The sequence below is a fragment of the Nonomuraea sp. NPDC050383 genome (assembly GCF_044459125.1).
In the GTDB taxonomy this organism is placed as follows: domain Bacteria; phylum Actinomycetota; class Actinomycetes; order Streptosporangiales; family Streptosporangiaceae; genus Nonomuraea.
On sequence record NZ_JBITIP010000022.1, the window covers coordinates 54,972 to 110,206 of the forward strand.

Here is a 55,235-nt window from a genome sequence, read left to right on the forward strand (position 1 = left end):
GGCGTGAGGCTGCGCCGGATGACCGAGGACGACCTGCCCGCCGTCATGGCGATCGAGCGCGCCACGTTCCCGCTCGACGCGTGGAGCGAGGGCATGATGCGCGGCGAGCTGGCCGACCAGCCCCGCACCCGCCACTACGTGGTGGCGCTGGTCGACGACGTCATCATCGGCTACGCGGGCATGGCCGCCGCGGCCGACCAGGCCGACGTGCAGACCATCGCGGTGCTCCAGGCCCACCAGGGCACCGGCGTCGGCGGCGCGATGCTGGCCGAGCTGCTGCGTGAGGCGCGCGGGCGCGGCGCCCGCGAGATGTTCCTGGAGGTGCGCGACGACAACCCGCGCGCCCGCGGCGTGTACGAGCACTTCGGGTTCGAGGAGATCGGCATCCGCCGCCGCTACTACGACGACGGCACCGACGCGATCATGATGAGGAAGAAGCTGGATGGCTGACGCACCACTGGTCCTCGGCATCGAGACCTCCTGCGACGAGACCGGCATCGGCATCGTCAGAGGCCACACGCTGCTGGCCAACACCATCGCGTCCAGCATGGAGGAGCACGCCCGCTTCGGCGGCGTGGTGCCCGAGGTGGCCTCCCGGGCCCACCTGGAGGCGATGACGCCGACCGTGGAGGCCGCGCTGGCGCAGGCCGGCCTGAGGTTCTCCGACATCGACGCGATCGCGGTGACCGCCGGGCCGGGCCTGGCCGGGGCGCTGCTGGTGGGCGTCGCCGCGGCCAAGGCCTACGCGCTCGGCCTCGGCGTCCCGCTCTACGGCGTCAACCACCTGGCCGCCCACGTCGCCGTGGACCAGCTCGAACACGGCCCGCTCCCCAAGCCGTGCATCGCCATGCTCGTCTCGGGCGGACACTCGTCGCTGCTGCTGGTGCCCGACGTGGCCCAGGACGTCATCTCGCTCGGCTCGACGGTGGACGACGCGGCGGGGGAGGCGTTCGACAAGGTGGCGCGGGTGCTGGGGCTGCCGTTCCCCGGCGGCCCGCACATCGACCGGGCGGCCACCTCGGGCTCCGGCGCGGCCATCACGTTCCCGCGCGGCAAGATCGACGACGGCACGCTCGACTTCTCCTTCTCCGGGCTCAAGACCGCCGTGGCCCGCTGGGTCGAGGCGCGCGAGGCGGCCGGCGAGTCCATCCACGTGCCGGACGTGGCGGCGTCGTTCCAGGAGGCCGTGGTCGACGTGCTGACGCGCAAGGCGCTCCAGGCGTGCCGCAAGTACGACGTGCACGACCTGCTCATCGGCGGTGGCGTGGCGGCCAACTCGCGGCTGCGCGCCCTGGCCCAGGAGCGGTGCGACGCGGCGGGCGTGCGGCTGCGCGTGCCCCGGCCGGGCCTGTGCACCGACAACGGCGCCATGGTGGCCGCCCTGGGCTCCGACCTGGTGGCCGCCGGGATCACCCCGTCCGCCCTGGAGATCCCGGCCGACTCGTCGATGCCGATCACGACGGTTCATGTGTGACGTGTGCGGCGTCGGTCACGGTGGTCCACGTCCCGCCGGGGTGGCCGGGACCGTCAGTCGCGCCGCTGAGCCGCCGAGCCGCAGAACACCTTGACGGCGATGCCCATGACCTCCTCGGTGGACGGGTTGCGGGTCGAGGGGTTGATCGACAGGGTCATCGACTTGCCGGAGTCCGAGCGGAACGCGAACGTGAGGTATCCGATCAGCTCGCCGCTGTGTCCCCACACCGTGCCGCACGGCAGCCGGTAGGCCTGCAGCCCGAGCCCGTAGCCGAACCCGGCTCCGGTCTCGACCGTCGTGCGCATCGCCTGCAATGACGTCTTGCTGATCAGCTTGCCGTCGAGCAGCGCCGACATGAACCGCTCCAGGTCGGCCGCGGTCGAGATCATCTCTCCTGCGGCCCAGTCCAGCGAGGGGTTCATCCGCGTGGCGTCCACCAGGCCGGGCAGCGGCTCGTAGCCCTTGGCGTGCGGCGCCGGCAGCCCCGCCCGGTCGCCCGGCACCACGGTGTGGCGCAGCCCCAGCGGCCGCAGGATGCGGCGCGTGACCTCCTTGCCGTACGGGTGGCCGGTCAGCTTCTCCACCAGCAGCCCGAGCACCACGTAGTTGGTGTTGGAGTAGTGCCACTTCCCGTCGTCGGGGAGCTTCTTGGCGAAGGCCACTTCGAGCAGCTCGCGCGGCTGGTAGGAGCGGAACCGGGCGTCGCCGCGCCAGCGGTTGGTCGAGTATCCGGGCTCGCTCATGTAGTCGTACAGGTGGCTGGTGTGGTTGAGGAGCCGGCGGACGGTGATCTGCGCGCCGCCCGGCACCAGGCCCGGCAGGTACCGGTCGACGGGGTCGTCGAGCTGGATCCTGCCCTCGTCCACGAGCTGGAGCACAACGGTCGCGACGAAGGTCTTGGTGACGCTGCCGATCCGGAAGTACCCGTTGGGCGACGGCCGTCCCTCGCGCTCGATGTCGCGCACGCCCACGGCGCCCGACCAGGTGTGTCCGCCGTCGGAGACCCGCGCCAGGGCGGCCGTGGCCCCGCCGCCGGCCACGATCTTGTCCAGGTCGGAGCGTACGTCCACACCGTGGCCACCCGCGGTTACGGCCGTCGCGACCAGCACGTTCATCATCAGCTGCATCATGTGCGCAACGCTAGGGAGATCGGCTGTGCGGCGGAATGCGGTGCTCCGCCGACTTCACCTGTGGAAAACCGCAGCAGCTCAGGAGCCGGCATCCGATCCGAACGGCGGGTCAGTCCTTCGGCCGGGTGGGGCGGAGGAGTGCCTCGGCGAGGGCCAGCATGGTCTCCTCCAGCGAGCCCAGGCGCTTGGTGAGGTCCGCCGTGGCCGGCGTGACGATGCCCGTCACCGTGCGCGTCAGCTCCTCGCGGTCGGGCCGCGCCTGGAGCAGCTCCGTCAGCGCGCCCGCCGCCGCCGTGAGACGGTCGGCCTCGTCGGCGGCTCGGGCGGCGATCGCCTCCTCGATCCGCTCGCCGATGCCCAGCGTGACCGGGAGCTGGCTCACCCGCTGGTTGACCGCCTCCAGGTGGTCGTCCACCGTCTCCAACTGCTCGCCCGCCTGCTCGGCGCGGGTGGCGAGGTCCGTCAGATGCCGGTCCACGCCGTCGAAGCGGGTCTGCATGCTCGTCTGGATGGCCGTCTGGATGGCATTTCCCACCTGGTCGAACCGCGTCGCCATGTCCGTGTCCACCGTGTCGAGGCGGGTGGCGAGCCCGTCCACCGTGTCGAAGCGGGCGGTCAGGTTGGCGTCGGCCGTGGCGAAATGGGCGGCCATGGCGCTGTCGCTGCGGTCGAGGCGGCTCGTGACCCCGTCGAACCCGGCCGCCAGCTTCGTGTCGACGGTCGTGAAACGGCCCGTCACCGTGCTGTCGACGGCGTCGAACCGGGTCGTCAGATGCTCCTCGACCTCGCTCAGCCGCTCGTCCAGCGACTCCAGGTCGTTGTCCAGGTGGTTGAAGCGGGCCTCGTTGCGGGTCGCGTTCTCGCCGAGGTGCTGGTCGACGCCGGCCACCCGCTGGTCCACCGTCGCCATCCGCTGGTCCACGGCCGCCATCCGCTGCTCGACCCCGCCCACGCGCTCGTCCACGGCGCCCAGCCGCTCGCCGGCGGCGACCGCGCGCTCGTCCAGCGTGGTCAGCCGGCCGTCGAGGGCGGTGAAGCGGCCGTCCATCCGGCCGTCCAGGGCGCCGAGCTGCCCGTCGAGCGAGACGATCCGCTTGTCGACGGACCCCAGCCGGGAGTCCATCCCGGCCAGGCGGCCGTCCACGCCCTCCATGCGCGAGTCGAGCTCGTCGAGCCGCACCGCGACCTGCTGCTGCGTCTCCTCCAGGCAGGTGGCCAGCTCCTGCCGCGACTCCTCCACCCGCGCCGCGAGCCGCTGCTCGGCGGTCGTCAGCCGGTCGGTCACGGCGCTCACCTGGCCCGCGAGCACGTCCACGTGCGCGGTCAGCCTCTCGGCCACGGCGTCCACGTGCGCGTTGACCTGCTCGCCGACGGCGGCGGCCCGGGTCCCGGCCTGCTCGGCCGCGGCGGCCAGCCGGCCGTCCAGCCCGCTGGACAACCCCGCGGCGATCCCGCTGGACAGCTCGGCCACCACGTTCTCGACCCGGTCGGTGCGCGCCGTCAGCTCGGCGAGCGATCTGTCGAGCCGGGTGAAGCGGCTGGCGGCGGCCTCCATGCTGGAGCCGAGCTGGGCCATGACGGCCGCGAACTCGCCCATCCGCTTGGCGATGCCCTCGCCGCCGTCCAGCACCGACTGCAGCCGCTTCAACGTCTCCTCGACGCCGCCGCCGATGGTCGTCAGATCGTCCCAGATGTTCGGGAGCTCCACCACGGGGGCGACGCGCTGGTGGACCGACTCCACCCGGGCGTCCACGGAGCCCACCTGCGAGCCGACGGCGTCCACGTGGTCGCGGACCGCCTCGACGTGCTGGGCGAGGCCCTCGGCCCACATGGGCGGCTTGGCGGCCATGTCGTCAAGGCGCCCGCTCACCGTCTCCAGCGTGCCGCTCAATCCACCGAGCTCCCGCTCGCGCACCTCGCGCAGCAGCCACTCCATGCCTTCGAGCCGCTGGCGGATCTCGTCGAGGACGGCCCCCTGCGTGCGCTGCTCGTACACATGATCCTGCGCGGCGCGGGCCAGCAGCTCCCGCATTCTCTCCGGGACCTTGCTGTGCCCCCCTGTCTGCAGGAGGGTGGTGTGGTTGGAATGATCCACCGAAAGCTCCTTCACTCGCCGACGGTTCATCGCGCAGCGGTGGGATAGGTCCGGTTTGCAGATGGAAGAAGGAGAACGCGGTAAACCGCTACAGGGGGGAGAACTCCCGCCCGCCCACCTTAGCCTCTCGATCAAGCCACGTCAGTGGTGCGGGAAAATATCGTGGTTGCCGCACAAGCGCCCTGTTTTGCTATTTACGCAGGTGGGCATGGGCGGCAGATCAAGGCGGACGGCTTATCCATGATCCGGGTCAGAATGACCACGGCGGATTCACTGCCCGAAAGTCGCAGATCTCCGCGAAGGCGTTCGATGTCCACGGCGGAGGCGCGCTTTTTAATAGTGATATTTCCTATTTTCCGGTCGCGGAGAGCGGCGCGCAGGCGCTTCAGCGAGAACGGCAGCGCCTCCTCCACCTCGTACCGGGACGCCCAGGGAGTGTCGACCGGGTCGTCCCCGGTGATGTAGGCGATCATCGGGTCGGGCAGGCGGCCGTCCACCAGCTCGGCGACCTCGGCCACGAGGTGCGCGCGGATCGCCGCGCCGTCGGGCTCGTACACGTAGCGGCCCAGCGGGCCGACGGGGGCGACGGCGCCGGTGTCACGCAGGACGTGGCCGCCGGGCAGCAACGTGGCCAGCCGGACCGCCCCGCCGCCCGCCGTCGTGTCCGGCCGGTCGGTCGTGCGGGCGCCGGGGTGCGTCCACAGGGAGGCCTCCTTCACCTCGCCCTTGTACGAGACCCACTCGGCCTCGGCCGTCTCCGGGATGAACTCGTACGGGATGCCCGGGGCGACCTTGAGACAGGCCCACCGGGCCCGGGCGACCAGGTCGAGCACGACGGGCCACGGCGGGGAGTAGGCCAAGGGGTCGAACGTGCGGCCCCTGGAGGTGCGCCGGGCCGGGTCGGCGAACAGCACGTCGTAGTCCTCGGGCGACACGGACGCGGCGTCGGCCACCCGGACCGTGACCCGTCCGGCCGGTCCGAGCGCCTCGACGTTGGCCCTGGCCACGGCCACGGTCAGCGGGTCGGTGTCGACGGCGTCCACGACACAGCCCGCCCGGGCCAGCGCCAGGAGATCCCCGCCGATGCCGCAGCACGCGTCCACGACCCTCGGCCCCGCCCCCTGCGTGCCCGCCCCCTGCGTGCCCGCCCCCTGCGTGCCCGAGCCGGGCGGACCGAAGCCCTGCGGGCCGGAGCCGTACAGGCTGGAGCCGTGCGGGCCGGAGTCATGAGGACCCGAGTCATGAGGGCCCGAATCCTGAGGACGGGAGTCGTGCGGGCCCGGCGGGCGTGTCCCCGAGGCGGTGCCCTCCTCCCGAGCCGCCGCTCCCTGGCGCGTTCGCGAGCCCTGTGAACGGTGTGAGTCGTGCCACAGCGCGGTGAGCCGGGCGGCGCGGTGGGCGGCGACCTCGGCACGGGTGGCCTGCTCCAGGCCGTGCGGCGTGAAGTACATCAGCTCGGCGTCCGCGCCGAACTTGGCGCGCGCCCGGTCCCGGAGCCGCGCCTGGGTGAGCGCCGCCGAGGCGAGCGCGGCGTCGTAGGTCCGGCGCAGGCTCGTCGCGGCCGCCACGGGGTCGCCCCCTTGGAGCTCGCCCGCCTCCGCGAGCGCGCGCTGTCCGCGCGGAGTGAGCAGCTCGGTGAAGGCGTCCAGGTCCACGCCGTACGACGTTAGCGCCTCCCGTGCGGCCCCCGATCCGGGACCCCGTCACGACCTGCGAGGATGGGTTATCGCTCTCAGCAGACGTGTTCGTGTTGACTGTCAAGCCCCTCTTGCATATGTTTCCTGTTGGCACTCTCCCCTTGAGAGTGCCAACGTGCGACGAGGCAGGTCTGGCACCCGCGACGGCAGGCCCCGCTGGTCGCCTCTTCTAGATCATTCAAATCTGAAGGGGAGGTCCGATCGTGACGACCGCCACCAAGGTTCCCGTTAAGCCGCTCGGCGACCGCATTGTGGTGCAGCCGCTTGAGGCTGAGCAGACCACCGCTTCCGGCCTGGTCATCCCGGATACCGCCAAGGAGAAGCCGCAGGAGGGCAAGGTCCTCGCGGTGGGCCCGGGCAACTGGGATGAGGACGGCGAGAAGCGGATCCCGCTCGACGTCAGTGAGGGCGACGTCGTCCTCTACAGCAAGTACGGCGGCACCGAGGTCAAGTACGGCGGCGAGGAGTACCTCGTGCTCTCCGCCCGCGACGTTCTCGCGATCATCGAGAAGTAAGCCGGTGGTGTCGGGCCCCGGGCGCGTGAGCGGCCGGGGCCTTCGACACTAGGAGAGGACTTTCAGCAAAATGGCGAAGATCCTGGAGTTCGACGAGGACGCCCGTCGCGCTCTTGAGCGTGGCGTCAACGCCCTCGCGGATGCCGTGAAGGTTACCCTCGGCCCCCGTGGCCGCAACGTCGTCATCGACAAGAAGTTCGGTGCTCCGACCATCACGAACGACGGTGTGACCATCGCTCGTGAGATCGAGCTGGAGGAGCGCTACGAGAACCTCGGCGCCCAGCTCGCCAAGGAAGTGGCCACCAAGACCAACGACATCGCGGGTGACGGCACCACCACCGCGACGGTCCTGGCCCAGGCCATGGTCCGCGAAGGCCTGCGCAACGTGGCGGCCGGCGCCTCGCCGCTGTCGCTCAAGCGCGGCATCGACAAGGCGGCCAAGGAGATCAGCGACAAGCTGCTCGCCAGCGCCCGCCCGGTCGAGGACAAGAAGGAGATCGCCAACGTCGCGACGATCTCCGCCCAGGACGCCAAGATCGGCGAGCTGATCGCCGAGGCGTTCGACAAGGTCGGCAAGGACGGCGTCCTCACGGTCGAAGAGTCCAATGCCATGGGCATGGAGCTCGAGTTCACCGAGGGCCTCCAGTTCGACAAGGGCTACCTGTCGGCCTACATGGTCACCGACCCCGAGCGCATGGAGTCCGTCCTCGAGGACGCCTACATCCTGCTGACGCAGGGCAAGATCGCCTCGATCGCCGACTTCCTGCCGATGCTGGAGAAGGTCGCGCAGACCAAGAAGCCGCTGCTCGTGGTCGCCGAGGACGTCGAGGGCGAGGCCCTGGCCGTCCTGGTCACCAACAAGATCCGTGGCACGTTCACCTCCGTCGCCGTCAAGGCGCCGGGCTTCGGCGACCGCCGCAAGGCGATGCTGCAGGACATGGCCATCCTCACCGGCGGCCAGGTCGTCAGCGAAGAGGTCGGCCTCAAGCTGGAGAACGTCGGCCTTGAGGTGCTCGGCCAGGCGCGTCGCATCGTCGTCACCAAGGACGCCACGACCGTCGTCGACGGCGCCGGTGACCAGCAGGCGATCGAGGACCGCGTCAAGGAGATCAAGCTCGCCATCGAGCAGTCCGACTCCGACTGGGACCGCGAGAAGCTGCAGGAGCGGCTGGCCAAGCTGGCCGGCGGCGTCTGCGTGCTGCGCGTCGGCGCGGCCACCGAGGTCGAGCTCAAGGAGAAGAAGCACCGTCTCGAGGACGCCATCTCCGCGACGCGCGCCGCGATCGAGGAGGGCATCGTCTCCGGCGGTGGCTCGGCCCTGATCCACGTCTCCAAGGACCTGGACGACCTCGGCCTGACGGGCGACGAGGCCACCGGTGTCGGCGTCGTGCGCCGCGCGCTGGTCGAGCCGGCTCGCTGGATCGCCGAGAACGCCGGTCTCGAGGGCTACGTGGTCACCCACAAGGTCGCCGAGCTGGAGGCCGGCCACGGCCTCAACGCCGCGACCGGCGAGTACGGCGACCTGATCGCGCAGGGTGTCATCGACCCGGTCAAGGTCACCCGCTCGGCCGTCCAGAACGCCGCTTCGATCGCGGGCATGCTGCTCACGACCGAGGTGCTCGTCGTGGACAAGCCCGAGGAGGAGGCCCCGGCCGCCGGCCAGGGCCACGGCCACGGTCACGGCCACTGACGACCTGAGGATCACCGGCTGACGGGCTTCGGCCCGCGCGGCCGGTGACACCACGGCTCACGAACGGCCCGCCCCCACTCCCGGAGGCGGGCCGTTCGCGTGCCCGGCCCGTGATGGGGGAGCTGTGAAGGCGTAGGAGGCGGAGGTGCGCAGGGGAGGCGTCCGGCGTGGATGGTCGCCGGACGGGTGGGTGAGCGCCTAAGTGCAGATCTTCCGCTCAACGTCACACCGTTTGACCTCGGGGTAGCGCGGTGACGGCTTGCTCAGCAGGGGCTGGGGCCTGTGGCGCAGGTGCAGGTCGAAGAAGGCTCGGACGTGACTGCGGGTGATCTCGACGGCGCGGTCGCCGGACAGGCCGGGATTGCGGTGGACACCGAGCTGTTCCACCAGCAGCGCGGTGTCGGTGAAGGAGGCGTGCTCTGCCCCTGTCACCACAAGCCAGCGCTTCCATTCCCTCAGCTGCGCCCAGTCACGTTCCCACGTGGTGTCCTTGCCTCCCGGGCTGTGCATGGCCTGCGTGCCCAGGAAGAGGAACGGCCGCGACAGTCCGCCGTCGGGGATCGGGGCGAAGGCGGTGCCGTCCATGTCGATCCCGGCACGTACGCGGGTGTCCTTCAGCATGGCGGCGATGGTGCTCGCGCCTCCTGCCGAGTGCCCGGCCATCGCGATCCGAGACGGTGCGATCAGCGGAGCGCCCTTCCACGCGGGGTGGGCGCCGGTCAGTTCGTCGAGCACGAAGGAGACGTCGGCCGCCCGGCTCTGGCCCACCTTGTTCCAGAACTCCTGGCCCTTGCTCCCCTCACATGCGAGACACGTGGTGATCCGGCCGTCGGGGAAGGCCGTGGCCAGGCTCTCGTAGGTGTGCTCGATGCCGGCCACCACATAGCCCCTGCTCGCCAGCTCCTCGGCCAGGGCGGTGAGCGAGCTGCGGGGCTCGGTGAAGCCCGGGGAGAGCACGACCAGGGGCAGGCTGTGCTTGCGTCCGGCCGGTTCGGCGTCGCTGAAGGCGTTGGTCCGCGTTCTGCTCAACGCGTCGTACGGCACGCCGGTGACCTCCCCGCCTTTCAGGATGAGCTCCGACTCCTTCGCCGTCATGTACGGGGCCCGTTTCCCGCTGCGGGATCTCGTCGGGTACCACAGGGAGACCATGAGTTCTCTCGCCTTCGCGGCGGGGACCCAGGGATCGGCGCGGGAGGTGTCCTTGAGGTACAGGGACGTGGTGCCGACCGGCTGGGATCCGGTCGGCTCGGGGAGGTGGGGCGTGCCGAGCCGGGTGGACGACAGGTCGGCGGCGACAGCTGCGGTGAAGCCGGGCGACAGTTCACGCGAGGGGGCGTCGGACACGATCGAAGCGAACGCGGCGGAGCAGGGGGTGGCGGCTACGAAGGCGAGCAGGGCCGCGACGGCGGTGACGTCTCGGCGAATCCGGCGGGGCGGCGCTGGTTCGTCGCCCCCGAAGCCTGCGCCGTGCCCTGAGGCGGCGCCGGGCGTGCTCTCCCTCTCCCTCATATGACCCATGAAATGTCCTTCCTGATGAGGCCGCCTCGACGGGGCCTCCGCGGGCGGCCGGTGGCGGGAATGACGTTAGAGGCCGGAGAGATCCGTCCGCGTCGGCTGTCATGCCGATATCGGCCCTGCCTCGAGGAGGAGACCTCACCGGGTCATCCTCGCGATGTACTCCTGGCGGATGCCGGGTCCGGTCACCGAGGCCGACGCGGGACGTGCCGTGCGGTCGGGACAATGCATGAGTGAAAGCGAGCGAACGACGTGTCTGGTGGCAGTCCGGTCTTGATGTGCTGCGCCCCGTGCGGAGGCCCGCCCGGCCCTCACGCCGGTCAGTCCTCGCCGACCTGCTGCTCGCGATCGTCCTGACCGTTGTCGCAGTGGCCGCGACGGCGGGCGCCACAGACGGCGCCCATCGCGTCGCCGGGGAGCGGCCCTCCCTGCTGGAGCCCTTGCAACTGCGGCCCTCTCCACCGCCACGAAGCAGCGACGCCCCGCCTGACCGCCCGGAGCGGCCCGTCGTCCCCGCAGACGACCAAGAGGATCCGGGGCTGCTTCCGCTCCTGGTGGTCCTGACGGCTCTGCCGCTGGCGGTGCGACGTCTGTACCCACTGATGACCTTCTGGGTGGTGCTGGCCGCGGCGTTGGCCACCCGCGACGACGCGACGTGGATCACCGTGCTGGCGTTCGCCATCGCCGCCTATGGCGCCGTGGCCCACAGCCCTCACCGGGCGCCGGCCATCGGGGGACTCGTCCTCGCCACCGTGCTGGCAGGCGCCGCCTTCCGGGACTCCGTCCCGGCGTTGCCAAGCTGGCTGGGACCGTTCGTGGTACTGATGAGCGCCGGAGTCGCCGCCGGTTTCGTCCGATCCTGGCGGCAGCAACTCGACGCCGGCCGCCGTCGATTCGCCGAGCTGCAGCGCGGACAGGAGGAAGCCATGCAGAAAGCCGTCCAGGAAGAGCGCTCCCGGATCGCCGGCGAGCTGCACGATGTCGTCACCCACAACGTGAATGTGATGGTGATCCAGGCTGGAGCGGCACGCAAGGTGATGGAGACGGCCCCGGCCCGGTCGAAGGAGGCCATGCTGGCGGTCGAGGCCGGCGGCCGGGCCGCGATGGCCGAACTGCGCCACGTCATGGGCCTGCTCGCCGGGCCGGAGAGCGAGCGGGCGGGCAGCGGCGCCGACGGGCTCGAACCGCAACCGGGACTCGACCGGCTGGACTCGTTGATCGAACGGGTTCGCGCAGCCGGAGTGCCGGTCAGCGCCGAGATCTCTCCGCCGCCCGGCCCGCTGCCGCCCGGGGTGGAGTTGGCTGTCTATCGCGTCGTGCAGGAGGCGCTGACCAACACGATCAAGCACGCGGCCGGTGCGGCGGCGTCCGTCACGATCGGCCACCGGGGCGACTGGCTGGAGATCGAGGTCACCGACACCGGCGGCAGGCGGACGACGCGCGCCGGAGACGGGCAGGGCCGGGGCCTGATCGGGCTGCGGGAGCGGCTCGCCCTCTACGGCGGCGTCCTGCAGGCCGGGCCGCGGCGCGACGGCGGCTACCAGATCAAGGTGCGGATTCCGTGGACCGCCCCGTGAACCGGCCCATGAGAGTGGTCATCGCCGATGACCAAGCGCTGGTACGCAGCGGGTTCGGGATGATCCTCGCCGCCGACGGCATCGAAGTGGCGGCCGAGGCGGCCAACGGGGTGGAAGCCGTCGCCGCCGTCCGGCGTACTCAACCCGACGTCGTGCTCATGGACATCCGGATGCCGCAGATGGACGGCCTCGAAGCCACCCGGCAGATCATGACAGAAGGTGCGGACGACACCCGCGTGCTGATTCTGACCACGTACGACCTCGACCACTACGTCTACGCCGCGCTCACCGCGGGGGCCAGTGGATTCCTGCTCAAGGACGTCACACCCGAGCATCTGGTGGCGGCGGTGCGTCTGGTGCGTGCAGGGGACGCCCTGCTCGCGCCGACGATCACCCGCCGCCTGGTCGAGCGGTTCGCCCGCCGCGACCAGGCCAAGGCAGCCGTACACCGGGATCTGTCGGAGCTGACGCCCCGGGAGCTGGAGGTGTTGCGCCTGCTCGCCACCGGACTGAGCAATGCCGAGCTCGCTGACCGGCTGAGCCTCAGCCCGACGACGGTGAAGACGCATGTCGCGCGCATCCTGTCCAAGGTCGGCGTCAGGGACAGGGTTCAGGCGGTCGTGCTCGCCTACGAGACCGGCTTGATCGCCCCAGGCTCACTCGGGAGCGGGGGGCCGATATGAAGACATCCCATGAGATGTGACGTGGTACCAATGGTTACAACGCAGCAGCGGCTTCGGATATGAAATAGTGACTTACCCCGGGTAAACCGGAAGTGCTGGCAAAGCGTCGGATGTCGATCTGTGTTCTCGTCTCGGTGCGTTGTCTGAGCCGCCGTTGCTGACGAATTCCGCGCATTTCACCTTTTGGGGTGAAATATTCCTCCAACGCGAAAGCCTTACTGTCGTCATTCGATCACGGGCCGTCGCCGTCTCTTCAATGTGACCAATCCGTAGCCGTTCGCGATGACGACAGGCCCGATCAGTGCGGGCATCATGCCTAACGTGAGCGAGGGAAGCGTCGCCGACGCCAAAATTGGGGTAAGGCTCGCGTCGAGACTTCCGGCACGGACGGATGACTCCGACCTTAGGGAACTGACCAGTCTCGCCGTGCAGGGAGATCGCGGTGCGATCGAATCCCTGCTCGCCGAGTTGCGTCCGATGGTGGTGCGCTATTGTCGCGCCAGGCTGGGCAGGGTTTCAGGGCAATATCACATTGCCGATGACGTGGCCCAGGAGGTGTGCATCGCGGTGCTGTCCGCGCTCCCGCGCTACCGCGACATGGGCCGTCCGTTCGCCTCGTTCGTCTTCGGCATCGCCTCGCACAAGGTGGCCGACGCGCTGCGCAGCTCCGTGCGTTCGGCCGTGCCGACGCAGGACCTGCCCGACGGGCCCGACGACGGACCGGGGCCCGAGGAGACCGTGGTCCGCTACATCGAGGTGGAGCACGCCCGCCGGCTGCTCGCCAGGCTGCCCGACAACCAGCGTGAGTTGCTGCTGTTGCGGGTGGTGTCGGGGCTGTCTGCTGAGGAGACCGGTAATGTACTGGGCATGTCACCAGGTGCGGTCCGGGTCGCCCAGCACCGGGCGCTCGCGAGGTTGCGGCAGATGGCCGAGCTGGAGTCGGCTTGACGCAGGAGTGCGCTGCGGCCGGACCGGCTCCCGGCTCCGTCGCCGCTCCGGAGGACGGGAGCGACGCGCTGCTCGATGCCCTCGCCCGTGGGGAGCCGCCCCCTCATGACGATCCCGCCGCGCGGCTGCTGGCCGCCCTGCGGGCCGACACCTACGACGACGAGGACGGTGGCGCTCCTGAGGGCGGTGCGGAGCCCGTCGGTCAGCGGCGTTCCTCGGTGTCGATGACGCCGTCGACGTAGCCCCTGGCGTACTCCCATGTGACGTAGTCGGCCGGGTCGGGGTGGAAGGCGGGCTCGTGCACCTGTGGCCGGCCCTTCTCGATCATCTGGCGTAGGTTGCCGCGCAGCAGGTCCCAGTCGAAGAAGTGCTGCTCGCCGCATTCGGGGCAGTCGAGTACCAGGCCGAGCACCCCCTGCGGCTCCAGCAGGGAGCGGAACACCTCCACGTCGGCGAGGTCCGTGATGGCCTCGTCGCGCTCGGCGGCCGTGAGCGGCTCGGCGTCGTCGAGCTCACCCATCGCGGCGGAGGGGTCGTTCGGATCGTCCGCGAACGGGTCGCGGGGGACGTCTTCCAGCACCTTCCCACCATATGACCGATGCGGCCCCAGTGGTGGTCACCGGTCGTCAGTGGCCTGGCCAAGCCATCCGCGCCGGGCGGCCTCCACACCCGCGTGGAAGCGGGACTGCGCGCCCAGCCGCGTCATCGCGTCGGCGAATCTGGCGCGCACGGTGCGGACGGAGACGCCGAGGTGCCGGGCGATCGACTCGTCGCACATGCCCTGGGCGGCCAGCCGGATCACCTGGACGGTGCCGTCGGAGCGGTGGCCCCACGGCATGGGCACGGACCGGCCCCACCACTCCTCGAACAGCGACGTGAGCACGCCCACGACGATCGGCGTGCGTAACAGGTAGAAGTTGTAGGCGTGGTCGGGCAGGTTGCCGCCCCACAGCGCGGGCAGGCCGGCGGCCTCGTCGCCGGCGGTCATGAACCAGCTCGGCACCCGGTCGAGCGTGCGGACCCCGCCGCCGGTCTGCAGCAGGCGGCCGAGCCGGTCGCGTACGCCGGGCATGGCCAGGGTCTCGACGGGGACGACGGCGCGCACGGTGAGCAGGCCGCGCTGCTGCGCGTCGATCCAGGGATCGGCGAACTTCCGCGCGAAGTCGCTCATGGTGCGCTCGTCCGGGATGGCGGTGAGCACCGTCATCGGCGGCGACTGCACGGCCATGCCGACCACGCTCTCGTACAGCACGTCCGCCCCGCTGACCAGCTCCACCGGGAACGGCCCGCTCTGGTAGTCGCGTCCCGCGTCGTAGTCGCGGATGAGGCCGCGGATCGACCCGAGGGCCGAGTCGATGCGCCTGCTCTCCTCGGCGAGCCGGTCGAGCCGCTGCGCGATCAGCCGCCCGAGCGCGCCCGCCGGGTGACGGGCCAGGTACTCGCCCGAGTGCTCGTCGACCACGCCCAGCCGTACGAGGTCGTCGAGCTGCCTGCCGACCTTGTCGCACGGCCCGCCCATCGCCTCCGCCAGCTCCGTGAGCGTGGCGCGGTGCAGGCGCAGCACCGCCGTGTAGAGGGCCGACTGAGCGGGGTCGAGGCCCAGCGCCGCGAGGGGATCGGGCACGTCGGGTGACTCGTTGCGCATGGCGGATGGCTCCGTACGGGGGACCGGGGGTGCCGCGAGGATAACGCGGCATCGGCGCCATGTCCGCCTCCTTGCGCGGGATGACGCGGCATCGGTGCAACTTCGTGCAATTGCACGTTTGCACATTGCGGCGTGCCGCTGGGTGACGCAGGCTTGACGGAGAGTCGGCGGATCCACGAGCCGCGGAGCGCGGGCCATCAGGACACGGAGGGGGGTCCGGTGGCGCGACGCGCGCTCCGGCCCGGGCCGCCGGTGGCCGGGGGACGGGACGGATCACCGACCGTCCCGTCCCCCGGCCCTTTTTCGATGCCGGGAGTACGACGGGCCGTGGGGGTCATCGTCCTCCCGGCATCCTTCCTGTTTGGACGCAGGCCCTAGACTTGTCCCCATCACGCGCAACGGCAGGAGGGGGCCGCAGCATGTCCAAGTTCACCGAGGTGGGTCTTACCTTCGACGACGTGCTGCTCGTGCCGGGTTATTCGGATCTCCAGCCGGGTGAGGCCGACACCAGTTCGCGGTTGTCACGCAACATCACGCTGTCCATCCCGCTGGTCTCGGCGGCCATGGACACGGTCACCGAGGCCCGCATGGCGGTCGCCATGGCCCGGCAGGGCGGCATCGGCGTCCTCCATCGCAACCTGGCGGCCGAGGAGCAGGCCCAGCAGGCCGACCTGGTCAAACGGTCCGAGGCCGGCATGGTGACCAATCCGGTGACCTGTACCCCCGACCACACGCTGGCCGACGTCGAGCGGCTGTGCGCCACGTACCGGATCTCCGGCGTGCCGGTCACCGACCGCGACGGCATCCTCGTCGGCATCGTGACCAACCGCGACATGCGGTTCGAGACCGACCAGGCGCGCCCGGTGCGCGAGGTGATGACCTCGATGCCGCTGGTCACCGCCCCGGTCGGCGTCTCCCGGGACGACGCGTTCGCCCTTCTCCGGCAGAACAAGATCGAGAAGCTGCCTCTCGTCGACCCCGACGGCCGGCTGCGCGGCCTCATCACGGTCAAGGACTTCACCAAGAGCGAGCAGTACCCCCTGGCCACCAAGGACGCCGACGGCAGGCTCGTGGTCGGCGCGGCGGTGGGCGTCGGCGGCGACGCCGAGGTGCGGGCCAAGGCGCTCATCGAGGCGGGCGTCGACGTCATCGTGGTCGACGTCGCGCACGGCCACTCCAAGGGCCTGGCCGACATGGTCGCCAAGGTCAAGGCCAACAGCAGGGTCGACGTCATCGCCGGCAACGTCGCGACGAGGGCCGGCGCCCAGATGCTGGTCGACGCGGGCGCCGACGCCGTCAAGGTGGGCGTCGGGCCGGGCTCCATCTGCACCACGCGGGTCGTCGCCGGGGTCGGCGCGCCGCAGGTGACCGCGATCCACCAGGCGGCGCTGGCCTGCGGCCCCGCCGGGGTGCCGGTCATCGGCGACGGCGGCCTGCAGTACTCCGGCGACATCGTCAAGGCGATCGCCGCGGGCGCCGACACGGTCATGCTCGGCTCGCTGCTCGCCGGCTGCGAGGAGTCGCCGGGTGAGCTGATCTTCATCAACGGCAAGCAGTTCAAGTCGTACCGGGGCATGGGCTCGCTGGGCGCGGTCCGCAACCGCGAGCGCGGCGGCACCTCCTTCAGCAAGGACCGCTACGCCCAGGCGGAGGTCGGCGGCGAGGACAAGTACATCCCCGAGGGCATCGAGGGCCAGGTCCCGTTCCGCGGCCCGGTCGCCGCGGTGGCGCACCAGCTCATCGGCGGCCTGCGGCAGGGCATGTGGTACGCGGGGTGCCGCACGATCGGGCAGATGCACACCGACTGCCAGCTGATGCCGATCACCGCGGCGGGCCTCAAGGAGAGCCACCCGCACGACATCCAGATGACTGTCGAAGCTCCGAACTATCACAGAAGGTAATCCATGACTCAGCAGGTGGAGATCGGCCGGGGGAAGACGGGACGCCGGGCGTACGCGCTCGACGAGATCGGCCTCGTCCCCTCGCGGCGCACGCGTGACCCGGAGGAGGTCTCGATCGCCTGGCAGATCGACGCCTACCGGTTCGAGCTGCCCGTCGTGGTCGCCCCCATGGACAGCGTGGTGTCGCCCGCCACCGCGATCGAGATCGGCCGGCTCGGCGGCCTGGCCCCGCTCGACCTCGAAGGGCTGTGGACGCGCTACGAGGACCCGGCGCCGCTGCTGGAGGAGTGCTCCGGGCTGGACGCCGAGGCGGCGACCAAGAGGCTGCAGGAGATCTACACGGCGCCGATCAAGGAAGAGCTGATCGGCCGGCGCATCGAGGAGATCCGCGCCTCCGGCGTGACGACGGCCGTGCGGCTCTCGCCGCAGCGCACCGTCCAGTACCACAAGGCCGTGATCGACGCGGGCGTGGACATCTTCGTCATCCGCGGCACCACGGTCTCCGCCGAGCACGTGTCGGGCCGGGCCGAGCCGCTCAACCTCAAGCAGTTCATCTACGAGCTGGACGTGCCGGTCATCGTGGGCGGTTGCGCCACGTACACGGCCGCGCTGCACCTCATGCGCACGGGCGCGGCGGGCGTGCTCGTCGGGTTCGGCGGCGGCGCCTCGCACACCACGCGCAACGTGCTGGGCGTGGCCGTGCCGATGGCCACCGCCGTCTCCGACGTCGCCGCGGCCCGCCGCGACTACCTCGACGAGTCGGGCGGCCGCTACGTGCACGTGATCGCCGACGGCGGCATGGGCACTTCGGGCGACATCGCCAAGGCCATCGCCTGCGGCGCCGACGCTGTCATGGTCGGCTCGCCGCTGGCCCGCGCCTCCGAGGCGCCCGGCCACGGCTACCACTGGGGCTCGGAGGCGCACCACCCCGACCTGCCGCGCGGTCGCCGCGTCAGGTTCGATACGGTGGGCACGTTGGAGCAGATCCTGCACGGGCCGTCGAGTGTCGCCGACGGGTCGATGAACCTCATGGGCGCGCTCAAGCGGACGATGGCGTCGACGGGCTACTCCGACATCAAGGAGTTCCAGCGCGTCGAGGTGGTCGTCGCCCCGATCCAGCCCTGACGCGTCCGCCTTCCCCGCCGATTCACCTGCCGGGCGGTCCTCCCGGGGTGGCCTGACCGGTCACGTCATCCCGGGAGGTCGTCCCGCCAGATCACGCTGTGCAGGTCGGTGCCCCGGATGACCTGGACCCGCCACGGCGTCAGCCGCAGCACATGGAGCTTCGGGTCGTCGACGCCCTTCCAGAAGGCGCCCAGGTCGTAGCCGGCGCCCGGCGGGCTGCCGTTGGCGTACAGGTCCCAGACGTGGCGGCCGATCTCCCTGTCGACGACCCATTCGGCGACGGCGTCGATGCTCACCGCGTTCTGGCGGGGACTCCAGTACGAGAACGTGGTGTGCGGGTTGCCCGCCAGGTGGGCGGCCTTGACGGGCGTCCGGTACGTGGCCAGCCAGCCGAGCGGGCGGCCGTCCACCACCTCCCAGACGGGGATGAGCACCCGGGCCCGGGGCCGTCCCCTGGCGTCCACGGTGGTCATCGTGGCGTAGACGATGTCGCCGATGTAGGCGTTGAACCGGGGCTCGATCGTCGCGAACGACCGCGTCCTGGAGGCCATCGCCATCCTCCTCAGGCCGATGCCCGCGCGGGGGCGGGCTCGGCGGTCTCGGGCGCGGGCCGGCGGGCGCCGCGCAGGCCGAAGGCGGTGACCAGGACGGCCAGCACCGCGGCGGCCACGGGGACGACGAGGGCCGCGCGGATCGCGTCGAGCCTGGCCTCGGGGCCGGTGGCGTCGCCGAGCGCGGCGACGCTCACGGCGGTGACGGCCGCCAGCCCCAGCGCGGTGCCGAACTGGAAGGCGGTGTAGAGCAGGCCGCCGGCCAGGCCGTGCTCGTGCTCGTCCACGCCCTCCGTGGCGGCCATGGTCAGCGGCCCGTACGCCAGGGAGAACGACAGCCCGAGCAGCAGCATGGTCGGGAACATGGCGGCGTACGTCCAGTCGTTCCCGACCGGCAGGAACAGCGCGTACGCGACGGCCGCCAGCGCCAGCCCGGCGAACAGCACCCGCGCGTTGCCGAACCTGTTGACCAGCCACGGCGTCACGGTCGGGGCCAGGACGGTGTCGATGCCGATCACCAGCATGGCGAGGCCGGTCTGGATGGTGCTCCAGCCGCGCACTTCCTGGAGGTAGAGGGTGGCCAGGAACTGGAACCCGGCGAACGAGACGAGGAAGAGCAGCGCTCCGAGGTTGGCGCGGACGAGGGGCGCCGATCGCAGGATGCCGAGCCGGACGAGGGGGTCGGCCGAACGCCGCTCGATCACGACGAACGCCGCCAGCAGCGCCACTCCCGCCGCGAACGCCGCGACGGTGACCCACAGCCCCTGGCCGGGATGCTCCAGCCGGATCACCCCGTAGACCAGCAGCAGCATCGACCCGGTGATGGTGAACGCGCCGGCCAGGTCGAAGCCGCCCCGCTGCCGCTCGCGCGAGTCCTTGACCAGCGGGACGGCCGCCGCCAGGATCAGGGCGGACAGGACCACCGGGGCGAAGAACACCCACCGCCAGCCGAGCGCGGCCAGCAGCCCGCCGGCGACCAGGCCGAGGGAGAAGCCGCCCGCGGCGATGCCCGCGTACACGCCGAGTGCCTTGGTGCGCCGGGGGCCCTCGGGGAAGTTGCCGGTGAGCAGCGCCAGCCCGGCGGGCGCCATGAACGCGGCCGCCACCCCCGTGACGAACCTGGCGACCAGCAGCGTCCATCCCTCGGTGGCCAGGCCGCCCAGCCCCGAGAACGCCAGGAAGACCGTGAGCCAGGTCAGGAACATCCGGCGCCGGCCCAGCAGGTCGGCGGCGCGCCCGCCGAGCAGCATGAAACCGCCGTAGCCCAGCACGTACGCGGAGACGACGCCGCTGAGCACCTCCGTGGACAGGCCGAGGTCGGCCCGGATCGCGGGCAGCGCCACGTTGAGCATGGCCACGTCGATGCCTTCGAGGAAGACGGCGCCGGCGAGGACGAGCAGGACGCCCCAGGAGCGCGCGTCCATGCGTTCGGTGGATGAGGACATGAGAGCCTTCCGCACTTTTGGTTCTTTCTGGTAACTAGGAGCATCTTTCGTCACCGGCGGCATGCAGGGAAGACGGCACTTTCACCTCACTCGGTTACTGCGAAGTCACCGCTTCCGTCCTGCTTATGTGCTGCGTATATACACCGGGTATATACACTGTGGTCATGAACACGTCTCGCATGTCCGGCTTGGCGGCCGGGGTTCTGATCCTGGTGACGTCCGCCTGCCTGACGTCCCCCGCGAACGCGGCCCCGTCCACGACCGCGGCACCGTCCACGACCGCGGCCACGCCGGCGACCGGCGTCCGGGCGGTCACGCCCGCCCTGCCGAAGCCGACCGGGTCGCACGCGGTCGGCACCACGTCCCTGTACCTGAAGGACACCTCGCGCCCCGATCCCTGGGTCCCCACGGCGAAGGCCAGGGAGCTCATGGTGTCGCTGTGGTATCCGGCCGCGTCGCCGGGCAAGCGGCGGGCGCCGTACATGACCGCGAAGGAGTCCGAGGCCCTGCTGAAGGACGGCGGGATCACCGGCGTGCCCCTGGACGTGCTGAGCAGGACGCGCACCAACGCCTTCACCGACGCCCGGCCCGCGCGGCGCGGCCACGGCCTGCCCCTCGTCGTCCTCTCGCCGGGCTTCACCAAGCCCCGCGCCACGCTCACCGGCCTGGCCGAGGACCTGGCCAGCAGGGGCTACGCGGTCGCCGCGATCGACCACACGTACGAGAACGTCGCCACGACCTTCCCCGACGGGCGGGTCACCACCTGCGTCGCCTGTGAGGGCGACCACGACCTGGCGTTCTGGAAGAAGGTGGGCAAGGGGCGGGCGGCCGACGTCTCCTTCGTGCTCGACGAGCTGACCGGGAAGGGCGGCAAGCTCGCCGCCCTCGTCGACCCGTCCAGGATCGCGATGGCCGGGCACTCCGCCGGAGGGGCGAGCACCCTCGACGCGATGGTGCGGGACTCCCGGCTGCGGGCCGGTATCGACATCGACGGCACCACGGAGGGCCCGATCCCGGAGGGCGGGCTGTCGCGCCCGTTCATGTTCCTGGGCAAGCCGGCGACGTACACGCCGGGAACCGGCGGCCCCGCCGCCTCCTGGGAGAACGACTGGAAGCTGCTCACCGGGTGGAAGCGCTGGCTGCTGGTGACGGGTACGGTGCACGAGTCCTTCACGGACGTCGGGCTGCTGGCCGACCAGTTCGGCATCGAGATCGGAGCCGAGCTGTCGGGGGCCCGCTCGATGAAGGTCACGCGCGCCTACGTCGGGGCCTTCTTCGACCGTCACCTGCGCGGCGAGCGGGAGCCCCTGCTCGACAAGGCGTCGGCGCGCTACCCCGAGGTCAAGTTCTGCGCCCCGGAGACGAAGACCTGCGCCTGAGCGTCCGAGCTCATTCGAGGTTGGTGTGGCGTGATCGCGACATCTCCGCCGGCTCCGACCGGTGTGCCCGGACCCGGTTGGTGATCAGGTCGGCCAGGACGAAGAGGGCGATCTCGTAGGCGCTCCCCATGGGCAGCACGGCCGTCGAGTCACGGTCGTCGGCCATGGTCTGGGCCCTGATCCGGACGACGCGATCCGCCCGGCCGGCGGGCGGGTTCCGCGGCTGGGCCGTCAGGTACAGCATGCGGGCGCCCGCCCGCACGGCCACGCCGGCCAGCGCCTCCACCGTGGACAGCCGGCCGGGGCCGCAGGACAGGACGACCACGTCCCCCTTCCCCACGGCCGGGCAGGTCATCTCGCCGGCGTAGTGAGCGTCGAGCCCGGCGTGGAACAGCCGCATCACCAGCCCGCGCAGCGCCAGGCCCTCCCGGCCGGGCGCGTAGCAGGCGATCCGGCGCGCCGCGAGCAGCTCCTCGGCGATCGCATCGAGCTCGGCCTCCGGCACGCTCCCGACCGCGGCGGCGATCTCGTCCACCGCGCGCGCGGCGTCCCCGGGAGGCCGGTCGTACGTCGTCATGGCGCCCTCCTCGCTCGGCCCCCTCCTCCAGTCTCCCCGGCCCCGGTCTCCCGTCGAGCTCCGGGCGGCCCGCCGCGAGCGGCTCCGTCGCCTAACATCCGGGTGTGGCGGATCTTCAGTGGACGCATGAGGTGGAGCTGCTGGGCGACCGGGTCGTCAAGCGGTACACCGGCGACGACCCGGAGGCGGGGGAGCGGGAGTGGCGGGCACTGACGCTGCTGGCCGAGCACGCGCCGGGGCTGGCGCCGGCGCCGATCGCGTTCGACGGCTCGGTGACGATGTCGCGCCTCGCCGGGATTCCGCTGCGGTCGCTGCCGGGCGCCGGGGCGTACGCGGGGCACCTGGCGCGGGCGGCGGACCGGCTGCACGCGGCGGTGCCGCGCGACGTGCTCGCCCGCCTGCCCGAACGTCCCTGGCACCTCGCCCCGCTGGCCGCCCAGGTGCGGGAGTGGTGCGCCCGCTGGACCCCCCGCGAGCCGCTCGCCGATCAGGCTGTCCGCGAGGGAGCGCGGTGGCTGGAGCGGTGGCGTCCCGGCGAGGAGGGCGTGAGGCCGGTGTTCGGCGCGGGCGACGGGAACCTGGCGAACTTCCTGTGGGACGGTGCCCGGGTGCGGATCATCGACTTCGAGGAGTCGGGGCGCAGCGACCGCGCCTTCGAGCTGTCCGAGATCTCCCAGCACGTGTCGATGTGGGTGGACGGTGAGGTGGACGTCCTGGCCCACGTCGAGCTGTCCCCGGCCGAGGAGCGGCGCCTGGCCGGGTGCCGGCGGTTGCACGCGCTGATGTGGCTGTTCCTGCTGTCCCCCGAGGGGCCGCGCAACCCGCCCGGCACGTTCCGGCGGCAGGCCGGGCGGGTGCTGCGCTGCTTGGGCGGCTGAGCCGCGGGGTCACTCGCCGAGGACGCCCAGCAGGTGGATGACCTCGCGGGTGACCGCGTCGCGGCCCGCCCGCACGTACTTGCGGGGGTCCACGACCTTCGCGTCGTGCGTCAGGTGGTCGCGGATGGCGCCGGTGAACGCCTTGTTCAGGTGCGTCGCGATGTTGATCTTCTTCATGCCCTGTCGTACGGCGGCCTGGAGGGTGTCGTCGGGCACCCCCGACGAGCCGTGCAGGACCAGCGGCACCGGCACCGCGTCGCGCAGCTCGGCGATGAGGTCCAGGTCGAGCACGGCGTCCTTGGTGGTCATGGCGTGGGAGGTGCCCACGGCCACGGCCAGGGCGTCCACGCCGGTGCGCGCCACGTAGTCCACGGCCTCGTGCGGCTTGGTGCGGGCGCCCGGGGCGTGGACGCCGTCCTTGCCCCCGACCTCGCCCAGCTCGGCCTCCACCCACACGCCGCGCTCATGGCACCAGGCGGCGACGGCGGCGGTGGCGGCCATGTTCTCCTCGTCGGGCAGCGCCGAGGCGTCGAACATCACCGACCCGATGCCCAGCTCCACCGCCTCCTCGACCAGTGCCCGGTCGGTGGCGTGGTCGAGGTGGACCGCCACCGGCACGGCGGCGCGGCGGGCGACCGCGAGCGAGGCCAGCGCGATGGGCTCAAGGGCGCCGTGGTAGCGGACGCAGTTCTCGCTGATCTGGAGCACCACGGGCAGGCCGAGGGCCTCGGCTCCGGCGACGATCGCGGTGGCGTGTTCGAGCTGGATGATGTTGAAGGCACCCACCCCCGCGGGGGACGCGCGGACGATGTCGCCGGTGGTGGCGAGAGGCATGGCGGGCTCCTCCTGGATCAGGCTCAGGTGATCTCGACGGTTCAGGTGATCTGCTGCTTCAGGCGATTCAGGTGATCTCGATGAGCGGGCGCGTCCTGGCGTAGACGTCGCGGTCGAAGTCGCCGGCCACCGGGGCGGCCACGGCGGCCGCGCCGAGCGCCGCGGCCGTGCGGAGCCGTTCGGGCCACGCGGCGCCCTCGACCAGCCCCAGCGCGAGCCCCGCCACCAGCGAGTCACCGGCGCCCGTCGGGTTGCCCTCCACCCGGTACGGCATGCGGGCCCGGAACGTGCCCTCGGGGGTGACCGCGTACACGCCCTCCTCGCCGAGCGAGACGACCACGGACTCGGCCCCGCGGGCCCGCAGGTGCTCGGCTCCCTCGACGGGGTGGTCGTGCGGCGGCACGGCCCGGGCCAGCTCGTGGACGTTGGGCTTGACGATCGTGGGACGGCCGGCCGGGGCGTGGCGGAGCGCCTCCCCGTCGGCGTCGACGATGGCGGGCACCCCGTGCTCGGCGGCCAGGGCGGCCAGCGTCGCGTACGTGCCGGCCGGGACGCCACGGGGCAGGCTGCCCGAGAGGACCACGGCGTCGGCCCGCTCCAGCAGCGACGCGTACACCCGGCCGAACTCCCGCAGCTCCGCCGCCGACACCTCAGGGCCGGGCTCGTTGAACAGCGCCGCCCCGCCGGGGCCGCCCGTGACGGCCAGCGTCGTACGGGACTCGGCGGCGATGGGGACCAGCGCGTGGGGCAGTCCGGCGGCCTCCAGGTCGGCCTCGACGGCCCGCCCGACAGGGCCACCCGCCAGGCCGGTGACCAGCACCTCCTGGCCGAGGCCGCGCAGGACGCGGGCCACGTTGACGCCCTTGCCGCCGGCCCGCCGGTGGACGGTCTGCACCCGGTTGACCCCGGCCCAGTCGACCTCGGGCACCTGGTAGGTGACGTCGAGGGCGGCGTTGATCGTCACGGTGAGGATCATCGGGGCTCCGTCAGCCAGGCGCCGCGCCTCATCACGCCGGCCACCTCCAGCTCGTCGGTCAGCACGACCAGGTCGGCGGTCTTGCCGGCGGCGATGGAGCCGATCTGAGCGTCGAGCCCCAGCACGCGCGCCGGGGTGAGGGAGGCGGCCACGGACGCCTCGGACAGCGTCAGGCCCACCTCGGTGACGGAGCGCCGGAAGGCGACGTCCATGGTGAGCGTGCTGCCCGCGATCGTGCCGCCCTCGGCCAGCCGGGCGGCGCCGCCGGACACGGTCACGCGCAGCGCGCCGAGCTCGTAGTCGCCGTCGCCCATCCCGGCCGCTGACATCGCGTCGGTGACCAGCGCCGTCCGGCCCGGCCCGGCCACCGAGCAGGCGAGGCGGAGCATGGCCGGGTGCACGTGGACGCCGTCGTTGACCAGCTCGACCGTCACCCGCTCGTCCTGAAGGAGGGCGGCGACCGGGCCGGGGGAGCGGTGTCCGAGCGGCGGCAGCGCGTTGTAGAGGTGGGTGGCCACGCTCGCCCCGGCGTCGATGCCGTCGAGGGTCTGCTCGTAGGTGGCGTCGCTGTGGCCGAGGGCGGCGAGCACGCCGTGGTCGCGGGCCGCGCGCACGGTGTCGAGCGCCCCGGGCAGCTCCGGCGCGATCGTCAGCATGCGGACGTGGCCGCGGCCGGCCTTCACCAGCCGCTCGAACTCGCGCGGCGACGGCTCACGCAGCAGCGCCGGATCGTGCGCGCCGCAGCGGGCCCTGGAGATGTACGGGCCCTCGAAGTGCAGGCCGGCGAGCAGGCCGTCGTCGCACAGGTCGGCCAGTGACGACGCGGCGGCCTCCAGGTCGGCCACGGCGGCCGTGACCAGGCTCGCCACCAGGGTCGTGGTGCCGTGGCGCCGGTGCAGCTCCACGGCGTCCCGCGCGCCGTCCTGGTCACCGGTGGGGAAGGAGCCGCCCGCGCCGCCGTGGTTGTGGATGTCGACGAATCCGGGGACGACGTACCGGCCGCCCAGGCTGTGGCCGGCGCGCGGCGCGCGGCCGTGGCCGACGTGCGTGATGCGGCCGTCCTCGATGGCCAGCCAGCCGTCGTGGATGCCTTCGGGGGTGACGACGCGGGCGTCGGCGAGAGTGAGGCTCATGAAGAAAGGATCACAGATCGGGTGAGGTGCAGGGGCTCGTCCGGGTCGAGGCCGCGGGCCGTGGCGCGGGCGACCGCGACGCGCTGGGCGCGGACCAGCTCGGCCATCGGGTCGAGCCCGCTCTCGTGGAACGCGCCGCCGGTGGCCTCCACCTGCTCGCGCAGCCCGTCGGGCGCCTTGCCGAGCATCCAGGTGACGCGGCCGGGCCCGGCGATGCTGATCGGGCCGTGACGGTACTCCATCGCCGGGTACGCCTCGGTCCAGGAGCGCGACGCCTCGCGCATCTTCAGCGCGGCCTCCTGCGCCAGGCCGACCGACCAGCCGGCGCCGAGGAAGCTGAACTGCTCCGCCTCCACGAGCGCGGGGTCGAGGGGCGACGCCAGCACGTGCTCGGCGTCGGCGATGGCCGGGCCGAGGTCCTCGCCGAGGCTGGCGCGCAGCATCGCGAGCTGGGTGGTGGCGAACCGGGTCTGCACGACGGACCGCTCGTCGGCGTAGTCGAGCACGATCACCTGGCCGGCGGCGGTCATGATGGGAGTGTCGGGGTCGGCGGTGATGGCCGTGGTGGGCGAGCCGGTCCGGTTCAGGAACTCCAGGACCTCGGTCGTGGTGCCGGAGCGGCTCAGCGCGATGACGCGGTCGTAGCGGCGGCCGGTGGGGGCCTCGGAGGCGGCGAACGCGTCGGTCTCGCCCTGCCCGGCCCGCTCGCGCAGGGCCGCGTACGCCATGGCGATGAACCAGGAGGTGCCGCACCCGACGACGGCGACGCGCTCGCCGGGGACGGGCAGTGCGTCCGCGGGCACGTCGGCGACGGCGCGACGCCAGCACTCCGGCTGGGAGGCGATCTCGGCTTCGGTGTGAGTGGTCACCAGTTACCTCCCGGGTGCGGGGTTTGCGTGTTCCTGTGCTTTTTATAGCAGAAAGGAGCACAATTGTGCAGGTGTGGCTGCGTCGGCTCTGGTGTGCCACCCTTGCTGCTGACGGAGCCCGGAGGAGGCGCGCGTGTCCCGATACGACCGGTGGAACACCATTCTTGAGCTGCTCGCTCAGGAGGGCCGCCTGTCCGTCGAGGAGGCCGCGCAGGCGCTCGACGTCTCCGCGGCGACCATCCGGCGCGACTTCGACCAGCTGTCCTTGCAGCAGATGCTCATGCGCACGCGGGGCGGCGCGGTGGCGCAGAGCGTCAGCTACGACCTGCCGCTGCGCTACAAGACCGCCCGGCACGCCGACGCCAAGCACCGCATCGCGGCCGCCGCGGCCTCGCTCGTCTCCGCCGGCGCCGTGGTCGGCATGAACGGCGGCACCACCACCTCCGAGCTGGCCCGCGCGCTGGCCACCAGCACCGCCCTGGAGTCCGGGTTCACGGTCGTCACCAACGCGCTCAACATCGCCGCCGAGCTCACCGTCCGCCGGCACGTCAAGATCGTGGTCACGGGCGGGGTGGCGCGGCCGCAGTCGTACGAGCTGATCGGGCCGCTCGCCTCGGGCGTCCTGGAGCAGGTGACGCTGGACGTGGCCTTCCTCGGCGTCGACGCGATCGACGTCGAGCTCGGGGCCTCGGCCCACCACGAGGGCGAGGCGAGCGTCAATCACCTGCTCATCAGCCGCGCCCAGCAGGTGGTGGCCGTGGCCGACTCCTCGAAGGTCGGCGGCCGGGCGTTCTCCCGGATCTGCGCCATCGGCGAGATCGACACGCTCGTCACCGACGACGGGCTCCCCGACGACCAGGCCGCCCGGCTCACGGACGCGGGCGTCAAGGTCGTCCGCGCCTAGCGCTCCTAGCGGGCGGCCGGTGTGGCGAGGGCAACTTTCCCCGGCGTTACATGCCCGTCGCCCGGCGGGTAGGTATGGGAGCGCAATGGATGCAGGCCGTACACCAGGGAGAGCTAATGACGGCGGGAAGAGGCGTGGCCCGGCTCGGGCCCGCCGAGCGGACGGCGGCGCTCGCCCGGATGAGCGCCGAGGAGCTGGACGTCGTGGTGGTGGGGGGTGGTGTGGTCGGAGCGGGGATCGCGCTCGACGCCGCGACCCGTGGCCTCGACGTGGGAGTGGTGGAGGCGCGCGACTTCGCCTCCGGCACGTCCTCCCGCTCCTCCAAGCTGATCCACGGCGGGCTCCGCTACCTGGAGCAGCTGAACTTCGAGCTCGTCCGCGAGGCGTTGCAGGAGCGCTCCCTGCTGCTCCAGCGCATCGCGCCGCACCTGGTGCGGCCGGTTCCGTTCCTCTTCCCGATGACGCACCTCGGGTGGGAGCGGCCGTACGTGGGGGCCGGGGTCGCGCTCTACGACATGCTCGGCTTCGCCTCGGGGCTTACCCGGGGCGTGCCGGGCCACCGGCACCTGTCCCGGTCCAAGGCGCTGCGGCTCGCGCCCGCGCTGAAGCGCACCTCGTTCACCGGTGCCGTGCAGTACTGGGACGCCCAGGTCGACGACGCCCGCTACGTGATGACCCTGCTGCGCACGGCCGCCGGCTACGGCGCGCACGTCGCGCCGCGGGCCCAGGTCGTCGGGTTCCTGCGCGAGGGGGAGCGGGTCACCGGGGTGCGGGTGTGCGACCTGGAGAGCGGCGAGGAGTTCGAGATCCGCGCCCAGCAGGTCGTCAACGCCACCGGCGTGTGGACCGACGACATCCAGGAGCTGGTCGGCGGCCGGGGGCAGATCCACGTCCGCGCCTCCAAGGGCATCCACCTGGTGGTGCCGCGCGACCGCATCCACTCCAGCACCGGGATCATCCTGCGTACCGAGAAGTCGGTGCTGTTCGTCATCCCGTGGGGCCGGCACTGGATCGTCGGGACCACCGACACCGAGTGGACCCTGGACAAGAGCCACCCCGCCGCCTCCCGCGCCGACATCGACTACCTGCTCGACCACGTCAACGCGGTCCTGGCGGTGCCGCTGACCCGCGACGACGTCGAGGGTGTGTACGCGGGGCTGCGCCCCCTGCTGTCGGGCGAGTCCGACGAGACCTCGAAGCTGTCGCGCGAGCACGTCGTCGCCCACCCGGTGCCCGGCCTGGTGATGGTCGCCGGGGGCAAGTACACGACGTACCGGGTCATGGCCAAGGACGCCGTGGACGCCGTCGCGCACGGCCTCGACCAGCGCGTCCCGCGGTCGTGCACCGACCGCATCCCGCTGGCCGGCGCCGAGGGCTACCAGGCCCTGTGGAACTCCCGGCACCGCATCGCCCACGAGTCCGGCCTGCACGTGGCCCGCATCGAGCACCTCCTCCAGAGGTACGGCTCGATGATCGACGAGGTGCTGGAGCTCATCCGGGAGGACCGGTCGCTGGCCAGGCCGCTCGACGGCGCCGACGACTACCTGCGCGCGGAGATCGTCTACGCCGCCACCCACGAGGGCGCTCGGCACCTGAACGACGCGCTGACCCGCCGCACCCGCATCTCGATCGAGACGTTCCACCGGGGCAAGGCCGTCGCCCGGGAGGCAGCGGAGCTGATGGCCGGGCCGCTCGGCTGGGACGCGGAGCAGGTCAAGGCGGAGGTCGAGTACTACACCAAGCGGGTGGAGGCCGAGCGGCTCTCCCAGGAGCAGGACACCGACCAGGACGCCGACGCGATCAGACTGGGCGCGCCGGAGATCGTCCCGGTCGTCTCACCCGAACACCCCTGACGCCCTCCGCGGGACCTAGATGGTGATGAAGCCGGTGGCCAGGCCGATGACGCCCAGGACGGCGCCGACGGCCACCACGGCGAACAGGGTCACCTCGGCGGGGGAGGAGAAGAGGCGTCTGCCGTGCTCGCGGCGGGTGAGGGCGAACAGGATCGTGCCGGGCGCGTAGACGACGCATGACAGCAGCAGGAACTTCAGCCCCGCGGCGAAGATCAGGAACGCCGTGTAGAGGACGGCGAGCGCGGCCACCAGCACCTGCGTGCGAGGGCCGCCCAGCTTGAGCGCGTAGCCGGCGGCGAGCAGGTACGGCACCAGTGCCAGCGCGCTGGTCAGCTTGAGCGTGAAGGTGAACGCGTCCTCCGACAGCAGCGTGACGAGCAGCACGGCGGTGATGAGGGCGCTGGTCAGCATGAGAGCGGCCGAGGGGGTGCCGTGGCGGTTCTCGCGCCGCAGGAAGGCGGGCATGTCGTCGTCGCGGGCCGCCACGAACAGCACCTCGGCGGCCATCAGCGTCCAGGCGAGGTAGGCGCCGAGCACCGAGACGATGAGGCCGACGCTGATGAGGACGGCGCCCCAGGGGCCGACGACCGCTTCGAGCACTCCCGCCATGGACGGCTGGCGCAACGCCTCCGTACGCGCCTTGGGCAGTGCGGCGTAGGACAGGAGCGTGACCGAGGCGAACAGGGCGAGGACGCCGAGGAAGCCGAGTAGCGTGGCCCGGCCCACGTCCTCGCGCCTGCGCGCGTAGCGGGAGTAGACGCTGGCGCCCTCGACGCCGAGGAACACGAAGACGGTGACCAGCATCGTGGCCCTGACCTGCTCGAACAGCGGCCCGTCGCCCCACAGGTTCGCGCTGAACGTGTCCGCCTTGAAGGTGAGCGCGAGGATCGCCACGAACAGCAGGATCGGCACGAGCTTGGCCACGGTCACGATCCTGTTGATCCCGGCGGCCTCCTTGACCCCGCGCATGATGACGAAGTGGAAGCCCCACACGCACACCACGGAGACCGCCACCGCCGGCGGCGTGTTGCCCTCGCCGAAGCCAGGGATGACCGCGCCCAGGGTGGACTTGATCAGCACCCAGTAGGAGACGTTGCCGACGCAGGCGCTGGCCCAGTAGCCGAACGCGGAGAAGAAGCCGGGGAACTCGCCGAATCCCGCCTTCGCGTAGGCGTAGACGCCGGCGTTCAGGTCCGGCCTGCGCACGGCCAGCGACTGGAAGACGAAGGCCAGCATCAGCATGCCCGCACCGGCGACCACCCAGGCGACCACCGCGCCGAACACGCCGGTGGCCTGGGCGAAGTTGCGCGGCAGCGAGAACACGCCGGCGCCCACCATCGAGCCGACGACCATGGCGGTCAGCGTCGGCAGCGACAGTTTCTGGGCAGTCGTCCTGGCGTCCGTCGCTCTGCTGTCGTCGGCGCACATGGGCTTCAGTGAGCCAGGCGAGCGGTGACGAGGTCGGTGAAGCCGTTGGCGAGGAGAATGACGGCGATCGCGGTCAGCAGGATGCCCGCGACGCGATCCAGGATCATCGCCCCTTTGAACGAGATGCGCCGCTGGACGTGGCCGGACAGGTAGAGCGTCACCCCCGTGACCACGGCGAAGCACAGGGCGGCCAGCGACAGGGCGAGCTTGTCCGGCAGGGTGGTCGCGGCCGCCGACGCGGCGACGCCGAAGGCGAAGGTGGTGCCGCCGACGGTCAGCGGGAAGCTGAGCGGGGTGAACAGGATCGACTTGGGCTCCGGCACCGGCTCGGACGAGGGGTTGGCACCCGGCTGCCGCTCCTCCTCCAGCCTTTCCAGCTCTTCCACCGCGCCGGCCTGGCCCCGCATCAGCGGAATGGCGGCGTACGCCAGGGCGATGCCACCGGTGGCAGTCAGCGCCGCGGTGCTGATGCCGAGCAGCTTGAGCAGCGGCTCGCCGATCCACAACGCCGCCAGGACGAAGACGGCGACGTTGACGGCGAGCCCGATCGCGAGCCGGTTGACCTGCTTGTGGGTGTACGGCCGGACGATCGGCAGGTACGAGGCCAGTGCCGCGACCGGGCTGTAGAGCCCGAACAGCGCCAGGAAGAGAATCAGTGCCGGATGGGTCATCGGAGTCCTTACGCCGGGAAGCCGCTGCGGTCGCGACGGGCTCTAGACCGGGTCACGCAGGATGGGGCAGGTCATGCAATGCCCGCCGCCCCGGCCCTTGCCCAGCTCGAAGCCCTCGATCTCGATGACGTCCACGCCGTGCTCGCGCAGCTTCCGGTTGGTGAACTCGTTCTTGTGGTAGCCGACCACGACACCCGGCTCCAGGGCGACGAAGTTGCTGCCGCTGTCCCACTGCTCCCTGGCCCGCTGGTAGTCGTCCCCGCCCGTGGGGATGATGTCGAGCTTGCCGATGCCGAGCGCGTCCTCGAAGGCGGCGGCCAGGTTCGGCTCGCGGTGCACGTCCAGGGTGCCCTCCTTGTCGCCGGGCCGCAGCGAGTAGACGGCGGCGTTCTCGACGACCGGCGGGTACCCCGTGGCCTTGTCCACGTCCAGCAGCGTGAACACGGTGTCGAGGTGCATGTAGGAGCGGTGCGGCGGGATGTTGACCGCGAGCACCCTGGTGGCCGCCCCCGCGGCGAACAACTCCCCGGCGAGGTGCTCGATCATGATCGGGCTGGTGCGCTCGCTGACGCCGATGGCGACGGTGGCGTTGCCGATGGGCATCATGTCGCCGCCCTCCAGCGAGGCCCGGCCGAAGTCCTCCTCGTCGAAGCTGCCGTCGTCGCCCATCGGCGGGTACCAGTACGCGAAGCCGTCGTCGGCGAACATCGGGTGGAAGTGGTAGACGATGCTCTGGTTGATGGTCTCCAGGCGGCGGGCGTGGTAGTAGAGCGGGTTCAGCGAGACCCCGCCGTACAGCCAGGCCGAAGGGTCGCGCTGGTAGAGCGAGTTCGGCAGCGGCGGCAGGATGAACGATCCGATCCGGGCCATGGCGGTGACCAGGGAGCGGGCGTCGAGCCCTTCCCTCCTGGCCCGCGTCTCGGCGACGAACTCGTCCTTGGTGAGCCCGCCGATCAGGTGTTCGGCCAGCTTCTCCCCGCTCCAGGAGGAGAGCTCCGCGCGGATCTCGTCGACGAGCTGCGGGCCGACCGTCAGGTGCGTGACGGTGCGCTCGACCGCGTGCCTCTTCGCCTCGGGAGCGGCTTCCAGCGCCTCGGCGAGCAGCTGCTGGTGGTGGAACACCTCGATGCCGCGACCGCGCATCAGCTCCACGAACGCGTCGTGCTCGACCTGGGCACGGCTGACCCACAGCACGTCGTCGTAGAGCAGCTCGTCCTTGTTGGCCGGCGTCAGCCGCTTCAGGCTGAGGTCCGGCCGGTGCACGATGACCTGCCGCAACGTGCCCACCTCGGAGTGGACCCCATATCTGGTGCTCACGACGTTCCCCCGTCCAGGTCGACCAACCCGCTTCCTTCCACTACGCATTTGGGGTCAATCGTCGACGGTGAGTGTTTTGTCAAAGGTTGGCGGTGCGGCGATCTCCCTTCAAGGCGCGTCGGCGGGTGCCGGCGCGGCGCCCTGACCTGGGCGTTACCTTCTTGGCGTCGCCGGGGTGTCCCTTGCCTCTTCATTGTGCACACGGTTACCGTATGAATACTCTCAGTGAAGAGAGAGTCGCATCGGGAGGATCATCGTGAAGAGAATCGCCCTCGTCCCCGTCCTCGCGGCCGCCATGGTCGCGATCATGGGCAGCGCCGCCTACGCCTCGCAGTACATCGCCTACGAAGGCCCCGGCTTCACCGGCCGGACGCAGTTCATCGACGCCTGCGGGGTGTCCAACATCGTCTATCACGGGTCCTACAAGTGGTTCGGCGACGGCCAGAGCGGCCGCATGTACAACCAGCCCAACGCGCGGGGCCCGATGCACTTCGAGCTCGCCTCCAACCGCAACGCCGAGCAGCACACCTCCGTCGGCTGGCAGAGCATCTTCATCGTGTGCTGACAATCGTGCGCTGACGATCGGCGCTGACCCGCCGCACGCATGGGCGGGCCCTTCGGGGGCACAGGGCGTCCACCGGGCAACGGCTCGGGGGGCGCCCTGTGCGCGTGCGCGTCACGGGCTCCCACGGCATGATCATGGGCGAACGGCCGCAATCCGGCGTCGCGGCCGCCCAGCCCGAAGGAATGTCTCATGCAGATCGGATTCGCGGTCCCCCAGTACGGCGTCTTCGCCGATCCGGACTTCATCCGGCAGGCCGCCGTGGACCTGGAGGCCATGGGCTACCACAGCCTGTGGGCCGGCGACCGCGTCCTGGTGCCCCTGGAGCCCAGCGACCGGTACCCGGGAGGCGACGGTGAGATCCCCTCGGCGTTCAGGACGTTCTTCGACCCGCTCGCGGCGCTGACCCTGGCAGCCGTCGGCACGCGGGACGTGCGGCTGGGGACCAGCGCCCTCAATGCCCTGTGGCAGCCGCCGGTCGTGCTCGCCCGCGCCCTGGCCTCGCTCGACCTGCTCAGCCACGGACGTCTGGACGTGGGGATCGGCCTCGGCTGGCTGCGTGACGAGTACGCCGCCGCCGGGGTGCCGTGGCGGGGCCGGGGGCAGCGGCTTGAGGAGACGCTCGACCTGATGGAGGCCGCCTGGTCGGAGAAGGTGGTGGAGCACGACGGCCCGCTGTGGCGGGTGCCGCCGTCCCACGTCGATCTGAAGCCGTTCCAGCACCCGCGCCCGCCGATCCTGCTCGCCGGCTTCACCCCGGCGGCCCTGGAGCGGGTCGGCAGGCGGGCCGACGGCTGGCTCGGCGCGGCGATGCCGCCCGCCTACCTGACCTCCCTGTGGGAGGTGGCGCTGCGGGCGGCCGAGCGGGCGGGGCGCGACCCGTCCGCCCTGCGCATGGTGGTGCGCGTCAACCCGGAGATCACCCGGGCGCCGGCACCCGCCGAGCGGGTGCCGCGCGCCGGGACCGTCCGCCAGATCGGCGACTACGTGCTGAGCCTGGCCGAGCTGGGCGCCCATGAGACGTTCGTGGACGTGCAGCCGACGGCGTCCTCGCGGGAGGAGTTCCTGGACGTGGCGCACGATCTCGTCGAGGTCCTGCGGGCGGGATGACGAGGTCCGTCAGCCGAACGGGATCCAGGACCGCCGCGCCAGCGAGGCGGCGTCGTTGACCTGGACACCGGTGTCGGAGAGCGTCCAGATGGCGTCGCCGATGACCATCGAGCGCTGGATCCCCGGCTGGTAGACGATGTCCGACTGCCGCTTCCTCGGGTGCTCGATCATGCCCACCCGGGTGATCGCGGAGTCGGTGATCCTCAGGACCACCGCGCCGTTCCGCTCGGCGTCCTGCCCGTACGTGTTCAGCGGGAGGACCGCCATGCCGGTCTTGGGCCAGTACAGGAACGCGTGCGGGTCCCACTCGGCCTCCGAGCCGGAGTCCTTCTGGAAGAGCTGCGACAGGCGGCGCGGGGCGGCCGGGTCGCCGACGTCGAACAGCGACACCTGCGTGCCCAGCGTCCGGCCCTTGTCGCTGGCCTCCTGCCCGATGCCGATGAGTCGGCCGTCGCCGGCCGGGTGCAGGTACGCCGAGTAGCCGGTGATCTTCAGCTCGCCGGTCAGCTTCGGCGCCGCCGGGTCGCGCAGGTCGAGCGTGTAGAGCGGGTCCACCTGCTTGAACGTCACGCAGTAGCCGACCGCGCCGATGAAGCGGACCGAGTAGATCCGCTCGTCCTTGCCGAGTCCGCCGACCCGGCCCGTCTCGGCCATGTCGGACGTCCTGAGCACGTGGACGCCGCTGACGCTGCTCTCGCCGTCGCCGGAGGTCACGGTGGTGGCCACCCGCAGGTGGCCGTCGTACTCGGACAGGCTGTACTGGTTCAGCAGCCGGCCGGGCACCTTGCCCGACGAGGCGTAGACCGGAGCGCCGGGACGCCCGATGTCGAAGCGGTGCACCTCGGTCTCCTCCGGGGGCACCACCGGGGTGCGGGCGGGAGCCGGGGTTCCGGTCACGGTGGGCTCAGTGGGCGTGGGTTCGGTGGGCGTGGACGCAGTGGGGGTGGGCTCGGTGGGCGTGGGCTCGTCGGCGGGGGCCTGGGCGGTGCCGCTCGGCGGGTCCGGCACCGGCGCCGCGTCCTCCATGACCGCCGGGTCGACGGGCCACCAGCGCGGGTTGCTCGCCACGTACAGGCTCTGACCGGTGCCGTACACGATGTCGCCGTCCGCCGCCAGGGCGATCGGGTCGGTGCCCGCGTCGGTCACCCCCTGGGCCAGGTCGATGGTGTGGACGGCCAGCAGCGAGGCGCCGGTGTAGTCGGCGGGGTGGCTGACCCGCTCGCACGGCACGCTCTGCTCGCGCTTGGCCCCGGAGGCGTCGGTGATCTCCACCTTGGGCAGCCACGCCTCGATCGGCGCCCGCCGCACCGCCTCCTGGTTGAGCCTGCGCCGGTCCTTGTCCGTGGCGTCGTCCTTGGGCTGCGGCAGTTGGATGTCCGGCTCGCTGCGGGTGACGAGGCGGACGACCGAGCCGACCATCCGCGCGTCCACGTACCGCCCGCGCGGCCTGATCGTGGACAGCACCTTCGGCTCGCCGGCCAGGTCGACGAGGACGTATCTGGTGTCGCTGCTCATGGGCCGGATCGACTTGAACATGATGTCGCCGCCGCGCAGCAGCACCAGCGCCCGGTCGCCGGACATGAGCAGGTCGGCGGGCACGAAGCCGGGCTCGTCGCCGCCGGTCAGCTTCAGCGTGGCCGTGACCTTCCGCGTGGCGGCGTCGATGACCCGCAGGACGCCCCCGGTGACCGTGACGACCCTGGCGCCGTCGGTCTTGACCAGGTCGGGCTCGTCCACACCCGCCTCGTGGGTGTTGGTGGTGGAGTGCTCCAGCGTGATCGTCGACTTGGCCTCGGGAACGGCCGCCGCGGTGTCGCGCCGCGCCATCAGCATGGGGCCGCCGAAGCCCCACGGCCCGACGTTGCGCGCGGCGTGCTCACGCAGGCCGGCCAGCATGTCGTCGCAGCCGTTGTACGCCACCAGGCGCACGGCCCCGAGCCGCTGCCTGGCGGGGGCCGTGCCGCCGGGCTGCGTGGCGGTGCAGGCGGCGGTGGCCGTGACGAGGGCGAGGGCGGCCGTCGCCGTACGGGTCAGGGTCTTCATGACCACCATCACGGATGGCCGAACCCGATGGTTCAGTCGCCCTTGGCGGGGTTGACGGTGAAGACCGGGCTGAAATCCAGATTGTCGGGGACTTCCAGCAGCTTGCGCACCAGCCGGCCGTCGAACCCGACCACCTGGATCTGGTCGGTGGAGGCGTTGTCCTGCTCCCAGCAGTACAGGTGCGTCTCGTCGTACCAGCCGAGCACCTTGTCGCAGTCGGAGGTGAACTGCCGCACGCGCTTGCCGGTGTCGGAGTCCCACACGCAGTGGTCGCCGTCGTCGCCGCCGGGGCAGTTCGTCACGAACGTCTTGCCCGACGGGGAGAAGAGGTCCTGCGTGCCGGACGCGAGCGAGCCGACCCCCTGCACGTCGCGGACGGTCCTGCCGGCGGCGTCGTAGAACCGTAGCCCCTTGCCGGAGCCGTAGAGGTTGACCACGCCCCGCTGGCCGGGGTCCCAGCCGAACCCGGTGTCGGGCGGGGCGGCGCCGCCGGGCAGCCGCACCACGCCGGCCTTGGCCTCGGCCACGTCCACCAGGACGAACCCCGGGTACACCCAGTCCTCCTTGCCGCGCGTGTCCTTGGTCTCCTTCTCGATGTTGAGCAGCAGCCTGGAGCCGTCGCGGGACCACGACCGGATGCTGCTGATCAGCGGCTTGCGGACGGTCTTGACCGTGGACGTCGCGCCCGTGCCGCGGTCGGTGACGATGACCGAGTCGTAGCCGTCGGCGGTGTACTTGCGGCCGCGCGTGGCGATGCGGCGGCCGTCGGGGGAGACCAGCGTCTCCCAGTTGCCGGCGTACTTCTTGAACCCGCCGCGCAGCGACTGCCGGGCGTAGTCCACCCAGTCGTCGGAGCGCTTGTCGTAGACCTCGTACGAGGTGAGCGTGACCGGGTCGGCCGGCAGCTCGTACAGGTCGATGGTGCCGCCCGGGAGCCTCTTCCTGACGGGGGTCGGCGTGGGCCCGGTGGTGGGCGTCCGGCCGGTGGCGGTGGGGGTCGTCGTGGCGCGGGACGAGGCCGTCGTCGTCTTACGCTGCGTCACGACCAGCGCGACGCAGGTCAGCAGGAGCAGCGTGACGGCCGCGGTCACGCCGACGATCATCGGAGCGCGGCTCCTGCGGCGCGGGGGTAAGCCGGTGGACATCGGCATGGGCCCCGGCACGGGTCCCGACGGCGGGCCCTGCGGGGGTGGCGCCCACGGCGGCGGAGGCTGTTGGAAGGGGGCCTGAGCCGCGGGCGGGCCCGGCTGCTGTCGGAAGGGCGGCGCGGGCGGGCCCGGCTGCCGGAAGGGGGCCGCGGGCTGGCCCGGCTGCTGGATGAGCCGCATGAGCACCTGCTCGGCCGTCGGCCGCCGCGCGGGGTCCTTGTCCAGGCAGGCGGCCACCAGCTCATGCAGCGGGCCGTCCAGGACGCCGAGGTCGGGCGGGTTGTTGAGCACCCGGTTGATGACGGCCGGCATCGTGTCGCTGCCGAACGGCGCCCGCCCGGACGCCGCGTACACCATCGTGCCGGCCCACGAGAACATGTCGGCGGACGCCCCGACCGGGTGGCCGAGGATCTGCTCGGGCGGCATGTACGACGGCGTGCCCACCGGCATGCCGCTGATCGTGGAGGTGGCGTCGAGGGCGCGGGCGATGCCGAAGTCGATGACGCGCGGCCCGTCGGCGCCGAGGATGACGTTGGCCGGCTTGACGTCGCGGTGGACGATGCCCGCCTGGTGGATGGCCGCCAGCGCGGTGGCCGTGCCGATCGCCAGCCGGTGCAGGGACGCTCCGGCGCGCGGTCCCTCCTCCTGGACGATCCGCTGGAGCGACGGCCCCTCGATGAACTCGCTGATGATGTACGGCCGCTCCTGCTCGACGCCCGAGCCGAGGACGGCCGCGGTGCAGAAGGGCGCGATCTGCTGGGCCACCTGGGCCTCGCGCAGGAACCGCTCGACGCTCACCCGGTCGGCCGCCAGGTCGTGGCGCAGCCACTTGACGGCCAGCGGCGTGCCGGAGGTGTCCCTGGCCAGGTAGACGACGCCCTGGCCGCCCTCGCCGAGCCTGCCGGCGAGCTCCAGGCCCGCCAGGCGTCGCGGATCGCCGGGCCTGAGCGGAGCGATGGATGGCATGAGGGGATTGTGGCCCGTAGCCGCGCATCCACAAAAACTACCGGTCGGTAGCAGTTCCGGAATATCCTTCTGACCATGCACGTGACAACGCCCGAGCGCGTGACCACGGTCCACGTGACGTCCAGCGGGGAGACGCGGGAGATCAGCACCCCGTTCACCGGCGAGCCGCTGGCCCGGCTGCCCCTCTCCAGTGCCGACGACGTCGCCCGCGCCCACGCCCGTGCTCGCGCGGCCCAGGCCGAGTGGGCCGCCCGGCCGGTCGCCGAGCGCGTGCGCCCGTTCCTGCGGCTGCACGACGCGATCCTCGACCGGCGCTCCGACATCCTCGACATCGTGCAGGACGAGACGGGCAAGGCCCGCAAGCACGCCTTCGAGGAGGTGCTGGACGTCGCAGGCTGCGCGCTCTACTACGCGCGGCGCGCCCCGCGCCTGCTCGCGCCGCGCCGCCGGCAGGGCGTCTTCCCCGTGGCCACCCGGGTGAGCGAGCTGCGCTCCCCGAAGGGCGTGGTGGCGCTCGTCTCGCCGTGGAACTACCCGCTCTCGCTCGGCGTCACCGACGCCGTGCCGGCCCTGCTGGCGGGCAACGCGATCGTGCACAAGCCCGACACGCAGACCGCGCTGTCCACGCTGTGGACCATCGAGCTGCTGGCCGAGCTGGGCATGCCGCGCGAGATCTGGCAGGTGGTGCTGGGCGAGCCCGCCGAGATCGGCGAGGCGCTGCTCGACGGCGCCGACTACGTGGCCTTCACCGGCTCCACCCGCGGCGGCCGGAAGATCGCCGAGGAGGCGGCCAAGCGGCTCATCGGCTGCTCGCTGGAGCTCGGCGGCAAGAACCCGATGCTGGTGCTCGACGACGCCGACCTCGACCTCGCCGTCCAAGGCGCCGTCCGCGCCTGCTTCACCAACGCCGGCCAGCTCTGCCTGTCGGTCGAGCGGCTGTACGTCCACGCGAGCGTGTTCGACGCCTTCGCCGAGCGGTTCGCCGCCCAGGCGCGCGGCCTCCGCCTGGCCGCCGGGCACGACTGGTCCGCCGAGATGGGCTCGCTCACGTCCGGGCGGCAGCTCGACACGGTCACGGCGCACGTGGAGGACGCGCTGGCCAAGGGCGCCACGCTGCTCGCCGGCGGCAGGGCCAGGCCGGACATCGGACCGCTGTTCTACGAGCCGACCGTCCTCACGGGCGTCACCGAGGACATGGCGCTGTGCCGCGACGAGACGTTCGGCCCGGTCGTCGCCCTCCACCCGTTCACCTCCGACGACGAGGCCGTCGCGCTCGCCAACGACACCGTCTACGGGCTCAACGCCTCCGTCTGGACCTCCGACCCGGCCCGCGGCCGCGCGATCGCCGCCCGTCTCCGGGCCGGCACGGTCAACGTCAACGAGGGGTACGGCGCCGCGTACGCCTCCTACGACGCCCCGATGGGCGGCATGAAGGCGTCCGGTCTCGGCCGCAGGCACGGCGCCGAGGGCCTGCTGCGCTACACCGAGGCGCAGACCGTGGCCACGCAGGCGCCGTGGCTGGGGTTCGAGCCGCCGGGCGGCATGCCGTACGAGAAGTGGGCGGGCGTGCTGGCGACCACGCTCAAGACCATGCGCAGGCTGCGGCTCAAGTGACAACGGGCGGAATATCCCGTCCGCCGGCCGTGTCGTAGCCGAGCATGGAGATTCGTTACGCGGGCGGCCCCACCGCCGTCCTGGAGATCGGCGGCGTGCGCCTGCTGATCGACCCCACCTTCGACGCGCCCGGCGACTACCCGATCGGGCAGCGCGCGCTCACCAAGACGGGCGGCCCGGCGTTCAGCCCGGACGAGGTGGGGCCGGTGGACGCGGTGCTCCTCTCGCACGACCAGCATCCCGACAACCTCGACCGCGCGGGCCGGGCCTACCTGGCCGGCGCGCCCCTCGCGCTCTCGACGGGATCGGCGGCCGAGCGCGTCGGCCCGCCCGTGCGCGCCCTGCCCAACTGGAGCCACGTCGAGCTGCCCCGGCCCGGCGGCGGCGTGCTGCGGATCACCGGTGTGCCGGCGCAGCACGGCCCCGACGGGAGCGAGCACCTCGTGGGAGAGGTGACCGGGTTCGTGCTGAGCGGCGACGGTCTCCCGACGGTGTACGTGAGCGGCGACAACGCGTCGCTGGACGTGGTGCGCTCCATCGCCGGCCGGGTGGGCCCCGTGGACGTCGCCGTGCTGTTCGCGGGCGCGGCCCGCACGGCGCTGGCGGACGGCGCGTACCTGACGTTGACCAGCGACGACGTGGTCAAGGCCGCCGACCTGCTGGGCGCCGGGCACGTGGTGCCGCTGCACTTCGAGCACTGGGCGCACTTCTCGCAGGGCCGCGACACGCTCGCGGCCGCGCTGGCCCCGCTGGGGGACAGGGCGCACCTGCTCGCCCCTGGGGAGCGGGTCACCCTCCCCTGAGCGTGGGACCATGATCCGGTGACCTGGACGGAACACGCGCTCGCCCTGCTGGAGCCGGGCGAGCCGACGCCGCTCATCGAGTTCCCGGTCGCCGCGCCAGGGGTGCGGCTGCTGCTGAAGGACGAGTCGAAGCACCCCACCGGGAGCCTGCGCCACCGGCACGCCCGCGCGCTGTTCCGGCGGGCGGTCCTGGACGGGCTGGTCGCCGAGGGGACGCCCGTGGTGGAGGCGACCGGTGGCAACGCGGCCGTGGCGCAGGCGTGGTTCGCGCGGCGGCTCGGTCTGCCGTACCTGGTGGTCATGCCGGGAGAGCGGAGCGAGGCGCGGGCGCGGCCGGTGGAGGAGCTGGGCGGCGCCTGCCGGTTCGCGACGCCGCCGCTCGCGATCTACGACGCGGCGCGCGAGGCGGCCCGCGAGAGCGGCGGCCACTTCCTCGACCAGTTCGGCCGCGCGGCCGAGCACGACCTCGCCGGGGAGCTGCTCGCGGAGGAACGCCCCGACTGGGTCGTGGTGGGAGCCGGTACCGGAGCCACCTCCGCGACCCTCGGCCGCGCGGCCCGTGCGGCCGAGGGACGGCCGATCCGGGTGGCGGTGGCCGACCCCGAGAACTCCGCGTACTTCCCCGGCTGGACGCTCGACGCCCCCGACTACGCCACCGGCATGCCGTCGCGGATCGAGGGAATCGGGCGGCCCAGGATGGAGCCCGGCTTCCGGCCCGACCTGGTGGACCTGGTGATCCCCGTGCCCGACGCCGCCTCCGTGGCGGCGGCCCGGCGGGTGCGCGCGGTCACAGGGCTGCCGGTGGGCGGCTCGACCGGCACCGCGCTCTGGGCCGCGCTGGAGCTCGCCGGGCGGATGGCCGGGCGGGGGGAGAGCGGCACGGTGGTGTCCGTCATCGGCGACGCGCACCCGAGGCACCTGGCGACCGTCCACGACGACGCGTGGGCCACGGCCAAGGGGCTCGACCGGCGGCCCCACGACGAGGAGCTGCTCCGCCGTACCTCCTGAGCCCGTGGCGCCTCAGCCCGGGAGCGTCTCGCCGCCGATCGGGGCGAGGACCTCGCCCGTGTAGTACGACGACAGCCGGTTCGCCGCGAAGAAGACGTACGACGGCGCGATCTCGTCCGGATGCGCCGCGCGTCCCATCGGCACCTGCTTGCCGAACGAGCCGACCTTCTCCTCCGGGAACGTGGCCGGGATCAGCGGCGTCCACACCGGACCGGGCGCCACCGCGTTGACCCGGATGCCCCGGTCCACCAGGTTCTGCGCCATGGAGTAGGTGAAGGCGTTGATCGCGCCCTTGGTGGCGGCGTAGTCGAGCAGCGTCTTGTTGCCGCGCAGCCCGTTGATGGACGAGGTGTTGATGATCGCGCTGCCCTCGCGCAGGTGCGGCAGGGCGGCCTTGGTGACGCGGTAGTAGCTGTGGATGTTCACGGCGAACGTGTACTCCCACTGCTCGTCGCTCAGCTCCTCCAGCCCCTCGACCGGTGACTGGTAGGCCACGTTGTTGACCAGGACGTCCAGGCCGCCGAGCTCCTGGACCGCCTGCTCGACGACCGACGCGCAGTGGTCGCGGTCGCTCAGGTCGCCCGGGATGAGCACGCAGCGCCGCCCGGCCTCCTCGACGAGCTTCCTGGTGTGGTTGGCGTCCTCGTGCTCGGTCAGGTACGCGATCGCGACGTCCGCGCCCTCCTTGGCGAAGGCGACGGCGACGGCCCGGCCGATCCCGGAGTCGCCGCCGGTGATCAGCGCGCGCTTGCCGGCCAGCAGGTCGCGGCCCGCGTAGTCACGCATCTCGTCGCGCGGCTCGGGCGTCATCTCGCCGCTGCGGCCCGGGTATTCCTGTGTCTGCCCAGGTGGTGTGCTGTTCGATTCTTCGGCCATGCGGAGCGCTTGCCCCCAACCGGCGAAGCCTAACGTCGGAGCCTCAGCCGAGCGGGTGGCTGACCCACACGTTGGGCTCCACGTAGACGGCGTGATCGTGGGTCACGTCGCAGTGGACGGGCGTGAGGCCGCCGGGCACCTCCACCGGCCCCGTGCGGTCGAACGGCAGCCCGGTCCACTCGCGCCACTCGGCCAGCGACCCGGCGATCACCATCGAGCGGGACGCCACCCGGACGATCCGCCCGCCGGCCCGCACATGGACGCGCAGCCAGGCGTCGTGGGGGAGGCCGTCGGCGCGGGTGCGGAAGGCGTACTCGGCCATGGGGGTGTGCGGCTCCAGGTGCTTCTGGTTGGGCCGGACCGGCGCGACCAGCTCCCGGAAGCCGAGCCGGGCGGCGTGCTCGCGCATCGCGGCGACCATGCGCGGCGAGACCCCGGACCCGAGCCGGTCGCTGCGCACCGTGATCTCCAGGGCGCTGATGCTGTCGGCCGTGGCGCCCGACTCGCGGGCGAGCCTGCCCCGGCGGATCACCGTGTCCCAGCCGCCGTCGGGCAGCGGGTCGTCCTTGGCCGGGTACGGGATCATGCACCCGCGCGCCACCAGCCGGCCGGGCTCGGCGTCGTCGTCGGCCACCAGCACGAAGTCGGCGAAGGTGGTCGTCGCGGCCGGGTAGAACATGTCCGCGACCGGGTCGTTCATCATGAACCCCGCCCACGCGTGGGCCATGTCCCACAGCCCCGTGGCGAACTCGGGGCGCTCGGCGAGGGTGGTGATCCGCAGCGACATGCGGATCATTGTCACATCTCGGACGGCCGTTGCACGGGCTGATGCTCGGTTTTGAAGATCAGGGTCGTCTCCAGGTGGACGATCTCCTGCCGTGTCAGGAACTTCTCCAGCACCAGCCGGTGCAGGTGGTCGGCGTCGGCCACGGCGACGTGGACGAGGAAGTCCTGCGGCCCGGCCACGTGGAACAGCGTGATCGTCTCCGGCAGGGTCAGCACGAACGCCCGCATCGGGTCGACGAGCTGGCTGGTGTGGGGCCGTACGCGCAGGGCGAGCAGCGCCTGGAGCGGCCGGCCGAGGCGCGCGGTGTCGACCGAGGCGCGGAAGGCCGTGATGACGCCCCGGCGGCGCAGCGAGCGCACGCGCTCCAGCGAGGTGGAGGGGGCGACGCCGAGGCGGTCGGCGAGCTCCTTGTTGGGCAGCCGCGCGTCGTTCTGCAACTCGGCCAGGATCGCGAGATCGATCGCATCGAGTGCGGCGTCATGCCTCATCGTCATCCTCCTGTTCGGCGAGGGTAGACCTTCGCCGCCGTATCGACCACCGGGGTCCGGCGTCACCGCCACGGCCGGATGGCGGCGCGGAGAATGCCGCTCGGCTGTATCGCCAATTGCCAGGAGATTTCTCTTCTCGGCAGGAGTTTCCTTTTCTGCCGCTCGCTGATTGTTCCTTTTGATGGTGAGAATGGGAGCACGGGAACCGCCGGCGGGCGTGGCGCTCGCCCACGTGGCGCGGTCTTTCCCGCGAATTCCTCCGCTTTTCCGTCATAGGCATGACTTTTCCGGAACGCCCTGGACTGACCGGCGAGTTCCTGTAGCGTCGAGGCGAGCGCTAGGAGGCTTCGGTGCGGGAACTCTCCGGCAAGGTCGCGGTGATCACGGGTGCGGCGAGCGGCATAGGCCGGGCACTCGCCGTCAGGTTCGCGAGCGAGGGCATGTCCCTGATGCTCGCCGACGTCGATCCCGGCGGGCTCGCGGAGACCGCGACGCTGGCGGGCGACACCAAGGTCCTCACGCAGATCACCGACGTGTCCGACGAGGCCGCCGTGCACCATCTTGCGGAGCGGGCCTTCGGCGAGCTGGGGGCCGTCCATCTGCTGTGCAACAACGCGGGCGTCTACCAGGGCGGCCACCTGTGGACCCGGACCCGCGAGGACTTCGCCTGGGTGCTGGGCGTCAACCTGTGGGGCGTGCTCCACGGCATCAACGCGTTCGTGCCCCGCATGATCGAGCAGGACACCGAGGGGCACATCGTCAACACGGTGTCGGTGGCGGGCCTGTCCGCCGGGCCGCACGCGGGCGGCTACGCCGTCAGCAAGTACGCCGCGTTCGCCGCCTCGCAGGCGCTCGCCCAGGACCTGATCGCCTCCGGCTCCAGGCTCCGCGTCACCGCGCTGTGCCCTGGAGCGGTCCGGACGCGCATCAACCGCTCCGAGCGGGTGCGCCCGTTCGACCTGTCCGTCGCCCGCAGCTCCGACGAGCTGGAGTCCCAGGAGCGGGTGGACGCCGGCGTCGCCGGCGGCATCGACCCGGCGCGGGTCGCGGACATGGTCGTCGACGCCGTACGTGAGGAGCGCTTCCTGCTGCTGACCCATCCGGAGTTCGGCAGGAGCATGCGCCGGCAGACCGAGACCCTGCTGGCCGGCGGCCTGCCCCCGCTGCGGGAGGCGGCGCCCGGGGAGGAGTGAGCGGGACGGGCGGCCGGTCCGGGCCGAAGGCGGGCTGCCGATAGACTGGGGACACCGCATTCGCCTCTGGGGGGTTTCTTCGGTGTCTGAGTTCGACACAGTTCTCGTGGTCGACTTCGGCGCGCAGTACGCGCAGCTGATCGCGAGGCGGGTGCGCGAATGCCACGTCTACTCCGAGATCGTCCCGTCGACGATGCCCGTCGAGGAGATGCTGGCCAAGCGGCCCAAGGCGATCATCCTGTCCGGCGGGCCCTCGTCGGTCTACGCCGACAACGCGCCGGCCGTCCCGCACGGCCTGTTCGAGACGGGCGTGCCCACGTTCGGCATCTGCTACGGCTTCCAGGCGATGGCGCGCGCGCTCGGCGGCGACGTCGCCCGCACCGGCGTCGCCGAGTACGGCGGCACCCAGCTCGACGTCGTCACCGAGGGCGTCATCTTCGCCGGCCTGCCCGCGACGCAGAAGGTGTGGATGTCCCACGGCGACAGCGTCAAGGCCGCCCCCGCCGGCTTCGCGGTGACCGCCTCCACGCGCGAGACGCCGGTCGCCGCCTTCGAGCACCCCGAGCGCGGCCTGTACGGCGTGCAGTTCCACCCCGAGGTGCTCCACTCCGAGCACGGCCAGGCGGTGCTCAAGCACTTCCTCGACGCGGCCGGCTGCCGCCCGACGTGGACCATGCTCAACATCGTCGAGGACTCCGTCGAGGCGGTGCGCAGGCAGGTCGGCGACGGGCGGGCGATCTGCGCCCTGTCCGGCGGCGTCGACTCCGCCGTGGCCGGCGCCCTGGTCCAGCGCGCCATCGGCGACCGGCTGACCTGCGTCTTCGTCGACCACGGCCTGCTGCGCAAGGGCGAGGCCGAGCAGGTCGAGCGCGACTTCGTCGCCGCCACGGGCGTCAAGCTGCGGGTCGTCGACGCCGCCGACCGCTTCCTCAAGGCGCTGGAGGGGGTCAGCGACCCGGAGGAGAAGCGCAAGATCATCGGGCGTGAGTTCATCCGCGTCTTCGAGGACGAGCAGCGCGCCATCATGGCCGACGGCCCGGTCGACTTCCTGGTGCAGGGCACCCTCTACCCTGACGTGGTCGAGTCGGGCGGCGGCACCGGCACCGCCAACATCAAGTCCCATCACAATGTCGGCGGCCTGCCGGAGGACCTCCAGTTCACCCTGGTCGAGCCGCTGCGCACGCTGTTCAAGGACGAGGTGCGCCGGGCCGGTGAGGAGCTGGGCCTGCCGCCCGCCATGGTGTGGCGCCAGCCGTTCCCCGGGCCCGGCCTCGGCATCCGCATCGTCGGCGAGGTCACCCGCGAGCGGCTCGACCTGCTGCGCGAGGCCGACGCCATCGCCCGCGAGGAGCTGTCGCGGGCCGGCCTCGACCGCGACATCTGGCAGTGCCCCGTGGTGCTGCTGGCCGACGTCCGCTCGGTCGGCGTCCAGGGCGACGGCCGCACCTACGGCCATCCGGTGGTGCTGCGCCCCGTCACCTCCGAGGACGCGATGACGGCCGACTGGTCGCGGGTGCCGTACGACGTGCTCTCGCGCATCTCCACCCGCATCACCAACGAGGTGCGGGAGGTCAACCGGGTCGTGCTCGACGTGACGAGCAAGCCGCCGGGCACCATCGAGTGGGAGTGACGCCCCCGCTCCGGGGGATCTCCTCCTGACGCGGTTCGCTTCGCCGAGCTGGAGCGGCTGGTCGAGGGCGTCCCCGCAAGGGCGTTCCCGCGAGGGCGTTCCCGCGAGGGCGTTCCCGCGAGGGCCGGGCGGGTGAGGGTCAGGCGGCTTCGCCGAACCAGCGGGTGAGCGCCGCGCGCAGGTCCCGCAGCTCGCCCTCGTCAGGGTCCGGCGAGGACGACGCCCAGGCCACGTAGCCGTCCGGCCGGATCAGGAGCGCGCTCACCTCGCTCGACGCCCCGGAGGAGTGCGCGGTGAGCGTGTCGACCCGGTCGTGCCAGCCGGACGCCTCCTTGGCCGGTGACGTGCCCCTGGTCAGGTCCAGCAGCAGCGGCCGGGCCGTCCGGGTCAGCTCGGCGAGCCGGAGCGAGCCGCCGCCGGTGCCGCCGCCCGTGTCCAGCGTCAGGTCGGGGGCGAGGCGGCCGGTCAGCGGATGCGCGTCCCCGCCGCCCATGTCGTAGCGGACGTCGGACCCGGCCATCGTGGCGGCGATGTGGCGGGCGTTGGCCGGATCGCGGAGCAGCTCGGCGAACAGCTCGCGCAGCGCCGTCACCTCGCCGCCCGGCGCGATCAGCGCGGACTGCGCCTGCGTGTGCATGACGACCCGCTCGGCCGCCGGCCGCCGCTCGCTCTCGTACGTGTCCAGCAGCGCCTCGGGGGCCCGGCCCCGGACCACGGCGGCCAGCTTCCAGCCCAGGTTGACCGTGTCCTGGAGGCCCAGGTTCAGGCCGGGGCCGCCGATCGCGCTGTGCACATGGGCGGCGTCGCCGGCCAGCAGCACCCGGCCGTCGCGGAACCGGTCGGCCAGCCGGGTGTTGCCGCTGGTCAGCCGGCGTAGCAGGTGCGGCCCGTCGCCCTCCGGCGGCCCGAAGGGCAGGTCCACGCCGAGCACCCGGCGTACGCTCTCCCGCAGCTCGTCCAGGGACATGGGCGGCGGCTCCGTGCCCTCTTCCGTGCTGTCCCACTCCATGGTGGTCAGCACGGGCGGGCGGCCGGTGAACGGGGCGTACGCGATCAGACCGTGCTCGGTGCGATGGTGCATGAACGGCGGCACGAGGCCGTAACCGGGCACGTTCAACGCGCCGGTGGCGGGGTCGATCAGCGAGGCCGGCACGGACACGGTCGCGGTGCGGGAGATCGTGTCGTCCCTGGTGATCCCCGGGAAGCCGATGCCCGACAGCCTGCGCGTGACGCTGTGGCCGCCGTCCGCGCCGACCAGATAACCGGTGCGCAGCGTGTACGGGCCGCCGGGCCCCGCGATCTCGGCGGTGACGCCGTCCGCGTCCGGGGACAGGCCCGTCAGCTCGTGTCCCCGCCGGATCTCGACGCCGAGCTCGGTCGCGCGTTCCTCCAGCACCTCCTCGACGCGGCGCTGCGGCACCTGGATGATGTGGAGCGGGTTGTCCTCCACGCCGGCCAGGTTCAGCGGCAGCGCGCCGAACACGAAGCCGGGGACGGGCCGGGGCGGCTCGGGGTCGCCGGTCAGGCGCTCGTACAGGCCCCGGCGGTCGAGCACCCGGATGACCTGGCCGACCAGGCCGTTGGCGCGGGCCTCCTCGGTGCGGGCGGCCAGCCGCTCCAGCACCACGGGCCGCACCCCGGCGAGGGCGAGCTCGCAGGCCAGCATGAGCCCGTTCGGGCCGCCGCCCGCGATGACGACGTCGACGGGCGTGCCGGGGGTGGTCTCGGGGGAGATGTCGGTGTACACGGTGATCCTCCTGGTCATCGGAAAAGGGCATGACGCATCGGCCCGGCGGCGCCGGGCTTCGTACCGTGTGCGGTTGTGGGGGTGGGGCTACGGGGTGGTGAGCCCCTGGGAGAGCCGGCCGAACGCCTCGCGCAGCAACTCCTGTACCGAGACCGGCGGTCCTGGGCGCAGCGACTGCTGGGTGACCGCCACGATGGCGGCGCTCACGGCACCGGCGACGAGGTTGGGGTACAGGTCGCGGGTGACGTCGGTGCCCGTGCGCTCGGCGATCACCGCGGCGAACTCGGCCTCGGCGGCCATGTTCGCCTTGACGAACTCGGTCTGCAGCGCCGGCTCCTGCACCATCAGGCGGAGCCCGGCGGTCCGCTCGTCCGACGCCTCCGGCCGCGCGTCGAGGCCGAGCGCGAACTGCGAGAGCGCCGCGTCGGTGATCGCCTCCCACAGCGGCTTGTCCGCCGGCTGGGCGCGCAGGTCCTCCGCGATCGCGTGGGCCCGCTCGACGTGCCGGGCCGCGATGGCCTCGCCCTTGCTGGAGAAGTAGTTGTTGAAGGTGCGGGGGGAGACGCCCGCCTCGGCGGCGATGTCCTCCACCCGTACGTTGTCCCACCCGCGCTCCACGGTGAGCCGGATGGCGGCCCAGCTCAGCGCGATGCGCGTCTCTCGCTTCTTGCGCTCGCGCAGTCCCGAACGCTCACGGTCGTCACTTCCCACAGCCACCACGATACATAAACTTGCGGACTCTGCAAAGATGCGTGGTCCGCAAGTTTTAGCCGGCTTCGGGGCCCGGGACCGGCTCGCCGGCCGGCCGCCGGGCCCCGCGCAGCACCCGTACCAGGCTGCCGAACAGCAGCGGCGTCATCATCATCCCCACGAAGAGCGGTGTGGCCATGTACCGGTAGTCCTGCGCCGAGATGTTGGCCAGCACGGCGAGCTGCTGCCCCGCCACGACCGCCACGACCGCCGGCACGTACCTGTTGCGCAGCGCCCACGCCGCCAGCCCCGCCGTCAGGTACGACAGGTACGCCCAGGTCGCGCCCCGCCAGAGCAGCCAGTCATAGCCGGGCTCCGCCGAGGCGAGCAGCCACGAGTCGGCCACCCGGTACAGCTCCGCCGACTTCGGCCGCAGCGAGAACATCCACCGCTGCGGGTAGTCGGGCACCTTGTTCGGGCCCACGTACGTCTCGGCGCTCGGCCGGCGCGAGAAGTGGTACGTCTGCCCGCCCACGGCCCACTCGTCCTGCACCGGGTTCCACGCGATCGAGCCCCGGCACAGGCGGGCGTCCACGACGTCCGCGGGCCGCTCCGTGAGCAGCCGCCGCCACAGCTCCAGCAGCTCGCTCGCGTGCGCGTCGGCCTGCTGCCAGCTGAAGTCGCGCCGCCAGATCAGCGGGTTGATGGTGTGGCAGGTGCCGCCCTCGTTCCACCGCGACAGGGGGGCCACGGCGGTCATGAGCGTCCGGTCGCGGTCGTCGAACAGCTCCGGATGCTCCCGGTACAGGACCGCGATGTCACCGAAGGCCGTGTGGTAGACGTACGTGCTGGACGGGGCGGCGATGCCCACGCGCGGCAGGACGACGTTGCTGAGCACCAGGGGGACGGCCGCCGCGACGAGCCCCACCAGCGCCAGCCGTATCCTCGCGCCCCGCACCACGACCAGCAGCACGGCGACGGCGACGCCGACCACGAGGAAGCCGTTCGCCCGGAACAGCCCGAGCGCCAGCATGAGCGTCCCGAGCCCCGCGAGCCGCCACGCGGTGAGGCGGCGGGTCGCCGCCAGCCCGGCGCACGACGCCGCGATCGCGACCGCGCACAGTGTGAACGGCACGTCCTTCCACAGCGCCACCGCGAACGCGCCCACCGGCGGCAGGAACGGCAGCAGGACGGCCACGGCCGTCGTCGTCCTGCGCGGCGCGCCGAGTGCCTTCAGCGCGGCGGCCAGGTACGTGAGCGTGGCCGCCATGGCGGTCGTCTGCAGCAGCGTGACCGCGCCGATGTCGCCCGTCAGGCGCACGCTCAGCCACAGCAGCGCGTCGTAGGTCACCGAGTGGTCGCTCACCCACGGCCCGACCATGGTGTGACTCAGGTACAGAACCGAGTCGCGGCTGAACAGGCCCGGATAGTACGCGGCCCACCAGCACGCGAGCACGGCCTGGATGGCGAGGAAGGTCGCGAGCGTCGCCCAGCGCGATGGCTTCGCGGTCTCCGTCAGCATGCGCTCCCCGTCCCGGCTACCGGGGCGGTCGCCCCGACGTGCTTCCTACCGCGAACTAGGGAAAACTCACACCGGCGTCCGGAGTCCTGCCGCCCAGCAGGGTCGGAACCGTCACCAGGTGATACCCCTGCTTCTTCAGCTCCTTGAGGATCGCCGGCATGGCCCGGACCGTCTGCGGGACCGTGTCGTGCATGAGGATCACACCGTCGCGCTTGGCCAGCCGCAGCACCGCGGCCTTGATCTTCGCCGGGTCGCGCAGCTTCCAGTCGAGGGTCGTGCCGGTCCACAGCACCTGGGAGAGGTCCTGCGAGCCGGCGAGCCCCAGCACCCGGGCGTCGGTGTGCCCGTACGGGGGCCGGAACATCCGCAGCCGGCGGCCGGTCACGTTCTGGACGACGTCCTGGGTGAGGCGCATCTCGTCGATGATCTCCTGGTCGAGCAGGGTCGGTAACGACGGGTGCGAGTAGGTATGGTTGCCGATCGCGTGCCCCTCGGCCACCGTCCTCCTGACGACCGCCGGGATCTGCTCCACGTGCTTGCCCATGAGGAAGAACGTGGCCTTCACGTGCTCGCGTTCGAGCACGTCGAGGAGGGTGCCGGTGTACTTGCCGGGGCCGTCGTCGAACGTCAGCGCCAGGCATTTGACCTTCGCGCAGTCGACCCGCGCCGCCGTGCCCGTTCCCGCGCTCGTCCCCGTGCCCGCAGCCGGGGCGCCGCTCATCACCAGTGCGGCCGCCAGCAAGCCCTGAATCACCACAGGTGCCACCTTAAAGCCAAACATCCCCACCCGCGTGACGGGTCGCCCCGCCTTCCTGGAGCGTGCCACCGGCCGGCGCGCGTGCGGAGGGCCCAGTCATGGCCGGCGCCATCGCACCGCGAAGGCGCGGGCCGGATTCCCGGTGAAGATCGCGCAAGCGAGGTCCGTGCCGAGCTCACGCTCGATCCTCGGGCGCAGGCCGGCGAGCAGGAACGGCATGCCAGGGCCGTCGGCACCGGACCGGGCCGTCGCGGTGACGGTGTCGGCCCCGAGCAGGAGCTGGTGAGCGTGGCCGGCGTCGGCGAGGGCCGCGAGGCTGTCCAGCAGGCGCCAGTCGGTGGCCTGATGCGCTCGCGACGGGCCGTCGAAGACCAGGAACGCACCGGCTTCGGCGACCTGCCGGTGAATCCTCGTGTCCGGGAATCGGGTCAGGTGTCCGAGGATCACGCGGTCCGGGGCGACCCCATGCGTCCGGCACAACAGGTCGAGCGTGTCCAGGGCGGCGGTTCCGGCCTCCAGGTGGACGCCGATGGGCGCGCCGGTGGCATGGTGGGCCTCGGCGGCGGCGGCCATGACGTTCCGGGCGTGGTCGTCGAGGCGGTGATAGGCACCGGCGACCTTGATCATTCCCGCCTGCACGGGAGCGCTGGTCAGCTCGCGGATGAACAACTCCGCCAGCCGGCCACGGACGCGCTCCAGCTCGCCTCGGTCATAGTGCCTGGCCTGGTGCATCCCGGTGGCGGAGATGACGTGGACGCCGGACCGCCGCGACAGGCGGGGCAGTTCGTCGGCCCGTGGCCCCATTCCCCACGGTGTCCACTGGACCACCGCGCCTCCGCCGAGCGCGGCGAAGGCGGTCAACTCGGCGAGCGCGGCCTCGGCGTCGTCCAGCGCCTGCCCCGGCAGCGCCGGCGTACTGATGAACAGGTGGTCGTGGGCGTCGCAGACGCCCAGCTTCTCGGGCGGGACGTCCCCGAGCACGGTACGGACCATCGCGCTCACCGTCCGCCCTCCTGCTCCACGTCGGCGAGCGCGGCAGCGGCGACGCGCAGCCCGGCCAGTGCCTTGGGCACGCCGATGTAGGGCGCCAGGTGCACGAAGACCTCAAGCACCTCCTCGCGGGTCATCCCGACCCGCAGCGAGGTCTTGACGTGGCCGGACAGCTGCGGGTCCACGCCGCCGAGCGCGGTGAGGGCGGCCAGGTTGACGAGCTGCCGGTCGCGCAGCGACAACCCCTCGCGCAGGTAGGTGCCACCGAACAGGGCTGTGATGATCCAGTCGGCGTATCCCGGGACGATCTGCTCGATGCCGGGCAGCGCCTGCTGGGTGGCCTCGTCCTGGAGAACGTCCAGCAGTCGGTATCCCTCTTCCCGGTCCAGCCGCGCCCGCGTCAGTTGCTCCGACAGCGTTCGATTCGTCGTCATGCCCATTGCTCCCGGTCGGTCCTTGTAACGCCTTGAACGTTACAGTCTGGACGGTAACAGATGTAACGGCCTGAGCGTTACCATGGGCCCATGAGCAAAGAGGACCCGTTCGCCTTCCGCTTCGACTGCGGCGCCGTCTGGCTGAACCTCCTCGCCACCAGGGGCCGCACGTTCAGCGCGGACCCGGTGGAGCGGCTGAGCACGCCCGGCCGCCTCGCCGAGTGGCTGGAGCGCTGCGAGCTGTCCCCGGCTCTACCGCCTGATCAAGACGACCTGGACCAGGCGCGAAAACTCCGCGAGACCCTCCGCGCGCTCGCCCTGGCCACCGTCGACGAGCGCCCCCCGCCCGCGGATGCCGTGGCGGAGCTGGCCGCGTTCCTGGCCGCATATGACGATCCGGTCCGGTTGGTCGCGGAGGACCGGCTGCGCCGCGAACCGCCGGCGACGACGGCACGCGCCCTCGCCAGGGTCGCCCGTCAGGCCGTGGACCACATGACCGGCTCGGACCGGCTGGCTCTCAAGAGCTGCCCGGAGCGCGACTGCAGGGGCGTCTTCATCGATCCGCCCGGGCGCCGGCGCTGGTGCCCGTCCCCGGCGTGCGCGAGCCGGGGCAGGGTCCGCGCCCTCCGCGCCCGCCGCGACGCCACCGCCTCCAGGCCGAACGAGGATCACTCGCCGGCACAGTGACGGGCGAGCCGCGCTGCCGTCGCCGGCGCATCGGGGGGCGTCACGGGCGAGCCCCGCTGCCGTCGCCTGCGCATTCGGGGGCGTCACGGGGTGTCACGTACTGGCGCCCGCCTTCCTCCCACCTGGACGCCGGAAGTGGGCATCCCGTGCGCGAGCTGTCCCTCGATCATCGCGGCGACGGCCGCCCGCCCCTGGTGCCGGGGGCGGGCGGCCGTTTGCGGTCCGCTGAGGGGTCAGGGGGTCGCGCTGAGAGGCGTCAGCCAGTGAATCTCCAGGTCTTCCAGCAGGTAGTCCATGCGGTGCCGCTGGAAGTCCGCGAGCTCGGGACGCGCGAGATGGGCGCGCAGGTCGTCGGCCGACCGCCACAGTTCGTAGAACACCAGCGTGCCGGGGTCGGCCACGTCCCGGTGGACCTGGTACTGCATCGAGCCCGGCTCGGCCCTGGTCGGTTCGACGAACGACAGCAGCAGTCGCTCCAGTTCGTCGGCCCGCTCGGGCTTCGGCCGGGCGAAGCCGTAGAGGCCGACGGCCCCGTCTCCTTCAGGTACGATAATCGTCATACCTGACGATGGTAGGCATCTATCAGGTACGAAACAAATCGTACCTAGGGGAGATTCATGGATCTGGGCAAGGTGTTCGGCGCCCTGGCCGACAGCTCCCGCCGCCGGGTGGTGGCCGAACTCGCGGCCGATCCAGGGGACCGCGAGCGCGCGTGCGGCTCCTTCGACCTGCCGGTGAAGAAGGCCGCGCGCACGCATCACTTCCGGGTGCTGCGTGAGGCGGGGCTGATCGTGCAGCGCGACCACGGCAACGGCAGCGCGGTCTCGCTGCCCAGGCAGGACATCGAGCGTCACCTGCCCGGCCTGCTGGCGCTCCTGACCGAGGAGTTGGAGTCCGGCGGCGAGCCGGAGCAGGATGGGGCGAGGTAGAGCCACCGGGACGACGCGGTAGCGGCCATCAACCGGGTGGACGCGGCGGGCAGGTCCGCTACGAGGGCGAGGCGGTGGTGGTCACCAGCCGGGTGAACTCGGCCGGCACATCCACTACGAGGGCGGCGCGGTGGCGGTCACCAGCCGGGTGGACGCGGCGGGCAGGTCCGCTACGAGGGCGACGCGGTGACGGTCACCAGCCGGGTGAACTCGGCCGGCAGGTCCACGCCGTCCCACACCCGGTGGAACCCCAGCGCGGCCCCGACCGGCACCATCCGGTCCACCCCGCGCCCGCCCAACGCCCCGGCCAGCTCGGCCAGCTCCTCGCGGCCGAAGCCGAAGTGCGTCATCGTCTGGTCCTTCCGCCGCACCACGCCCGCCAGCTCGCCGAGAGTGCCGAGCCGGGCGTGCGCGAACGTCCCCGTGCCGAGCCACCGCCGC

Annotated in this window: 53 protein-coding genes (2 of these 53 cut by a window edge); 24 read left to right on the forward strand and 29 right to left on the reverse strand. The window is 72.1% G+C overall.

All coding sequences use genetic code 11. The annotated features are described in order from the left end of the window. The 3 genes in view from tsaB to tsaD are tightly spaced (at most 11 nt apart) and all read left to right on the forward strand, a layout consistent with a single transcriptional unit that may run on beyond the window. On the forward strand, positions 1-7 hold the final stretch of the coding sequence (gene tsaB / locus ACIBG4_RS36490; protein ID WP_310708477.1) for a tRNA (adenosine(37)-N6)-threonylcarbamoyltransferase complex dimerization subunit type 1 TsaB. The gene continues 638 nt to the left of window position 1, outside the view; only the last 7 of its 645 coding nucleotides appear in the window; its start codon lies off the left edge, out of view; it ends in the stop codon at positions 5-7. A gap of 11 nt (positions 8-18) precedes the next feature. Further along, positions 19-450, forward strand: coding sequence for a ribosomal protein S18-alanine N-acetyltransferase (gene rimI / locus ACIBG4_RS36495; protein WP_310708554.1), 432 nt, complete (start codon positions 19-21; stop codon positions 448-450). After that, a complete protein-coding gene (gene tsaD / locus ACIBG4_RS36500) occupies positions 443-1,474 on the forward strand; it encodes a tRNA (adenosine(37)-N6)-threonylcarbamoyltransferase complex transferase subunit TsaD (protein ID WP_310708476.1) in 1,032 nt (343 codons plus the stop codon). Before rimI ends, tsaD begins: the two co-directional genes overlap by 8 nt. A gap of 53 nt (positions 1,475-1,527) precedes the next feature. On the opposite strand, the gene ACIBG4_RS36505 is transcribed toward tsaD, so the two are convergent. The 3 genes from ACIBG4_RS36505 to ACIBG4_RS36515 form a co-directional block, all read right to left on the reverse strand. Beyond that, positions 1,528-2,604 (reverse strand): serine hydrolase domain-containing protein, encoded by a 1,077-nt coding sequence (locus tag ACIBG4_RS36505; protein ID WP_397206334.1) that lies wholly within the window; start codon positions 2,602-2,604, stop codon positions 1,528-1,530. A 109-nt stretch (positions 2,605-2,713) separates the two neighbouring features. After that, positions 2,714-4,699, reverse strand: coding sequence for a hypothetical protein (locus tag ACIBG4_RS36510; RefSeq protein WP_397206336.1), 1,986 nt, complete (start codon positions 4,697-4,699; stop codon positions 2,714-2,716). Between the two features lie 194 nt (positions 4,700-4,893). Next, complete coding sequence (locus ACIBG4_RS36515; protein ID WP_397206338.1) at positions 4,894-6,354, reverse strand: methyltransferase domain-containing protein; 1,461 nt, start codon at positions 6,352-6,354, stop codon at positions 4,894-4,896. A 242-nt stretch (positions 6,355-6,596) separates the two neighbouring features. Here ACIBG4_RS36515 and groES point away from each other — a divergent pair, with 242 nt between their 5' ends. Both groES and groL read left to right on the forward strand, forming a co-directional pair. Continuing rightward, a complete protein-coding gene (gene groES / locus ACIBG4_RS36520) occupies positions 6,597-6,911 on the forward strand; it encodes a co-chaperone GroES (RefSeq protein WP_253781127.1) in 315 nt (104 codons plus the stop codon). A 70-nt stretch (positions 6,912-6,981) separates the two neighbouring features. Beyond that, positions 6,982-8,601 carry a chaperonin GroEL gene (gene groL / locus ACIBG4_RS36525; RefSeq protein ID WP_310708472.1) on the forward strand — a complete coding sequence of 540 codons (1,620 nt, stop codon included), beginning with the start codon at positions 6,982-6,984 and terminating at the stop codon, positions 8,599-8,601. A 198-nt stretch (positions 8,602-8,799) separates the two neighbouring features. On the opposite strand, the gene ACIBG4_RS36530 is transcribed toward groL, so the two are convergent. Continuing rightward, on the reverse strand, positions 8,800-10,110 hold the full coding sequence (locus ACIBG4_RS36530; RefSeq protein WP_397206340.1) for an alpha/beta hydrolase family protein: 1,311 nt from the start codon (positions 10,108-10,110) through the stop codon (positions 8,800-8,802). Positions 10,111-10,406: 296 nt separating this feature from the next. Here ACIBG4_RS36530 and ACIBG4_RS36535 point away from each other — a divergent pair, with 296 nt between their 5' ends. From ACIBG4_RS36535 to ACIBG4_RS36550, 4 genes are all read left to right on the forward strand, one after another. Beyond that, on the forward strand, positions 10,407-11,693 hold the full coding sequence (locus ACIBG4_RS36535; protein ID WP_397206342.1) for a sensor histidine kinase: 1,287 nt from the start codon (positions 10,407-10,409) through the stop codon (positions 11,691-11,693). Positions 11,694-11,701: 8 nt separating this feature from the next. Next, positions 11,702-12,376: a response regulator gene (locus ACIBG4_RS36540; protein ID WP_397206445.1), complete on the forward strand. Its 675-nt coding sequence runs from the start codon at positions 11,702-11,704 to the stop codon at positions 12,374-12,376. Between the two features lie 312 nt (positions 12,377-12,688). After that, positions 12,689-13,324: a sigma-70 family RNA polymerase sigma factor gene (locus ACIBG4_RS36545; RefSeq protein ID WP_310708553.1), complete on the forward strand. Its 636-nt coding sequence runs from the start codon at positions 12,689-12,691 to the stop codon at positions 13,322-13,324. Further along, entirely contained in the window at positions 13,321-13,566 is a 246-nt protein-coding gene (locus tag ACIBG4_RS36550; RefSeq protein ID WP_397206344.1) for a hypothetical protein, read from the forward strand. Before ACIBG4_RS36545 ends, ACIBG4_RS36550 begins: the two co-directional genes overlap by 4 nt. On the opposite strand, the gene ACIBG4_RS36555 is transcribed toward ACIBG4_RS36550, so the two are convergent. Both ACIBG4_RS36555 and ACIBG4_RS36560 read right to left on the reverse strand, forming a co-directional pair. Continuing rightward, positions 13,527-13,904, reverse strand: coding sequence for a DUF5319 domain-containing protein (locus tag ACIBG4_RS36555; protein WP_175587859.1), 378 nt, complete (start codon positions 13,902-13,904; stop codon positions 13,527-13,529). The genes ACIBG4_RS36550 and ACIBG4_RS36555 overlap by 40 nt on opposite strands. 36 nt (positions 13,905-13,940) lie before the next feature. After that, entirely contained in the window at positions 13,941-14,969 is a 1,029-nt protein-coding gene (locus tag ACIBG4_RS36560; RefSeq protein ID WP_397206346.1) for a helix-turn-helix domain-containing protein, read from the reverse strand. 419 nt (positions 14,970-15,388) lie between these two features. On the opposite strand from ACIBG4_RS36560, the gene guaB reads away from it, so the two are divergent. Together guaB and ACIBG4_RS36570 are read left to right on the forward strand one after the other, a co-directional pair. Continuing rightward, a complete protein-coding gene (guaB, locus tag ACIBG4_RS36565) occupies positions 15,389-16,870 on the forward strand; it encodes an IMP dehydrogenase (RefSeq protein WP_355445123.1) in 1,482 nt (493 codons plus the stop codon). A gap of 3 nt (positions 16,871-16,873) precedes the next feature. Beyond that, positions 16,874-17,995 carry a GuaB3 family IMP dehydrogenase-related protein gene (locus tag ACIBG4_RS36570; RefSeq protein WP_355445126.1) on the forward strand — a complete coding sequence of 374 codons (1,122 nt, stop codon included), beginning with the start codon at positions 16,874-16,876 and terminating at the stop codon, positions 17,993-17,995. A gap of 65 nt (positions 17,996-18,060) precedes the next feature. Here ACIBG4_RS36570 and ACIBG4_RS36575 read toward each other — a convergent pair whose 3' ends face one another. Together ACIBG4_RS36575 and ACIBG4_RS36580 are read right to left on the reverse strand one after the other, a co-directional pair. After that, a complete protein-coding gene (locus ACIBG4_RS36575; protein ID WP_397206349.1) occupies positions 18,061-18,546 on the reverse strand; it encodes a pyridoxamine 5'-phosphate oxidase family protein in 486 nt (161 codons plus the stop codon). A gap of 11 nt (positions 18,547-18,557) precedes the next feature. Beyond that, positions 18,558-19,991, reverse strand: coding sequence for an MFS transporter (locus ACIBG4_RS36580; protein WP_397206351.1), 1,434 nt, complete (start codon positions 19,989-19,991; stop codon positions 18,558-18,560). A 164-nt stretch (positions 19,992-20,155) separates the two neighbouring features. Here ACIBG4_RS36580 and ACIBG4_RS36585 point away from each other — a divergent pair, with 164 nt between their 5' ends. Next, a complete protein-coding gene (locus ACIBG4_RS36585; protein WP_397206353.1) occupies positions 20,156-21,370 on the forward strand; it encodes an alpha/beta hydrolase family protein in 1,215 nt (404 codons plus the stop codon). A 10-nt stretch (positions 21,371-21,380) separates the two neighbouring features. Here the strand turns inward: ACIBG4_RS36585 and ACIBG4_RS36590 are convergent, their stop codons facing one another. Then, positions 21,381-21,947: a hypothetical protein gene (locus ACIBG4_RS36590; RefSeq protein ID WP_397206355.1), complete on the reverse strand. Its 567-nt coding sequence runs from the start codon at positions 21,945-21,947 to the stop codon at positions 21,381-21,383. 104 nt (positions 21,948-22,051) lie between these two features. Between ACIBG4_RS36590 and ACIBG4_RS36595 the strand changes: the two genes are divergently transcribed. Beyond that, on the forward strand, positions 22,052-22,825 hold the full coding sequence (locus ACIBG4_RS36595) for an aminoglycoside phosphotransferase family protein (RefSeq protein WP_397206357.1): 774 nt from the start codon (positions 22,052-22,054) through the stop codon (positions 22,823-22,825). A 9-nt stretch (positions 22,826-22,834) separates the two neighbouring features. Here ACIBG4_RS36595 and ACIBG4_RS36600 read toward each other — a convergent pair whose 3' ends face one another. From ACIBG4_RS36600 to ACIBG4_RS36615, 4 genes are all read right to left on the reverse strand, one after another. Continuing rightward, positions 22,835-23,659, reverse strand: a complete 825-nt coding sequence (locus tag ACIBG4_RS36600) for a ketose-bisphosphate aldolase (RefSeq protein ID WP_397206359.1) — start codon at positions 23,657-23,659, stop codon at positions 22,835-22,837. 67 nt (positions 23,660-23,726) lie between these two features. Continuing rightward, positions 23,727-24,635 carry a 1-phosphofructokinase family hexose kinase gene (locus ACIBG4_RS36605; protein WP_397206361.1) on the reverse strand — a complete coding sequence of 303 codons (909 nt, stop codon included), beginning with the start codon at positions 24,633-24,635 and terminating at the stop codon, positions 23,727-23,729. Beyond that, on the reverse strand, positions 24,632-25,768 hold the full coding sequence (nagA, locus tag ACIBG4_RS36610) for an N-acetylglucosamine-6-phosphate deacetylase (protein ID WP_397206363.1): 1,137 nt from the start codon (positions 25,766-25,768) through the stop codon (positions 24,632-24,634). The genes ACIBG4_RS36605 and nagA overlap by 4 nt, the downstream gene beginning before the upstream one ends. Beyond that, a complete protein-coding gene (locus tag ACIBG4_RS36615; RefSeq protein WP_355445153.1) occupies positions 25,765-26,637 on the reverse strand; it encodes an SIS domain-containing protein in 873 nt (290 codons plus the stop codon). Before ACIBG4_RS36615 ends, nagA begins: the two co-directional genes overlap by 4 nt. A 133-nt stretch (positions 26,638-26,770) precedes the next feature. Here ACIBG4_RS36615 and ACIBG4_RS36620 point away from each other — a divergent pair, with 133 nt between their 5' ends. Both ACIBG4_RS36620 and ACIBG4_RS36625 read left to right on the forward strand, forming a co-directional pair. Then, positions 26,771-27,541 carry a DeoR/GlpR family DNA-binding transcription regulator gene (locus tag ACIBG4_RS36620; protein WP_397206365.1) on the forward strand — a complete coding sequence of 257 codons (771 nt, stop codon included), beginning with the start codon at positions 26,771-26,773 and terminating at the stop codon, positions 27,539-27,541. A gap of 116 nt (positions 27,542-27,657) precedes the next feature. Next, positions 27,658-29,394, forward strand: a complete 1,737-nt coding sequence (locus ACIBG4_RS36625; protein WP_397206367.1) for a glycerol-3-phosphate dehydrogenase/oxidase — start codon at positions 27,658-27,660, stop codon at positions 29,392-29,394. 15 nt (positions 29,395-29,409) lie between these two features. Here ACIBG4_RS36625 and ACIBG4_RS36630 read toward each other — a convergent pair whose 3' ends face one another. Genes ACIBG4_RS36630 through ACIBG4_RS36640 form a run of 3 tightly spaced genes read right to left on the reverse strand, consistent with a single transcriptional unit; the run spans position 29,410 to position 32,810 of the window. Next, positions 29,410-30,822, reverse strand: a complete 1,413-nt coding sequence (locus ACIBG4_RS36630; RefSeq protein WP_397206369.1) for a basic amino acid/polyamine antiporter — start codon at positions 30,820-30,822, stop codon at positions 29,410-29,412. A gap of 5 nt (positions 30,823-30,827) precedes the next feature. Continuing rightward, entirely contained in the window at positions 30,828-31,493 is a 666-nt protein-coding gene (locus ACIBG4_RS36635; RefSeq protein ID WP_397206371.1) for a MarC family protein, read from the reverse strand. 42 nt (positions 31,494-31,535) lie between these two features. Beyond that, on the reverse strand, positions 31,536-32,810 hold the full coding sequence (locus tag ACIBG4_RS36640) for an arginine deiminase (RefSeq protein ID WP_397206373.1): 1,275 nt from the start codon (positions 32,808-32,810) through the stop codon (positions 31,536-31,538). Positions 32,811-33,066: 256 nt separating this feature from the next. Here ACIBG4_RS36640 and ACIBG4_RS36645 point away from each other — a divergent pair, with 256 nt between their 5' ends. After that, positions 33,067-33,375, forward strand: a complete 309-nt coding sequence (locus ACIBG4_RS36645) for a MiAMP1 family antimicrobial peptide (protein ID WP_310708449.1) — start codon at positions 33,067-33,069, stop codon at positions 33,373-33,375. Between the two features lie 189 nt (positions 33,376-33,564). Further along, on the forward strand, positions 33,565-34,482 hold the full coding sequence (locus tag ACIBG4_RS36650; protein WP_397206375.1) for a TIGR03619 family F420-dependent LLM class oxidoreductase: 918 nt from the start codon (positions 33,565-33,567) through the stop codon (positions 34,480-34,482). A 9-nt stretch (positions 34,483-34,491) separates the two neighbouring features. Here ACIBG4_RS36650 and ACIBG4_RS36655 read toward each other — a convergent pair whose 3' ends face one another. Beyond that, complete coding sequence (locus tag ACIBG4_RS36655; RefSeq protein ID WP_397206377.1) at positions 34,492-36,525, reverse strand: beta-propeller domain-containing protein; 2,034 nt, start codon at positions 36,523-36,525, stop codon at positions 34,492-34,494. A 32-nt stretch (positions 36,526-36,557) separates the two neighbouring features. Further along, entirely contained in the window at positions 36,558-38,639 is a 2,082-nt protein-coding gene (locus ACIBG4_RS36660) for a protein kinase (protein WP_397206379.1), read from the reverse strand. Between the two features lie 75 nt (positions 38,640-38,714). Between ACIBG4_RS36660 and ACIBG4_RS36665 the strand changes: the two genes are divergently transcribed. The 3 genes from ACIBG4_RS36665 to ACIBG4_RS36675 are packed head-to-tail and all read left to right on the forward strand — an operon-like array spanning position 38,715 to position 42,064. Further along, positions 38,715-40,253: a succinic semialdehyde dehydrogenase gene (locus ACIBG4_RS36665; RefSeq protein ID WP_355445179.1), complete on the forward strand. Its 1,539-nt coding sequence runs from the start codon at positions 38,715-38,717 to the stop codon at positions 40,251-40,253. Positions 40,254-40,297: 44 nt separating this feature from the next. Further along, positions 40,298-41,056 carry an MBL fold metallo-hydrolase gene (locus ACIBG4_RS36670; protein WP_397206382.1) on the forward strand — a complete coding sequence of 253 codons (759 nt, stop codon included), beginning with the start codon at positions 40,298-40,300 and terminating at the stop codon, positions 41,054-41,056. 18 nt (positions 41,057-41,074) lie between these two features. Next, the gene (locus ACIBG4_RS36675; RefSeq protein ID WP_397206384.1) at positions 41,075-42,064 is read left to right on the forward strand and encodes a PLP-dependent cysteine synthase family protein; all 990 of its coding nucleotides are present in this window, start codon (positions 41,075-41,077) and stop codon (positions 42,062-42,064) included. A 12-nt stretch (positions 42,065-42,076) separates the two neighbouring features. On the opposite strand, the gene ACIBG4_RS36680 is transcribed toward ACIBG4_RS36675, so the two are convergent. From ACIBG4_RS36680 to ACIBG4_RS36690, 3 genes are read right to left on the reverse strand one after another with little or no spacing between them, the layout of a single operon-like run. Further along, positions 42,077-42,940 carry an SDR family oxidoreductase gene (locus ACIBG4_RS36680; protein WP_397206386.1) on the reverse strand — a complete coding sequence of 288 codons (864 nt, stop codon included), beginning with the start codon at positions 42,938-42,940 and terminating at the stop codon, positions 42,077-42,079. A gap of 43 nt (positions 42,941-42,983) precedes the next feature. Further along, complete coding sequence (locus ACIBG4_RS36685; RefSeq protein ID WP_310708441.1) at positions 42,984-43,727, reverse strand: N-acetyltransferase; 744 nt, start codon at positions 43,725-43,727, stop codon at positions 42,984-42,986. An 11-nt stretch (positions 43,728-43,738) separates the two neighbouring features. After that, a complete protein-coding gene (locus ACIBG4_RS36690; RefSeq protein WP_310708440.1) occupies positions 43,739-44,215 on the reverse strand; it encodes an Lrp/AsnC family transcriptional regulator in 477 nt (158 codons plus the stop codon). Between the two features lie 350 nt (positions 44,216-44,565). On the opposite strand from ACIBG4_RS36690, the gene ACIBG4_RS36695 reads away from it, so the two are divergent. Beyond that, positions 44,566-45,408 carry an SDR family NAD(P)-dependent oxidoreductase gene (locus tag ACIBG4_RS36695; protein WP_310708439.1) on the forward strand — a complete coding sequence of 281 codons (843 nt, stop codon included), beginning with the start codon at positions 44,566-44,568 and terminating at the stop codon, positions 45,406-45,408. 82 nt (positions 45,409-45,490) lie between these two features. Continuing rightward, positions 45,491-47,038: a glutamine-hydrolyzing GMP synthase gene (guaA, locus tag ACIBG4_RS36700; RefSeq protein WP_310708438.1), complete on the forward strand. Its 1,548-nt coding sequence runs from the start codon at positions 45,491-45,493 to the stop codon at positions 47,036-47,038. Positions 47,039-47,177: 139 nt separating this feature from the next. Here guaA and ACIBG4_RS36705 read toward each other — a convergent pair whose 3' ends face one another. The 6 genes from ACIBG4_RS36705 to ACIBG4_RS36730 form a co-directional block, all read right to left on the reverse strand. Further along, entirely contained in the window at positions 47,178-48,803 is a 1,626-nt protein-coding gene (locus ACIBG4_RS36705; protein ID WP_397206389.1) for an FAD-dependent monooxygenase, read from the reverse strand. 69 nt (positions 48,804-48,872) lie between these two features. Then, positions 48,873-49,496 carry a TetR/AcrR family transcriptional regulator gene (locus ACIBG4_RS36710; RefSeq protein ID WP_397206391.1) on the reverse strand — a complete coding sequence of 208 codons (624 nt, stop codon included), beginning with the start codon at positions 49,494-49,496 and terminating at the stop codon, positions 48,873-48,875. Positions 49,497-49,551: 55 nt separating this feature from the next. Next, the gene (locus tag ACIBG4_RS36715; protein WP_397206393.1) at positions 49,552-50,997 is read right to left on the reverse strand and encodes a hypothetical protein; all 1,446 of its coding nucleotides are present in this window, start codon (positions 50,995-50,997) and stop codon (positions 49,552-49,554) included. Between the two features lie 55 nt (positions 50,998-51,052). Further along, the gene (locus ACIBG4_RS36720; protein ID WP_397206395.1) at positions 51,053-51,754 is read right to left on the reverse strand and encodes a polysaccharide deacetylase family protein; all 702 of its coding nucleotides are present in this window, start codon (positions 51,752-51,754) and stop codon (positions 51,053-51,055) included. 96 nt (positions 51,755-51,850) lie between these two features. Then, the gene (locus ACIBG4_RS36725; protein ID WP_397206447.1) at positions 51,851-52,747 is read right to left on the reverse strand and encodes a phosphotriesterase; all 897 of its coding nucleotides are present in this window, start codon (positions 52,745-52,747) and stop codon (positions 51,851-51,853) included. Between the two features lie 5 nt (positions 52,748-52,752). Further along, positions 52,753-53,178 carry a carboxymuconolactone decarboxylase family protein gene (locus tag ACIBG4_RS36730; protein WP_397206397.1) on the reverse strand — a complete coding sequence of 142 codons (426 nt, stop codon included), beginning with the start codon at positions 53,176-53,178 and terminating at the stop codon, positions 52,753-52,755. Between the two features lie 90 nt (positions 53,179-53,268). On the opposite strand from ACIBG4_RS36730, the gene ACIBG4_RS36735 reads away from it, so the two are divergent. Further along, the gene (locus ACIBG4_RS36735; protein WP_397206399.1) at positions 53,269-53,865 is read left to right on the forward strand and encodes a CGNR zinc finger domain-containing protein; all 597 of its coding nucleotides are present in this window, start codon (positions 53,269-53,271) and stop codon (positions 53,863-53,865) included. A 233-nt stretch (positions 53,866-54,098) separates the two neighbouring features. Here ACIBG4_RS36735 and ACIBG4_RS36740 read toward each other — a convergent pair whose 3' ends face one another. Next, positions 54,099-54,425, reverse strand: a complete 327-nt coding sequence (locus tag ACIBG4_RS36740; RefSeq protein WP_397206401.1) for a putative quinol monooxygenase — start codon at positions 54,423-54,425, stop codon at positions 54,099-54,101. Between the two features lie 57 nt (positions 54,426-54,482). Between ACIBG4_RS36740 and ACIBG4_RS36745 the strand changes: the two genes are divergently transcribed. Next, positions 54,483-54,794 carry an ArsR/SmtB family transcription factor gene (locus ACIBG4_RS36745; RefSeq protein ID WP_397206403.1) on the forward strand — a complete coding sequence of 104 codons (312 nt, stop codon included), beginning with the start codon at positions 54,483-54,485 and terminating at the stop codon, positions 54,792-54,794. Between the two features lie 170 nt (positions 54,795-54,964). On the opposite strand, the gene ACIBG4_RS36750 is transcribed toward ACIBG4_RS36745, so the two are convergent. Beyond that, positions 54,965-55,235, reverse strand: the 3' end of a protein-coding gene (locus ACIBG4_RS36750; RefSeq protein WP_397206405.1) for an acyl-CoA reductase. The gene runs 1,367 nt beyond the window's last position; 271 of the gene's 1,638 nt are visible here — the last part of the coding sequence; the start codon falls outside the window, past its right edge; it ends in the stop codon at positions 54,965-54,967.

Excerpts from the sequence above, each read along its gene's own strand:
- ACIBG4_RS36545 (WP_310708553.1), top strand. The coding sequence starts at position 12,689 with ATGCCTAACGTGAGCGAGGGAAGCGTCGCCGACGCCAAAATTGGGGTA.
- ACIBG4_RS36630 (WP_397206369.1), bottom strand. The coding sequence starts at position 30,822 with ATGTGCGCCGACGACAGCAGAGCGACGGACGCCAGGACGACTGCCCAG.
- ACIBG4_RS36585 (WP_397206353.1), top strand. The coding sequence starts at position 20,156 with ATGAACACGTCTCGCATGTCCGGCTTGGCGGCCGGGGTTCTGATCCTG.
- ACIBG4_RS36670 (WP_397206382.1), top strand. The coding sequence starts at position 40,298 with ATGGAGATTCGTTACGCGGGCGGCCCCACCGCCGTCCTGGAGATCGGC.
- nagA (WP_397206363.1), bottom strand. The coding sequence starts at position 25,768 with ATGAGCCTCACTCTCGCCGACGCCCGCGTCGTCACCCCCGAAGGCATC.
- ACIBG4_RS36505 (WP_397206334.1), bottom strand. The coding sequence starts at position 2,604 with ATGATGCAGCTGATGATGAACGTGCTGGTCGCGACGGCCGTAACCGCG.
- ACIBG4_RS36660 (WP_397206379.1), bottom strand. The coding sequence starts at position 38,639 with ATGCCATCCATCGCTCCGCTCAGGCCCGGCGATCCGCGACGCCTGGCG.
- ACIBG4_RS36560 (WP_397206346.1), bottom strand. The coding sequence starts at position 14,969 with ATGCGCAACGAGTCACCCGACGTGCCCGATCCCCTCGCGGCGCTGGGC.
- ACIBG4_RS36745 (WP_397206403.1), top strand. The coding sequence starts at position 54,483 with ATGGATCTGGGCAAGGTGTTCGGCGCCCTGGCCGACAGCTCCCGCCGC.
- guaB (WP_355445123.1), top strand. The coding sequence starts at position 15,389 with ATGTCCAAGTTCACCGAGGTGGGTCTTACCTTCGACGACGTGCTGCTC.
- ACIBG4_RS36605 (WP_397206361.1), bottom strand. The coding sequence starts at position 24,635 with ATGATCCTCACCGTGACGATCAACGCCGCCCTCGACGTCACCTACCAG.
- ACIBG4_RS36730 (WP_397206397.1), bottom strand. The coding sequence starts at position 53,178 with ATGACGACGAATCGAACGCTGTCGGAGCAACTGACGCGGGCGCGGCTG.
- ACIBG4_RS36635 (WP_397206371.1), bottom strand. The coding sequence starts at position 31,493 with ATGACCCATCCGGCACTGATTCTCTTCCTGGCGCTGTTCGGGCTCTAC.
- ACIBG4_RS36685 (WP_310708441.1), bottom strand. The coding sequence starts at position 43,727 with ATGTCGCTGCGGATCACCACCCTCGCCGAGCGCCCCGAGTTCGCCACG.
- ACIBG4_RS36580 (WP_397206351.1), bottom strand. The coding sequence starts at position 19,991 with ATGTCCTCATCCACCGAACGCATGGACGCGCGCTCCTGGGGCGTCCTG.
- groL (WP_310708472.1), top strand. The coding sequence starts at position 6,982 with ATGGCGAAGATCCTGGAGTTCGACGAGGACGCCCGTCGCGCTCTTGAG.
- ACIBG4_RS36575 (WP_397206349.1), bottom strand. The coding sequence starts at position 18,546 with ATGGCCTCCAGGACGCGGTCGTTCGCGACGATCGAGCCCCGGTTCAAC.
- ACIBG4_RS36715 (WP_397206393.1), bottom strand. The coding sequence starts at position 50,997 with ATGCTGACGGAGACCGCGAAGCCATCGCGCTGGGCGACGCTCGCGACC.
- ACIBG4_RS36680 (WP_397206386.1), bottom strand. The coding sequence starts at position 42,940 with ATGGCCGAAGAATCGAACAGCACACCACCTGGGCAGACACAGGAATAC.
- ACIBG4_RS36690 (WP_310708440.1), bottom strand. The coding sequence starts at position 44,215 with ATGAGGCATGACGCCGCACTCGATGCGATCGATCTCGCGATCCTGGCC.
- ACIBG4_RS36625 (WP_397206367.1), top strand. The coding sequence starts at position 27,658 with ATGACGGCGGGAAGAGGCGTGGCCCGGCTCGGGCCCGCCGAGCGGACG.
- ACIBG4_RS36735 (WP_397206399.1), top strand. The coding sequence starts at position 53,269 with ATGAGCAAAGAGGACCCGTTCGCCTTCCGCTTCGACTGCGGCGCCGTC.
- ACIBG4_RS36725 (WP_397206447.1), bottom strand. The coding sequence starts at position 52,747 with ATGGTCCGTACCGTGCTCGGGGACGTCCCGCCCGAGAAGCTGGGCGTC.
- rimI (WP_310708554.1), top strand. The coding sequence starts at position 19 with ATGACCGAGGACGACCTGCCCGCCGTCATGGCGATCGAGCGCGCCACG.
- ACIBG4_RS36570 (WP_355445126.1), top strand. The coding sequence starts at position 16,874 with ATGACTCAGCAGGTGGAGATCGGCCGGGGGAAGACGGGACGCCGGGCG.
- ACIBG4_RS36650 (WP_397206375.1), top strand. The coding sequence starts at position 33,565 with ATGCAGATCGGATTCGCGGTCCCCCAGTACGGCGTCTTCGCCGATCCG.
- ACIBG4_RS36590 (WP_397206355.1), bottom strand. The coding sequence starts at position 21,947 with ATGACGACGTACGACCGGCCTCCCGGGGACGCCGCGCGCGCGGTGGAC.
- ACIBG4_RS36530 (WP_397206340.1), bottom strand. The coding sequence starts at position 10,110 with ATGAGGGAGAGGGAGAGCACGCCCGGCGCCGCCTCAGGGCACGGCGCA.
- ACIBG4_RS36740 (WP_397206401.1), bottom strand. The coding sequence starts at position 54,425 with ATGACGATTATCGTACCTGAAGGAGACGGGGCCGTCGGCCTCTACGGC.
- ACIBG4_RS36655 (WP_397206377.1), bottom strand. The coding sequence starts at position 36,525 with ATGAAGACCCTGACCCGTACGGCGACGGCCGCCCTCGCCCTCGTCACG.
- ACIBG4_RS36600 (WP_397206359.1), bottom strand. The coding sequence starts at position 23,659 with ATGCCTCTCGCCACCACCGGCGACATCGTCCGCGCGTCCCCCGCGGGG.
- ACIBG4_RS36705 (WP_397206389.1), bottom strand. The coding sequence starts at position 48,803 with ATGACCAGGAGGATCACCGTGTACACCGACATCTCCCCCGAGACCACC.
- tsaD (WP_310708476.1), top strand. The coding sequence starts at position 443 with ATGGCTGACGCACCACTGGTCCTCGGCATCGAGACCTCCTGCGACGAG.
- ACIBG4_RS36665 (WP_355445179.1), top strand. The coding sequence starts at position 38,715 with ATGCACGTGACAACGCCCGAGCGCGTGACCACGGTCCACGTGACGTCC.
- ACIBG4_RS36540 (WP_397206445.1), top strand. The coding sequence starts at position 11,702 with ATGAGAGTGGTCATCGCCGATGACCAAGCGCTGGTACGCAGCGGGTTC.